At 74.2% G+C, this 57671-nt stretch carries 46 protein-coding genes (1 of these 46 running past the window's edge); 20 read left to right on the top strand and 26 right to left on the bottom strand.

The window, feature by feature from the left end:
* The 3 genes from ACFYSC_RS27985 to ACFYSC_RS27975 form a co-directional block, all read left to right on the top strand.
* Positions 1-248, top strand: partial view of a class I SAM-dependent methyltransferase gene (locus ACFYSC_RS27985; RefSeq protein WP_389967656.1) — the 3' end only. 367 nt of this gene lie to the left of the window's left edge; only the last 248 of its 615 coding nucleotides appear in the window; its start codon lies beyond the left edge, outside the window; the stop codon is at positions 246-248.
* Between the two features lie 221 nt (positions 249-469).
* Positions 470-1651 (top strand): acyl-CoA dehydrogenase family protein, encoded by a 1182-nt coding sequence (locus ACFYSC_RS27980; RefSeq protein ID WP_389967654.1) that lies wholly within the window; start codon positions 470-472, stop codon positions 1649-1651.
* Positions 1652-1761: 110 nt separating this feature from the next.
* Positions 1762-2223 (top strand): SRPBCC family protein, encoded by a 462-nt coding sequence (locus tag ACFYSC_RS27975; RefSeq protein ID WP_389967652.1) that lies wholly within the window; start codon positions 1762-1764, stop codon positions 2221-2223.
* Between the two features lie 97 nt (positions 2224-2320).
* Here the strand turns inward: ACFYSC_RS27975 and ACFYSC_RS27970 are convergent, their stop codons facing one another.
* Together ACFYSC_RS27970 and ACFYSC_RS27965 are read right to left on the bottom strand one after the other, a co-directional pair.
* Positions 2321-3112, bottom strand: a complete 792-nt coding sequence (locus ACFYSC_RS27970) for an enoyl-CoA hydratase/isomerase family protein (protein WP_389967650.1) — start codon at positions 3110-3112, stop codon at positions 2321-2323.
* Positions 3109-3912, bottom strand: a complete 804-nt coding sequence (locus ACFYSC_RS27965; protein WP_389967648.1) for a gamma-glutamyl-gamma-aminobutyrate hydrolase family protein — start codon at positions 3910-3912, stop codon at positions 3109-3111. The genes ACFYSC_RS27970 and ACFYSC_RS27965 overlap by 4 nt, the downstream gene beginning before the upstream one ends.
* A 528-nt stretch (positions 3913-4440) precedes the next feature.
* Here ACFYSC_RS27965 and ACFYSC_RS27960 point away from each other — a divergent pair.
* A complete protein-coding gene (locus ACFYSC_RS27960) occupies positions 4441-5619 on the top strand; it encodes a globin domain-containing protein (protein ID WP_389967646.1) in 1179 nt (392 codons plus the stop codon).
* Here ACFYSC_RS27960 and ACFYSC_RS27955 read toward each other — a convergent pair.
* Positions 5598-6983, bottom strand: coding sequence for an MFS transporter (locus tag ACFYSC_RS27955; protein ID WP_389967644.1), 1386 nt, complete (start codon positions 6981-6983; stop codon positions 5598-5600). The two genes, ACFYSC_RS27960 and ACFYSC_RS27955, sit on opposite strands and share 22 nt — an antisense overlap.
* 64 nt (positions 6984-7047) lie before the next feature.
* Here ACFYSC_RS27955 and ACFYSC_RS27950 point away from each other — a divergent pair, with 64 nt between their 5' ends.
* On the top strand, positions 7048-7653 hold the full coding sequence (locus tag ACFYSC_RS27950) for a helix-turn-helix domain-containing protein (protein WP_389967642.1): 606 nt from the start codon (positions 7048-7050) through the stop codon (positions 7651-7653).
* Between the two features lie 233 nt (positions 7654-7886).
* Here ACFYSC_RS27950 and thyX read toward each other — a convergent pair whose 3' ends face one another.
* From thyX to ACFYSC_RS27935, 3 genes are all read right to left on the bottom strand, one after another.
* The gene (gene thyX / locus ACFYSC_RS27945) at positions 7887-8612 is read right to left on the bottom strand and encodes an FAD-dependent thymidylate synthase (RefSeq protein ID WP_389967640.1); all 726 of its coding nucleotides are present in this window, start codon (positions 8610-8612) and stop codon (positions 7887-7889) included.
* Positions 8613-8655: 43 nt separating this feature from the next.
* Positions 8656-9837 (bottom strand): AI-2E family transporter, encoded by a 1182-nt coding sequence (locus ACFYSC_RS27940; RefSeq protein ID WP_389967638.1) that lies wholly within the window; start codon positions 9835-9837, stop codon positions 8656-8658.
* Between the two features lie 179 nt (positions 9838-10016).
* Positions 10017-12152 carry an anthranilate synthase component I gene (locus ACFYSC_RS27935; RefSeq protein WP_389967636.1) on the bottom strand — a complete coding sequence of 712 codons (2136 nt, stop codon included), beginning with the start codon at positions 12150-12152 and terminating at the stop codon, positions 10017-10019.
* A 337-nt stretch (positions 12153-12489) separates the two neighbouring features.
* On the opposite strand from ACFYSC_RS27935, the gene ACFYSC_RS27930 reads away from it, so the two are divergent.
* Positions 12490-13464: a helix-turn-helix transcriptional regulator gene (locus ACFYSC_RS27930; protein ID WP_389967634.1), complete on the top strand. Its 975-nt coding sequence runs from the start codon at positions 12490-12492 to the stop codon at positions 13462-13464.
* A gap of 120 nt (positions 13465-13584) precedes the next feature.
* Here the strand turns inward: ACFYSC_RS27930 and ACFYSC_RS27925 are convergent, their stop codons facing one another.
* From ACFYSC_RS27925 to ACFYSC_RS27860, 14 genes are all read right to left on the bottom strand, one after another.
* Positions 13585-14499, bottom strand: coding sequence for an SDR family oxidoreductase (locus ACFYSC_RS27925; protein WP_389967632.1), 915 nt, complete (start codon positions 14497-14499; stop codon positions 13585-13587).
* Positions 14500-14563: 64 nt separating this feature from the next.
* Positions 14564-15856 carry an ArsB/NhaD family transporter gene (locus tag ACFYSC_RS27920; protein WP_389967630.1) on the bottom strand — a complete coding sequence of 431 codons (1293 nt, stop codon included), beginning with the start codon at positions 15854-15856 and terminating at the stop codon, positions 14564-14566.
* Positions 15853-16296 carry a CBS domain-containing protein gene (locus ACFYSC_RS27915; protein WP_389967628.1) on the bottom strand — a complete coding sequence of 148 codons (444 nt, stop codon included), beginning with the start codon at positions 16294-16296 and terminating at the stop codon, positions 15853-15855. Before ACFYSC_RS27915 ends, ACFYSC_RS27920 begins: the two co-directional genes overlap by 4 nt.
* Positions 16297-16389: 93 nt before the next feature.
* Positions 16390-17229 carry a universal stress protein gene (locus ACFYSC_RS27910; protein ID WP_389967626.1) on the bottom strand — a complete coding sequence of 280 codons (840 nt, stop codon included), beginning with the start codon at positions 17227-17229 and terminating at the stop codon, positions 16390-16392.
* 97 nt (positions 17230-17326) lie between these two features.
* Positions 17327-18328, bottom strand: a complete 1002-nt coding sequence (locus tag ACFYSC_RS27905; protein ID WP_389967624.1) for an Acg family FMN-binding oxidoreductase — start codon at positions 18326-18328, stop codon at positions 17327-17329.
* A gap of 215 nt (positions 18329-18543) precedes the next feature.
* Positions 18544-20850: a heavy metal translocating P-type ATPase gene (locus ACFYSC_RS27900; RefSeq protein ID WP_389967622.1), complete on the bottom strand. Its 2307-nt coding sequence runs from the start codon at positions 20848-20850 to the stop codon at positions 18544-18546.
* The gene (locus ACFYSC_RS27895) at positions 20847-21743 is read right to left on the bottom strand and encodes a universal stress protein (protein ID WP_389967620.1); all 897 of its coding nucleotides are present in this window, start codon (positions 21741-21743) and stop codon (positions 20847-20849) included. The genes ACFYSC_RS27900 and ACFYSC_RS27895 overlap by 4 nt, the downstream gene beginning before the upstream one ends.
* 112 nt (positions 21744-21855) lie before the next feature.
* Positions 21856-22758, bottom strand: coding sequence for a universal stress protein (locus ACFYSC_RS27890; protein WP_389967618.1), 903 nt, complete (start codon positions 22756-22758; stop codon positions 21856-21858).
* Positions 22742-23248: an HPP family protein gene (locus ACFYSC_RS27885; RefSeq protein ID WP_389967616.1), complete on the bottom strand. Its 507-nt coding sequence runs from the start codon at positions 23246-23248 to the stop codon at positions 22742-22744. The genes ACFYSC_RS27890 and ACFYSC_RS27885 overlap by 17 nt, the downstream gene beginning before the upstream one ends.
* Positions 23248-24117 (bottom strand): universal stress protein, encoded by an 870-nt coding sequence (locus ACFYSC_RS27880; RefSeq protein WP_362944872.1) that lies wholly within the window; start codon positions 24115-24117, stop codon positions 23248-23250. Before ACFYSC_RS27880 ends, ACFYSC_RS27885 begins: the two co-directional genes overlap by 1 nt.
* 245 nt (positions 24118-24362) lie before the next feature.
* Positions 24363-25274, bottom strand: coding sequence for a universal stress protein (locus ACFYSC_RS27875; RefSeq protein WP_389967614.1), 912 nt, complete (start codon positions 25272-25274; stop codon positions 24363-24365).
* A gap of 48 nt (positions 25275-25322) precedes the next feature.
* Complete coding sequence (locus tag ACFYSC_RS27870; RefSeq protein ID WP_389967612.1) at positions 25323-26237, bottom strand: universal stress protein; 915 nt, start codon at positions 26235-26237, stop codon at positions 25323-25325.
* Between the two features lie 73 nt (positions 26238-26310).
* Entirely contained in the window at positions 26311-29109 is a 2799-nt protein-coding gene (gene fdhF / locus ACFYSC_RS27865) for a formate dehydrogenase subunit alpha (protein WP_389967611.1), read from the bottom strand.
* Positions 29106-30896: an NAD(P)H-dependent oxidoreductase subunit E gene (locus ACFYSC_RS27860; protein WP_389967609.1), complete on the bottom strand. Its 1791-nt coding sequence runs from the start codon at positions 30894-30896 to the stop codon at positions 29106-29108. Before ACFYSC_RS27860 ends, fdhF begins: the two co-directional genes overlap by 4 nt.
* Before the next feature lie 352 nt (positions 30897-31248).
* Between ACFYSC_RS27860 and ACFYSC_RS27855 the strand changes: the two genes are divergently transcribed.
* The 3 genes from ACFYSC_RS27855 (at position 31249) to fbp (ending at position 35920) form a co-directional block, all read left to right on the top strand.
* Positions 31249-33306 carry a glycoside hydrolase family 44 protein gene (locus ACFYSC_RS27855; protein ID WP_389967607.1) on the top strand — a complete coding sequence of 686 codons (2058 nt, stop codon included), beginning with the start codon at positions 31249-31251 and terminating at the stop codon, positions 33304-33306.
* Positions 33307-33530: 224 nt separating this feature from the next.
* The gene (locus ACFYSC_RS27850) at positions 33531-34514 is read left to right on the top strand and encodes a DUF2804 domain-containing protein (protein WP_389967605.1); all 984 of its coding nucleotides are present in this window, start codon (positions 33531-33533) and stop codon (positions 34512-34514) included.
* 266 nt (positions 34515-34780) lie between these two features.
* Positions 34781-35920: a fructose-1,6-bisphosphate aldolase/phosphatase gene (gene fbp / locus ACFYSC_RS27845; RefSeq protein ID WP_389967604.1), complete on the top strand. Its 1140-nt coding sequence runs from the start codon at positions 34781-34783 to the stop codon at positions 35918-35920.
* 150 nt (positions 35921-36070) lie between these two features.
* Here fbp and ACFYSC_RS27840 read toward each other — a convergent pair whose 3' ends face one another.
* Positions 36071-36955 carry a universal stress protein gene (locus ACFYSC_RS27840; RefSeq protein ID WP_389967602.1) on the bottom strand — a complete coding sequence of 295 codons (885 nt, stop codon included), beginning with the start codon at positions 36953-36955 and terminating at the stop codon, positions 36071-36073.
* Complete coding sequence (locus ACFYSC_RS27835) at positions 36952-40068, bottom strand: glycosyl hydrolase family 65 protein (protein ID WP_389967600.1); 3117 nt, start codon at positions 40066-40068, stop codon at positions 36952-36954. Before ACFYSC_RS27835 ends, ACFYSC_RS27840 begins: the two co-directional genes overlap by 4 nt.
* Before the next feature lie 349 nt (positions 40069-40417).
* On the opposite strand from ACFYSC_RS27835, the gene ACFYSC_RS27830 reads away from it, so the two are divergent.
* From ACFYSC_RS27830 to ACFYSC_RS27810, 5 genes are all read left to right on the top strand, one after another.
* The gene (locus tag ACFYSC_RS27830) at positions 40418-41911 is read left to right on the top strand and encodes an AAA family ATPase (protein WP_389967598.1); all 1494 of its coding nucleotides are present in this window, start codon (positions 40418-40420) and stop codon (positions 41909-41911) included.
* Complete coding sequence (locus ACFYSC_RS27825) at positions 41908-42609, top strand: GNAT family N-acetyltransferase (protein ID WP_389967596.1); 702 nt, start codon at positions 41908-41910, stop codon at positions 42607-42609. Before ACFYSC_RS27830 ends, ACFYSC_RS27825 begins: the two co-directional genes overlap by 4 nt.
* A complete protein-coding gene (locus tag ACFYSC_RS27820) occupies positions 42606-43367 on the top strand; it encodes an HAD family hydrolase (RefSeq protein WP_389967594.1) in 762 nt (253 codons plus the stop codon). Before ACFYSC_RS27825 ends, ACFYSC_RS27820 begins: the two co-directional genes overlap by 4 nt.
* Before the next feature lie 286 nt (positions 43368-43653).
* Positions 43654-44280 carry a CBS domain-containing protein gene (locus ACFYSC_RS27815; RefSeq protein ID WP_389967592.1) on the top strand — a complete coding sequence of 209 codons (627 nt, stop codon included), beginning with the start codon at positions 43654-43656 and terminating at the stop codon, positions 44278-44280.
* Positions 44281-44457: 177 nt separating this feature from the next.
* The gene (locus tag ACFYSC_RS27810) at positions 44458-44865 is read left to right on the top strand and encodes a pyridoxamine 5'-phosphate oxidase family protein (RefSeq protein WP_389967590.1); all 408 of its coding nucleotides are present in this window, start codon (positions 44458-44460) and stop codon (positions 44863-44865) included.
* Positions 44866-45015: 150 nt separating this feature from the next.
* Here the strand turns inward: ACFYSC_RS27810 and ACFYSC_RS27805 are convergent, their stop codons facing one another.
* Positions 45016-46863 (bottom strand): GAF domain-containing sensor histidine kinase, encoded by a 1848-nt coding sequence (locus ACFYSC_RS27805; RefSeq protein WP_389967588.1) that lies wholly within the window; start codon positions 46861-46863, stop codon positions 45016-45018.
* Positions 46864-47034: 171 nt separating this feature from the next.
* Here ACFYSC_RS27805 and ACFYSC_RS27800 point away from each other — a divergent pair, with 171 nt between their 5' ends.
* A complete protein-coding gene (locus ACFYSC_RS27800; RefSeq protein ID WP_389967586.1) occupies positions 47035-47736 on the top strand; it encodes a CBS domain-containing protein in 702 nt (233 codons plus the stop codon).
* Positions 47737-47868: 132 nt separating this feature from the next.
* On the opposite strand, the gene ACFYSC_RS27795 is transcribed toward ACFYSC_RS27800, so the two are convergent.
* The 3 genes from ACFYSC_RS27795 to ACFYSC_RS27785 all read right to left on the bottom strand — a co-directional run bounded on the left by ACFYSC_RS27795 (position 47869) and on the right by ACFYSC_RS27785 (position 51826).
* The gene (locus ACFYSC_RS27795; RefSeq protein WP_389967584.1) at positions 47869-48585 is read right to left on the bottom strand and encodes an HPP family protein; all 717 of its coding nucleotides are present in this window, start codon (positions 48583-48585) and stop codon (positions 47869-47871) included.
* 16 nt (positions 48586-48601) lie between these two features.
* The gene (locus ACFYSC_RS27790) at positions 48602-49540 is read right to left on the bottom strand and encodes a universal stress protein (RefSeq protein WP_389967582.1); all 939 of its coding nucleotides are present in this window, start codon (positions 49538-49540) and stop codon (positions 48602-48604) included.
* 243 nt (positions 49541-49783) lie between these two features.
* Complete coding sequence (locus tag ACFYSC_RS27785) at positions 49784-51826, bottom strand: family 10 glycosylhydrolase (RefSeq protein ID WP_389967580.1); 2043 nt, start codon at positions 51824-51826, stop codon at positions 49784-49786.
* Between the two features lie 250 nt (positions 51827-52076).
* On the opposite strand from ACFYSC_RS27785, the gene ACFYSC_RS27780 reads away from it, so the two are divergent.
* The 5 genes from ACFYSC_RS27780 (at position 52077) to ACFYSC_RS27760 (ending at position 57199) form a co-directional block, all read left to right on the top strand.
* Positions 52077-53624, top strand: coding sequence for an N-acetylmuramoyl-L-alanine amidase (locus tag ACFYSC_RS27780; protein WP_389967578.1), 1548 nt, complete (start codon positions 52077-52079; stop codon positions 53622-53624).
* 120 nt (positions 53625-53744) lie between these two features.
* Positions 53745-53876 (top strand): SDR family oxidoreductase, encoded by a 132-nt coding sequence (locus tag ACFYSC_RS27775; protein ID WP_389967576.1) that lies wholly within the window; start codon positions 53745-53747, stop codon positions 53874-53876.
* A gap of 338 nt (positions 53877-54214) precedes the next feature.
* Complete coding sequence (locus ACFYSC_RS27770) at positions 54215-54430, top strand: DUF3311 domain-containing protein (protein ID WP_389967574.1); 216 nt, start codon at positions 54215-54217, stop codon at positions 54428-54430.
* A gap of 4 nt (positions 54431-54434) precedes the next feature.
* On the top strand, positions 54435-56024 hold the full coding sequence (mctP, locus tag ACFYSC_RS27765; RefSeq protein WP_389967572.1) for a monocarboxylate uptake permease MctP: 1590 nt from the start codon (positions 54435-54437) through the stop codon (positions 56022-56024).
* 131 nt (positions 56025-56155) lie between these two features.
* The gene (locus ACFYSC_RS27760) at positions 56156-57199 is read left to right on the top strand and encodes a serine hydrolase domain-containing protein (protein ID WP_389967570.1); all 1044 of its coding nucleotides are present in this window, start codon (positions 56156-56158) and stop codon (positions 57197-57199) included.
* Positions 57200-57671: the final 472 nt, after the last annotated feature.

Here is a 57671-nt window from a genome sequence, read left to right as displayed (position 1 = left end):
TCCCCGACGGAGTCCAGGTGCGGCTGCTGGAGGCGGTCCGCTCGGCCGCGGGGCCCGACGCGGCCTTCACCACCTTCGCCTACGGCTTCGTCCGTCACCTGCCGCCCGCCCGGCGCTTCCGGCGGCTCCTGGCGGCCTCCTTCGAGGAGCTCGTGGCGGGCCGTACCGTGTGGGGCAACCTGCCGCCGGCCTTCGTCTACCACGCGCGCCGGCCGCGCCCCGCCGACGGGGCGGGCCGTCCCGGCTGAGCCCGTACGGCGGCGCGGAGGCTCCGGAAAGGGGCGGAGACTCCGGAAAGGGGCGGAGCGGCACGCCGGAGACGGACCCGGAGCCGGGGAGGCCCGGACGGGGACGGACGGCGGGCGCGGGCTCCGGGGAGACGGGCGGGCGCGGACGTCGGGCGCGGGGCACTGGATCGGGAACAGAACCTCGTTCTAAGATCGCGCGACCGGAATGGAGTTGATCGCCCGTGGACTTCACCCTTCCCGAGAGCGCACTCGCCGTCCGGCGCGGCGTCTCCGATGTCTGCGCCCGCTACGACCTCGATTACTGGCAGCGCTGCGAGGCCGAGAAACGCTGGCCGCAGGAGGTCTGGGACGACCTGGCCCGGGGCGGCTGGCTCGGCCTGGCCGTACCGGAGGAGTACGGCGGGGGCGGCCAGGGCCTGCTGGAGCTGGCCGTGGCCACCGAGGCCCTGTCGGCGTCCGGCGCGGCCGGCGGCTCGGCGTTCACCTACGTCCTCACCCCCGGGTTCGGCGCCCTCACCCTGGCCCGGCACGGCAGCCCCCGGCAGCGCGAGGAGCTGCTGCCGAAACTGGCCACCGGCGAGGTGGAGACCTGCTTCGCCCTCACCGAGCCCGACGCCGGATCCGACTCCCTGGGCATCTCCACCTCCGCCCGGCGCGACGGCGACGGGTTCGTGGTCGACGGCCGGAAGATCTGGATCACCGGCGTGCAGCGCGCGACCTGGATGCTGCTGGTCACCCGGACCGTCCCGGCCGCCGAGGCGGAGCCGCGCAGCCACGGCCTGACGGTCCTGCTGGTGAACGTGCCCGAGGCGGTCGCCGCCGGATCGCTGTCCTACCGGCCGATCCCGAAGATGGGCGCCAACACCACCCCCTCCAACACGGTCTTCCTCGACGGCCTGCGGGTGCCGGCGGAGAACGTGGTGGGCGAGGTGGACCAGGGGTCGCGGGTGCTGTGGGACGTCCTCAACCCCGAGCGGATCCTGCTCGCCGCCGGCGGGCTGGGCGCCGCCGAGGTCGCCCTGTCGGTGGCCGTGCGCTACGCCGGGGAGCGGGAGGTCTTCGGCCGGCCGATCGGCGCCAACCAGGCCGTCGCCTTCCCCCTGGCCGAGGTCAGGGCGGAGATCGAGCTGGCCAGGCTGATGGTCCACAAGGCCGCGTGGCTGTTCGACGCCGGGCTGCCGTGCGGGACCGAGGCCGGCATCGCCAAGCTGGCCGCCTCGCGGGCCGCGTGGAATGCCGCCGACCGGGCGTTCCAGACGCTGGGCGGCATGGCCTACTCGCTGGAGTACCCGGTGGCGCGGCTGCTGGCCGACGCCCGCGTCGGCAAGGTCGCCCCGGTCGCCGAGGAGATGCTGCTCAACCATCTGGCCACGCGGGTGCTGGGGCTGCCCAGGAGCTTCTGACCCGGTTGCGGGGCCGCCGCCGGGGGCAGACTCCCCTCGGACCCGGCGGCCGGCGCCGGGCCCCGACGACGGCGGAGAGCGCCGGACCGGACGACGAGGGGAAGCAGCCGATGCCCGCCTACGCCAGCACCGTGATCGACGCCTCCGCGGACGAGGTGTGGAGCTACCTGAGGGACTTCGGGAACCTCGCCGAGTGGCTGCCCGGGATCTCCTCCTGCGTGTTCGAGGAGGGCGAGGGCGGTCCGGGCACGGTGCGCCGGATCGAGGGTGCGGGCGGGCTCTTCCGGGAGCGGCTGCTCACCCTCGACGACGACTCCCGCTCGGCGGCCTACGAGATCCTGGAGAGCCCGCTGCCGGTCCGGGAGTACCGGGCGGTCTACCGGGTCAGCCCCGTCACCGACACCGGCCGGGCGTTCGTGGAGTGGTCGGCGGTCTTCGAGACGGACGCCGGGGCGGACGAGGCCAAGGTGACCCGGACCGTGGCCCGGTACATCTTCGCGCCCGGTCTGGCGGCCCTGGGCGAGCGGCACGCCGGGAGTCTTCCCTCGGCGGACGCCGAACCTGTCGGCTGACCCCGGCGGGGCGGCCCTCGGCGGCCCGCGGGACGGCTCTCCGGGCCCGCCGGGCTCTCCTTTGAGGGATCTCTTCCCGGGGTGCCCGTGCGGGCCCTCAGGTGAACCTCGGCGGGCGACGCTCCCGTACGGCCCGCACCCCCTCGGCCACGTCCGGACCGGTGAAGCCGAGGAACTCCATGGCCAGGGAGGCGTCGAAGGAGGGACCGGCCAGGCGCAGCCAGTTGTTGAGCGCGTACTTGGTCAGCCGGATCGCCTCGGCCGAGCCCGCGGCCAGCCGTACGGCGACCTCCAGTGCCCGCTCGTGCACCTGGTCGTCGTCCACGCACAGGCTGACCAGGCCCATCGCCTCGGCCTGCTCCCCGGTGACCGGCTCGCACAGCAGCAGGTGGTACTTGGCCTTGGCCAGCCCGCACAGCAGCGGCCAGACGATGGCGGCGTGGTCGCCGGCGGCCACGCCGAGGCGGGTGTGGCCGTCGATGACGCGCGCCGTACGGCCCGCCACGGAGACGTCGGCCAGCAGCGCGACCGCCAGGCCCGCGCCCACGGCCGGGCCCTGGACGGCCGAGACGACCGGCTTGGAACAGTTGATCACGTTGTAGACGATGTCGCGGGCCTCGGTGAAGACCCGCATGCGCGTGGCGTGGTCGCGGGTCATCTCCTCGATCATCGCCAGGTCGCCGCCGGCCGAGAACGCCTCGCCCTCGCCCCGGACGAGCACCGCGCGCACGGCGTCGTCGCGGTCGGCGTCGAGCCAGACGCCGGCCAGCTCGCGGTGGCCGGCGGTGTCCACGGCGTTGAGCCTGCGCGGCTCGCTGATCGTCACCCGGAGCACCCCGTCGGCGGCCCAGTCGATCCTCAGCTTCTCGTAGCCCTCGTACCCCTTCATCGCCGGGCCTCCTCGGGCCGCGTGGCGGCGGCGTCCGGCAGGTCCCTCGCCCCGGGACGGGCTCGGGTTCCGGTCTCGGCCCCGCCTCCGGTTCCGGGCCGGGTTCCGGTCCCGAACCGCGCGGCGGCCTCGACCAGCGCCGCGACGAGCCGGTCGCCGTCGTCGCGCTCGGGGTGCCACTGGACCCCGACGCCGAAGGGGTGGTCCCGCAGCTCGACACCCTCGACGATCTGGTCGTCGGCCCAGGCCACGGGGGTCAGGCCGGCGCCGATCCGCCGGATCGCCTGCCGGTGCGGCGCGGTCGTCTCGACGCGGTCTCCCACCGCCTCGCCCAGCCTGCTCGACGCGCTGACCTGGACGACGTGCCCGCCCCCTGTGTGGAGCTCGTGGCTGTCGACCGCGTCGGGGAGCCACGGGATCAGACTGCCGCCCTGGGCGACGTTCAGCACGTGCATGCCCCGGGCGACGCCCAGCAGCGGCAGGCCGGCCTGGACGGCGGCGCGGGCCAGGGCCAGCTCGAAGCGGTCGCGGTGGTGCTGGGGCTCGCCGAGCCGCTTGTCGCGGGCCGCGCCGTACAGGGTGGGGTCGATCTCGCCGCCGCCGGTGAGGAGCACCCCGGAGAGGTGGCGCGCGTGCTCGGCGGCCACGGCCGGGGCGAGCGGCGGGAGCAGCACCGGGACGCCGCCCGCCCGCTCCACAGCCCGGGTGTAGGCGGCCGGGGACAGGACGGCCTCGCGGACCCAGTCGCCCCAGCGGGCGGCCTCGAGGTAGGAGGTGATGCCGATCAGAGGTCGGGGCATGGGCTCTCCAGTGGCCGTGCGGGAGGCGGCGCCCTGTTCCCGGACGGCGCCTGTCCCGTCTTTCGGCAACATCCCTATCATGCTGCGCGCCATTTCGGTTATGTCACACATATCAGATCTCAACGGGGCCGCACGGGAAACCCCGCCCCCGGCGGAGCGCTCCCCGGGGGAATGGAGCGCTCCACCCGCCGGCCGCGTCCGGGGACGATGGAACGATCCATCTTCTGGAGATTCCCCGAAACCGGCTCACGAACCGGCCGGGCGAGCGGACGCACTATCAAATACGAAATATCACGAATATCCCTCATTTTAAGTGCGTCCGATTGCAGAGAGGTTGTGACCCGAGACGACCTCTCAATTACGGAAGACCAGATTTCACACCATATTCCGGAGAAACGGTTGTGACGCCTATCGGAAACTGCAAGACTTCAATTTGAGCGAGCCGGCGGGCCGGGGCCACCGGGCGCTCGTCACCCGGAGCCGTCATGGAGGTGGTCTGCGTGATCGGACTTTGATCCGGTCGGTGGGGTGAGGGTCGATCACATGTCGTTGAATCCGCGTCTCGTCAAGGAAAGCTTCGCCGTCATCGAGCCCGTCGCGGACCGGGCGGCGGCATACTTCTACGGGCGGCTGTTCGCCGCCAATCCGCATCTGCGGGGAATGTTCCCCCCGGCGATGGACGTCCAGCGCGACCGCCTGTTCGGCGCGCTGACCCGCATCGCCTGGAGCGTCGACAGCCCCGACGGCATGGCGCCGTTCCTCGCCCGCCTGGGCCGCGACCACCGCAAGTACGGCGTGCTCACCGAGCACTACGCCGCGGTCCGCGACGCGCTGCTGGCCACCGTGCGGCACTTCGCCGCCGAGGTCTGGACCCCCGAGGTCGGGCGGGCGTGGGAGGCCGCGTACGACCTCGCCGCGAGCGTCATGACCGGGGCCGCCGAGGCCGACGCGGGCGTCTCCCCCGCCTGGTGGCCGGCCGAGGTCACCGGCCACGAACTGCGCACCCCGGACATCGCCGTCCTCACCCTGAGGCCCGCCCAGCCCCTGCCGTACCTGCCGGGGCAGCACGTCAGCGTGCAGACCCCCCGCTGGCCGCGCGTGTGGCGGCCGTTCTCCATCGCCAACGCCCCGCGGCCGGACGGCGCCATCCGGCTGCACGTCCGCGCGGTGCGGGGCGGCTGGGTCTCCGGCGCGCTGGTCCGGCACACCCGTGTCGGCGACACCCTCATGCTCGGCCCCGCGTCCGGTTCGATGGCCCCGCCGGACTCCGGCCGCGACATCCTGTGCGTCGCGGGAGGCACCGGGCTCGCCCCGCTGAAGGCGATCGCCGAGCACGTCATCGCCTCCGGGCGGCGGCCCGGCATCCATCTCCTGTACGGCGCGCGCCACTCGGCGGAGCTGTACGACCTGCCCGACCTGGTGCGGATGGAGTCGGAGTTCCCATGGCTGCGGGTGCTGCCGGTCGTCTCCGACGAGCCGGGCTACGACGGGGTCCGGGGCACCGTGACCGAGGTGCTGGACCGCTTCCCCTCCTGGGCCGGCCACGAGGTCTACGTCTGCGGCCCGCCCGCCATGGTCGGCGACGCGGTCCGCAGGCTGCGACGCGGGGGTGTCCCCCTGACCGACATCCGTTGGGACGTCGTCCGGTCCGAAGCCGTCTCCTCCGCCCAGGCCGTCTCCCCCGTTCAGGCCGTCTCCCCCGCCTGAGCCGTCTCCGCCGGCCGGGCCGTCCCTCCCGTCCGGGCGTGATCCCCCGCGAGGACTTCGTCCGCCCCGATCCCATCCGTCCGGGCCTCCTCCTCCGTACGCGCCTCCTCCTCCGTACGCGCCTCCTCCTCCGTACGCGCCTCCTCCTCCGTACGGGCGGCCGCCTCGGCCGCGGCGACCGAGGCGGTCGTGACGGAGCGGGAGACCGCGGCGACGGAGACGACGCACAGCGCCGCCGCGGCGCAGAACACCGCGGGCAGTCCCGCCCGGTCGGCGAGGAACCCGCCCGCCGCGGCGCCCAGCGGCGTGGCCCCCATTCCGATCAGGCGGGCGGTGGCGTTGACCCGGCCGAGCATCGCCTCGGGGACGATCCGCTGCCGCAGTGAGACGATGACGACGTTGACGACGGCGCTCGTCACGCCGAGCAGCACCGCGGTGACGGCTATACCGGGCACGGTGGGCACCAGGACCGGCATGAACAGCAGGATCCCGCCGACCAGGTCGGCGGCCAGCAGGGTCCTGACCTGACCGGCCCGGCGCGTCAGCCGGTCGGCCAGCAGGGAGCCCGCCACCGCGCCCGCCGCCAGCGCCGCGGTGAGCACGCCGTACCCGGCGGAGGTCAGCCCCACCCGGGACTCCTCTCCGACCACCCACAGCACGAACACCGCGAAGTAGGCGGTGTTGGCGAAGTTGAGCACACCCGAGAAAAGAGCCAGGCTCCGCAGCACCCGGTGGCCCCACAGGTAGCGGAGGCCCTCGGCGATGTCGGCGCGCAGCGGCCGGGTGGAGGGGGTCTCGACGCGGAACCGCCCGCGCATGCCGAGCAGTGTCAGGGCCGCCGCCGCGTACAGCAGCGCGGGCGTCCCGAGCGTGACCGCCGCACCGATCCCGGCCAGGATCCCGGCGACCGGGGCGCCGAGGAAGTTGTTGCCGACGGTCTGCACGGCGATGAGCCGGCCGTTGGCCTCGCCCAGCCGTTCGCGCGGCACGGCCATCGGCAGCACCGACTGCGCGGAGGTGTCGGCGAGGACCTCCGCGACGCCGGCCAGCAGCGCCCCGGCCAGCAGCACCGGCAGGCTCAGCAGTTCCAGCCAGGCGGCCAGCGCCGCCCCGGCCAGCGCGGCGGCCCGCAGCGCGTTGGCGGCGACCATGATCCGGCGGCGGTCGTGCCGGTCGGCCAGGGCGCCCGCGTGCAGCGCGAGCAGCAGCCACGGCAGTGTGGCCGCCGCGCTGACCAGGGAGACGAGGACCGGCGAGCGGGTCAGGGTCACCGCGATCAGCGAGACGCCGACGACGGTGATCCCGTCGGCGACGTTCGACAGGCCGGAGGCGGTCATCAGCCAGTGGAAGGGTCGTCCGGCCATGCGCGCTCCCGGTATCGTGGAAAGAGAAGTTTGCAAACGATTCTTTGCAAAGATATGGCTGCACATGACGGATGACAAGACCCGTTCCATCGACGCCGCCGCGCTCAAAGGGCTGGCGCATCCCTCCCGGCTGCGCCTGCTGGAGCTGCTGGAGCAACACGGCGAGGCGACCGCGACCCAGCTCGCCGCCCTGACCGGGGAGAACACCGGCGCGACGAGTTACCACCTGCGGCAGCTCGAAAAGTACGGCTTCATCGAGGACGTCCCGGGACGCGGCCGGGGCAAGGAACGCTGGTGGCGCGCGGGCAGCTTCTCCATGGACGGCGACCGCTTCCGGCGCGACCCCGACACGGCCCAGGCCGCCGAGATGGTGCTCGCCCAGGTGGTCCGCCAGCGCGAGGCCGATCTCACCCGCTGGCTGGAGGAGTCGCGGACCACCCCCCGGCCGTGGACCGAGGCCTCCGTCGCCTCCAGCGGGAGGATGCGCCTCACCCTGCAGGAGCTGGCCGACCTCGTCGGCGAGGTCTCCGCCGTCCTGGACGCCTACCGGAGGCGGGCCCGGGATCGTCCCGCCGACACCCCGGACACCGCCTATGTCGCCGTCAACTTCGACGCCTTCCCCTTCGGCGTCAGCGAGCCGGACGCCGGCGAGGCGGACCGCCCGGAGTGAGCTCCCGGCCTCCCGGGGCCGGGTCCGTCCTTCGACCCTCGCACCTCGCCCGGGGCGATCCACCCGGGACGCCCGGGACCGGGAAGGCTCCGGCCTCCGGGTGGACGGGGCCCCCGTCGGCGGCCGGGGGCGAGAGAAGGCGAACGGCGCGCCTCCCCCGGGAGACGCGCCGAAGGCGACGGGCCGGCCGAGGGGGCACACCGCTCAGCGGGCCGCGCACCGGAGGACGCCGGTCAGGGGGCGACGCGGCCGTTGGCCACGAACGCGGCGTGCGTGAGGGGCATCAGGGACGCCCAGGCGGCCTCCATCTTCTCGGCCACCATCTCGATCTCCCGCTGCGGGAACGAGGGCACCCTGGCCTGCTCGCTCTTGGTGCGCAGCGACAGGAAGTGCATCAGGGACCGGGCGTTGCAGGTGGCGTACATCGAGGAGAACAGGCCCACCGGCAGCACGGCCCGCGCCACCTCGCGGGCGACACCGGCCTCCAGCATCTCCTGGTAGGCGGCGTAGGACTGCCGGTAGGAGGCCTCCATCGCCTCGGTCACCAGCTTGTGCTGCTCGTCGGTCCCCTCGACGAACACGTACTTGCCCGGACGGCCCTCCTGAACGAGCCGGCGATCCCTGCCCGGAACGTAGAAATCGGGCAAAAGCTCCCTATATCTCCCACTTTCCTCGTTGTAGGACCATCCCACCCTGTGGCGGTGGAACTCGCGGAAGACGAAGATGGGCGCCCGGACGAAGAAGGTCATGGAGTTGTGCTCGAACGGGCTCCCGTGCCGGTCGCGCATCAGGTAGTTGATCAGCCCCCTGGACCGCTCCGGGTCCTTGCTGATCTCCTCCAGGGACTGCTCCCCCGCGGTCGACACCCGCGCGGCCCAGAGCACGTCGGTGTCCGAGGCGCTGTGCTTGACCAACTCGACGGTGACGTCGTCGAGGAAACGCGGCTGACTGTCGTCCATGGGCGGTAGACCTTCCGGTGGCGGTTGGCGGGCACAGGCAAGCCTAGCGCCGCCTCCCCAGGAGCCCCCGCCGCCCGCGCTGGGCGCCCCCGGTGTCCGGCCCGGGGGTCTCCGGCCCGGGGGTCTCCGGCTTAGGGGTCTCCGGCTCGGGGGGCGCGGGGAGCGGATCGCTGAGCTGCTCGCGCAGGTAGTTCCACACCACGGCGATCAGGGCGGTGACCGGTACGGCCAGCAGGCTGCCCACGATGCCCGCCAGGCTGCCGCCCAGCGTCACCGCCAGCAGGATCACCGCCGCGTGCAGGCCCAGGCCACGGCTCTGCACCATGGGCTGGAAGACGTTCCCCTCGAGCTGCTGCACGGCGACGATGATGGCGAGCACGATCAGCGCGTCCGTCAGGCCGTTGGACACCAGCGCGATGAGGACCGCGACGAAACCGGCGAACAGGGCTCCGACGATGGGGACGAAAGCCGCGACGAAGGTCAGGACGGCCAGGGGAAGGACCAGCGGCACGCCCACGATCCACAGGCCGATACCGATGAAGACGGCGTCGAGCAGGCCGACGAACGCCTGGGAGAGGACGAACGAGCCGAGGGTGTCCCAGCCGCGCGTCGCCACGGCCGGCACGTCCGTGGCGAGACGGCCGGGGAGCTGGCGGGTCAGCCACGGCAGGAAGCGCGGGCCGTCCTTGAGGAAGAAGAACATCAGGAAGAGCGCAAGAACGGTGGTGACCAGGCCGTTCAGCACGGTGCCCACTCCGCTGAGAGTGGCGGTGACGATGCTGCCGACGCTGGACTGGACGCGGGTGACCGCGGTGTTGAACACGTCGCTGACCTGGCTGTCGCCGAAGTTCAGCGGTGGCCCGGAGGCCCAGTCGCGCAGGCGCTGGATGCCGTCGCCCACGCCGGTGACCAGCTCGCCGGACTGGGAGGCCACCGGGACGACGATGAGCACCACGGTGCCTGCGGCGACCAGGAGGAAGAGCAGGGTCACGACCGAGGCGGCCAGGGTGGGGTGCCAGCCGCGCCGGCGCAGGAAGCGGGTCACGGGCCAGGTCAGGGTGGTCAGGAGCAGCGCGATGACGAGCGGCCAGACGATGGACCACATCTGGCCCAGGATCCACAGGGCCACCGCGGTCATCAGCACGACGAGCAGCGTCTCCAGGGAGATGCGTGCCGACGTGCGCAGCGCGGTGCGGGTCTTCTCGGCGTTCAGCGGGGCGGCCACGAGAACACCCTAGACATATCCGGCCGGGCCCGCGTCGGCGGGGGAACCCGGCGCGGACCCGGGCCGACGCGGGTGAGGCGCCGTCACGCGGCACAAGCCGGATCCCCGGCCTTCACGACTCCGTCGCCCGATCCGGCGTGACCTCCGGGGAATCGGGCGACGGAGTCCTTCAGCGTGAACTACGCGGGGGTGCGGCAGAGCCGGAGGACATTGGCGATGATCTTCGCTCCGGCGCCGCCCTCGGCGGTGAGGATCGACTCGGGGTGGAACTGCACGGCGAAGCGCCGCCGCTCGGGGTCCTCGATCGCCATCACCGCGCCGTCGGGGGTGAAGGCGGTGGCGGTGAAGCCCACCAGGCCGGACCGCTTGGCGTGCAGCGAATGGTAGCGGGCGGCGACGAACTCCTCGGGCAGGCCGTCGAGGAGGGCGCTCTCGCCGGTCCTGCTGACCTGGCCGCGCTTGCCGTGCTCGGGGTCGGCCAGCAGTTCCAGCGTGCCGCCGGCCTGCTCGACCATGCCCTGCAGGCCGAGGCAGACGCCGAACACCGGCAGGTCGCGCTCGTAGAGGGCGTCGATGAGCGACGACAGGCCGAAGTCGACGGGCCAGCCGGGGCCGGGCGAGAGCACCACGAGGGACGGGCCGATCTCGTCGATCATGGCGACGGGGAAACCGTGGCGCAGCGTGACGACCTCGGCGCCCTGCTGCCGGAAGTAGTCGGCGAGGGTGTTGACGAAGGAATCCTCGTGGTCCACGAGCAGCACCTTCATGCCCTCTCCCGTCCTGGGGGCCCGCGGGGCCGGCGCCTGCTCGTGCTCCTCGCCGACCGCGGTCAGGGCTTCGAGCAGCGCGCTGGCCTTGAGCTCGGTCTCGCGCTCCTCGGCCTCGGGGTCGGAGTCGAACAGCAGGGTGGCGCCCGCCCGGACGGTGGCGACGCCGCCGCGGATCTGCGCGGTGCGCAGGGTCAGGCCGGTGTTCATCGAGCCGTCGAAGCCGATGTAGCCGACGGCTCCGCCGTACCAGCGCCGGGTGGTCGCCTCGTGGTCCTCGATGAACTGCATCGCCCAGGTCTTGGGGGCGCCGGTGACGGTGACGGCCCACATGTGGGTGAGGAAGGCGTCCAGGGCGTCGAACCCCGGGCGCAGGCGGCCCTCGATGTGGTCGACGGTGTGGATCACGCGGGAGTACATCTCGATCTGGCGCCGGCCGATGACCTGGACGCTGCCCGGCACGCAGACGCGGGACTTGTCGTTGCGGTCGACGTCGGTGCACATGGTCAGCTCCGACTCCTCCTTGACGCTGCTCAGGAGGGTGCGGATGGCCTCGGCGTCCTCGATGGGGTCGCCGCCGCGGGCGATGGTGCCGGAGATGGGGCACGTCTCGACGCGGTCGCCGCTGACGCGGACGTACATCTCCGGGGAGGCGCCGACCAGGTGCTCGCCGTCGCCGAGGTTGAACAGGAACTCGTACGGCGCCGGGTTGCGCCTGCGCAGGGTGCGGTAGAAGCCGGCCGGGTCGGTGCACACGCCGTGGAAGACCTGGCCGGGGACGACCTCGAACAGGTCGCCGCGGACGAACTTCTCCTTGGCGGCGGCGACGACCTCGGCGTAGGCGCCCCTGACGGGGGCGGCGGGGACCTCGGAGGGGGCGGGGGGCAGCGGGACGCTCTCCCCCTCGCGGGGCAGGCCGCGGGTGGAGACGCCGTCCACGGTGAACTCGTAGAGGTACTCCCTGCTGGTCTCCCGCTTGCGGTCGACCACCATGATCCGGTCGGGCAGGTGCAGCACGAGGTCGCGCTGGTCGTCGGCCCGGGTGAGGACCTGCCGGATCGGCTCGAACTGGAAGGCCAGGTCGTAGCCGAAGGAGCCGTACAGGCCCAGGTGCTCGTCGTCGCCCTGGAAGGCGGCGATGATCTCGCGGATCGCGGTGAAGACGGTGGGGCGGCGGCTGCGCATCTCCTCGGGGAGGATGTCCTCGGACTCGGCGACGTGGACCTCGACGTGGTCGGCGGTCGGCTCACCGGTGGGCTTGCCGGCGGCGAGCATGCACGAGGCGACCGCGGGGAGCACGACCCGGCCGCGGCCGTTCAGGGCGCGGGCGGAGATCCTGCGCCCGCGGGCGACGATCTCCAGGCAGGGGTCCGCGTAGGCCAGGTGCCACCGGCTGTAGCGGCCGGGATACTCCATGCCCGAGGAGAGCACGCCGCCGCGGCGCTCGCCGAGGGCGGTGACGACGTCCTCCAGCATGGTCTCCGGCACGTCGGACGTCGTGACCTCGACGCCGATGCCACCGGCAGTGGTATATCCGCTGGTCTCCACTTGCAGCCTCGTCCCTTTTGGTCGCTCGATGCCCGGAAGGAGGCGGAAACAGAAAAGGCCGCCTTCCCGGGCGGCCGTCTGTCCACTTCGCGAATGCGAAACACGCGCCGCCTAGCAGCGGCGCCACCACTGGAGGGTGTCGAGGTCTCGCATGCCGAAAGAATACCGGCGGGAACCGTGATCATGCAACGTGCCGCGGGCCGGGCCCGGTCCGTGCGACGGGCGGGCCGTACGGCGGGCGCGCGGGGCGTGACGGGGCCGGGCCCGCGGGGCGGGGCCGGACGGCGGGCGCGGGCCGGACGGTGAGGCCGGACGGCGGGCGGGTTAGGGTCGGCGGGTGCGTGCGGCCAGGCTGATGTCGTTGCTGTTGCTGCTCCAGGCGCGCGGCGGGATGACCGCCGCGGAGCTCGCCCGCGAGCTGGAGGTCTCCGAGCGGACCGTCCACCGTGACGTGCTCGCCCTGGCCGAGGCCGGGGTGCCGGTCTACGCCGACCGCGGCCGGGGCGGCGGCTACCGCCTGCTGGAGGGCTACCGCACCCGCCTGACGGGTCTGGACCGGGCCGAGGCGGAGGCCCTGTTCCTGTCCGGGGTGCCGCGGGCGCTGCGGGACATGGGGCTCGGCGAGGTGGCGGCCTCGGCGCGGCTGAAGGCGGCGGCCGCGCTGTCGCCCGGCGCGCGCGACGCCCCCGCGAGCGCCTCGCAGCGCTTCCACCTGGACGCCCCCGGCTGGTTCGCCGGGAACAGCCCACCGCCGGAGGCGCTGGCCCCGCTGGCCAGGGCGGTGTGGGGCGATCACCCCGTCACCGGCCTCTACCGGGGCGAGCACCGGACGCTGGAGCCGTACGGGCTGGTGCTCAAGGCCGGGGTCTGGTATCTGGCGACGCGGTCGGTGATCTACCGGGTGGACCGCTTCTCGGGGGTCGAGGCGCACACCGACCGGCGTTTCGAGCGCGACCGCGGCTTCGACCTGGCGGCGTTCTGGGAGGAGCGCGCCGCGGAGTTCGCCCGCTCGCTGCTGCGGACGCGGGTCACCGTACGGCTCAGCGCCCTCGGTCACCGGCGGCTGCAGATCTTCGCCGACCCGGCGGCCCTGGACGAGGCGCTGGCGTCGGCCACCGGACCCGACGGGCAGGGGTGGGTCACGGTGTCGCTGCCCGTCGAGTCGGTGGAGGTCGCCTACGGCCAGCTCCTGCGGTTCGGGCCCGAGGCCGAGGTCCTCGATCCGCCGGAGCTGCGCGCGCTCCTGGCCGGGGCCGCCGCGCGGATGAACGCCCTGTACGGCGGGCCCGGGGACGCGACCGTACCGGGCTGAGGGCGGGCGATGCGGGCCCGGGGACGCGACCGTACCGGGCCGAGGACGGGGGGTGCGGGCCCGGAGGCGCCGGGGGGCCGCGTGCCGCCCGGCACGCGGCCCCGCCCCCGTCCCCCCGGATCAGCGGTAGCCGGTGACGTCGGCGGGCTTGCCCTTGCTCTGCACCTCCTCGATGTAGCGCCAGGCATCGGGCACGCTGCCGTCGACGTCGGTGACCCCGTACTCCTGGGCGAGCTGGAAGCTGGAGACGGTCCGCCCCGACCAGCGGGCGCGGTCGTCGGCGGCGGCCAGCGCGGCGACGGCCCGGCCCGCGAAGGCCGGCGACTCGGTGATCGCGAAGTGCGGGTCCCGGGCGGTGGCGTCGAGCCAGTTGTCCTCGGTGACGCCGTAGTGCTCCAGCATCGCCTCCGAGCGGATCCAGCCGGGCGTCAGCGTGACGGCGGAGCAGCCGTGCGGGCGCAGTTCGTGGTCCATGGAGAACGCCAGGCGGTTGAGTGAGGTCTTGGCCAGGTCGTAGAAGACGGAGAGGCGGTAGTTGACGGCGTTGTACTCGGCGGTGCCGTCGGTCACCTCGACGAGCAGGCCACCGGGGTTCCTGATCATGAGTGGCAGGAGGTGGTGGCTGGTGATGAGGTGGGTGTCGATCGCCAGGCGCATCAGGCGCAGCCCGTCGTCCAGCGGGTGCTCCCACACCGGCACGTCCCACTTGGCGAACATGTCGCCGCCCCAGATGTCGTTGACGAGGATGTCGAGGCGGCCGTGCTCGCGGTCGATCCGCTCGGCCAGCGCGCGCACCTGGTCGCTCTCCAGGTGGTCGACGCGCTGGGCGACGCCCCGGCCACCGGCGCGGGTCACCAGCTCGGCGGTCTCCTCGATGGTCTCGGGGCGGCCCATCTCGGATCGTTCCCCGCGGGTGGTCCGGCCGGTGCAGTAGACCGTGGCGCCCGCCTCGCCGAGCGCCACCGCGATGGCCCGTCCCGTCCCCCTCGTCGCCCCGGCGACCAGGGCGACCTTCTCCTTCAGCGTGTTGTGCATGGGGACGATGCTGCCGCCGAAAGAGGACACCTGATGTCATGTTTTCCCGGCGGTCTTCACCGTGTCACACCAGATAGCGGAACCACAGGTACGGCGTGGCGACCAGGATGGTGGCGAAGGTGACGACGAGGCCGTACTTGGTGAACTGCCAGAAGCTGATCGGCGTCCGGTTGCGCGCGGCGATGCCCAGGACGACCACGTTGGCCGCCGCGCCGACCGCGGTGGCGTTGCCGCCCAGGTCGGCGCCGAGGGCCAGCGCCCACCACAGCACCTCCGCCGGGCCGTTGCCGCCGTTGGCGTTCACCAGCTCGGCGACGATCGGGCTCATGGTCGCCACGTAGGGGATGTTGTCCACGATCGCCGAGATGACCGCGGAGATCCACAGCAGGCCGATGGCGGCCACCCCCAGGCGGCCCTGGGTGGCCTCGACGGCGGCCTGGGAGACCTGCTTGATGACGCCGGTCTCGACCAGCGCGCCGACCATGACGAAGAGCCCGGCGAAGAAAACCAGGGTGGGCCACTCGACCTCGCGGATCGCCTCCTCGGTGGTGACCCTGGTGACCGCCACCAGGACACCGGCGCCGAGGATCGCCACCACCGACGGCTCGTAGTGCAGCACGGGGTGCAGGACGAAGGCGGCCAGTACCAGGGCGAGCACCGTGAGGCTCTGCCACAGCAGGCGGCGGTCGGCGATGGCCTCGCGCTCGTTCAGCTGCATGATCTCGGCGGCGCGCTCGGGGTCGTAGACGAACGCCTTGCGGAACAGCAGGCGGCACAGGCCGATGAACACGACCATCAGCACCACCACCAGCGGCGCCAGGTGGACGAGGAAGTCGTTGAAGGTCAGCCCGGCGCGGCTGGCGATGATGATGTTGGGCGGGTCGCCGACCAGGGTGGCGGTGCCGCCGATGTTGGAAGCCATGGCCTCGGCGATGAGGAACGGCGCGACCGGCAGCGCGAGCCGCTCGCACACCAGGAACGTCACCGGGGCGATCAGCAGGACCGTGGTGACGTTGTCCAGCAGCGCCGACGCGACCGCCGTGATCACCAGGAGCAGCACCATGAGCCGGAAGGGGCGGCCCCTGGCCCGTTTGGCGGCCCAGATCGCCAGATACTCGAAGACGCCCGTCTGTTTGAGCACCCCGACGATGATCATCATGCCGAGCAGCAGGAAGATGACGTTCCAGTCGACGCCGGAGTGCTCGGAGAAGAACGCGGCCCGGCCGTCGGTGGCGTGGATGATCAGCATGATGCCGGCCCCGCCGAGCGCCGCCGCGACGCGGTTGACCTTCTCGCTGGCGATCAGCGTGTACGCACCGAGGAAGATCGCGACCGCCAGCCACGCGGTGACCGTCACGACGAGAGCACCCGGCCCAGCAGCCTGGTCAGCAGGACGGCTCCCAGCAGGCGCCCGTCGTCCATGACCGCGACCAGCGGGCTGGAGGTGCGGGCCATGAGCGCGGCCACCTCCAGCACGGTCGCGTCGGGGTCGGTCACCGGCAGTTCCCGGGGGTCGTCCGGCATGCAGTCGCGGACGGTGCGCTCGGCCAGCGACCGCAGGAACACGTCGGCGTGCGCCTCGTCCACCACCCGGGCCAGCGCGGGATCGTCCAGGCAGTAGCGCGGTACGGCCAGTCGCAGCACCGCGGTGGCGGGCAGCACGCCGACGGGTGAGCCGCCGTCGTCGACGACGATCAGCGCGAGCAGGTGCCGGTCGGCCACGATCCGGGCGGCGTCGGCCGCCGGGGCGTCGAGGGGGATGGTGGGGAACTCGCTGACGAGGTCACGGGCGCGCATCGGATGCACCGGCACTTTCGGGGTCGACGACAGAACTGCCGACCAGACTTCCCGGCTCACCCCGCCGATCAACCTATCAAGCCGCGGCGGGGATCAGTGCTCCGGCGGGCCGGGGACCACGATCATCGGGCAGGCGGCGTGGTGGATCAGTGAGTGGCTCACCGAGCCGAGCAGCAGGCCGCCCAGCTCACCGCGTCCTCGCGACCCCACGACCAGCAGGTCGGCCCGCGCGGACAGGTCCCTGAGCACCTCGACCGGGTGGCCCTGCTCCACCTGTTCGGCGACCTTGACGTCCGGGTGGCTCTCACCCCGGCCGGCCAGGGCCTCGGCCAGGACCCGCCGCTCGTCTTCGGCCGTCTCGCGCGGCGGAAACGGGGCGACGGACCGCCGCCAGGCGTGGACGGCCCGCAGCGGGGCGCCACGCAGGGCCGCCTCGGCGAAGGCGAGGTCGACGGCCGCCGCGCCGCCCGGGGATCCGTCGACGCCCACGACCACCTCGCCGCGTGAGTGGGCGGGCAGGTCGCGCACGACGGCCACCGGGCAGGAGGCGCGGCCGGTCACGCCGAGCGCGATCGAGCCGAGTAGCATCCCCCGGAACCCGCCCAGCCCGTGGCTGCCCACCACCAGCAGCTCCGCCTCCCGGGCGGCCTCCAGCAGCACGTTCCGGGGCTCGCCGGGCAGCAGCTCCGTCTCCGTCTCGACGCCGCCGCCCTCCTCCTCCACCCGGGCCAGCGCGCCGGTCAGTGTGGCGGCGGCCCCGTCGCGCATCCACCGGCCCACCTCGGCGTACGGGGCGCCCTCGGTCATCCGCAGCGGCCAGGCCGGCATGACGTGCACGACGCGCAGCGCGGTCCGGCGCAGGCGGGCCTCCCGGACCGCCCAGCTCACGGCGCCCAGGCCGGCGTGCGAGCCGTCGACTCCCACCAGGATCACGGTGTCCTCCCCCTGCTCTCGCGGGCCGGTGGCCCGGTCGTACGGTGCTCCCGTGCGCCGGCAGGCGCTTCCGGGCGCTCCCCCGAATGATCACCGGTCAGTGCGGCGGGCGTTCCTCCAGCACTTCGGAGACCGGCCGCCGGGTGGCGGCGTTCTCGTCGAAGGTGAACCCGAGACGCATGATCATCTGCGGGTACTCGCCGGACAGCAGCTCCTGCCGGATGAACTCCCGCAGGTGGTGCGCCTCCAGCGCCTGGGTGTGGAAGGCGGCGCTGAGGCCGTACGCCGAGGCGTGCAGCAGCACGCGCTGCAGGGCCTCACCGGCGGTGATCCAGTCCTCGCGGGAGTCGCCGCGCGTGGTCAGCACGGCCACCGTGCCGGTGGAGGTGCCGTAGAACTGGTCGCTGTCGTTGCCCCAGGGATGGCCGTGGGCGTAGTCGCGCTGGGCGAAGTGCGGGCGGGTCCGCCGGGGCTCCCGGGGGTAGCCGCCCGCCGGGACGCCGTCGCCCCGCATGCTGCCCGGGGGCCGGGCCCAGCGGACCACCTCCAGGGAGAACAGCCGGTCCTGCGACTGCACGTCCTGTGCGGCGGAGGTGAGGGCGGCGAGCACCCGGACGGCGGCCTCGGCGTGGATCGGCGTGAGCCGCGCGCCCTCGGCGGCGGCCTGGGCGGCCAGCGTCTCCTCCAGGCGCTCGGGGACGGGCAGCTCGGTGAACCCGGCGCGGTGGGTGCGGCGGCGTTCGATCTCGGCGTGCAGCAGGGCGGTGTGCTCGTCGGGGACGACCGTCCCGCCGACCCGTACGGTCGCCACCAGGGCGGGGCGGTCGGGGTCGGGCAGGATCCGCACGAGGGGTTCGTGGCCGAGGCGGCGCAGCGTGAGCCGTACGTTCGTCAGGGCCGCGCCGCAGCTGATCAGCAGCTCGCGGCCGGCGGCGTCGCCGATCCGCAGTTTGCGGTCGCCGTCGGCGCGCAGGGCGATCTCGTCGCCCTCGACGGTGAAGGACCACGGCTGGGTGTTGTGCACCGACGGCGCCCAGACCGCGGCCTGGACCGCCGCCCTCGTCGCCGAGATGATCTCCTCGATCGGGTGAGCGCTCATGACCGTCCTCCGCCGGGCGTCCGCGCGGAGGCGGCCCGCGCGCCCGGGACATCCTTGGTCGTCATCATCGCCTCCTCCTGTCGATCGTCCCCGGACGGCGGCCCGGCGGTCAGCGGCGAAAGTCCCCGATGGCAGGGACCATGGCCCCGGTACGGTTCCGCCCTCCGCCCGGAGGCCACGCCGGGGATCCGGCCGCCGTCCGGGCCGCGACGGGGTCACGCCGGGGAGCGAACGCCGAGGGCGAGGGAGAAGTAGGCCTCCTCCTCCTGGTCGAAGTGGAGCAGCAGCACCGCGTGCAGGCCGTACAGGCAGGAGCGCAGGTCGTCGAGCTGCTCCGGGCGGAGCCCGGCGTCCCCGGCGAGGTCGAGGTGGCGGCCCAGCCGGCGGACGAGCCGTTCGATCTCCGCGTGCGCCCTGCTCATCGTCATGGTCACCTCGGGGCCGCCGAGAACCTGGCCCATCGCCGGGTACAGCGCGCGTTCCTCGGCCCGCTCGTGCGGGAGGAGCCGTTCGGTGAGGAAGCGGTGGACCTCCCGCAGGCGTTCCAGGTCTTCGGGGCCGGGGCGTTCGCCCAGTTCGTCGGCGGTCCGGCGGATCAGTTCCAGCGGCGGCCGCAGCGAGGAGTGGTCCAGCTCGAAGCGGCGCAGCAGGGACTCGGTGGCGGCGTCCACCTCCGGGCGGGTGCCGCGCGCCGGGCGCAGCGCCCGCAGCGCGTTGACGATCACCGCGATGTCGATGGCCTCCTGCAGCAGCGCGCCGGCCGCGGGCGGCAGCAGCCCGGCCGCGGCGGCGGCCATGGCGAGCAGCGACATCGCCATCCCGGCGGCGGCACTCTGCACGGCGATGCGCCGGGAGCGGCGGGCGACGTCCATGGCGTCGGCCAGGCGGTCCAGCCGGTCGGCGGTGAGCACCACGTCGGCGGCCTGGGTGGAGGCGGCCGAGCCCCGGGCGCCCATGGCGACCCCGACGTCGGCGGCGGCCAGGGCGGGGGCGTCGTTGACGCCGTCGCCGACCATCACGGTCACCGCCCGGCCGGTCTCCCGCCGTACCGCCGCGACCTTGTCCGCGGGCGTCTGCCCGGCCAGCACGCGGTCCACGCCGAGGACCACGCCGACGCTCTCGGCGACCTCGGGGCGGTCCCCGGTGAGCATGACCACCCGGTCGATCCCGGCCTCGCGCATCCGGCGCAGGGTCCGTGCCGCGTCGGACCGCACGGTGTCGCGGAGCAGGATCACCCCGGCCGGTTCGCCGTCGGCGGTCACCCAGACGGTCATGGCGCCGTCCAGGGCGGCCCGCGCCCGCTGGACGCGTTCCCACTCCGGATGGGTGGGGGCGGTGGCCTTGCCGACCTCGATGCGGCGGCCCTCCACCAGCCCCTCGGTGCCGGTGCCCGGCCGCTCGACCACGCCGGACGGCTGCGGCGGGGAGACGCCGCGCTCCCGGGCGGTGCGGACGATCGCCTCGGCGAGCACGTGGGACGACATCCGGTCCACCGCGGCGGCCCAGCGCAGCACGTCGCCGGGGTCGGCGCCGGGCGCGGCCACGACGCCGGAGACGTCCGGCCGGCCCGAGGTCAGCGTGCCGGTCTTGTCCAGCACCAGTGTGCGGGCCTGCCCGAGCCGCTCCAGCGCCCCGCCGCCCTTGACGACCACGCCGTGGCGGGCGGTGCGGGACAGGCCGGAGGCGATCGCGGCGGGCGCGGCCAGCAGCAGCGGGCAGGGGGTGGCGACGACCAGCACGGCGACGGCGCGGACCGGGTCGCGGGACAGCCACCAGGCCGCCCCGGCCACGAGCAGCGTGAGGGGCAGGAACCAGGCGGCGAAGCGGTCGGCGAGCCGTACGACGGGGGCGCTCTCCGCCTCGGTCTCCCTGGCCAGCCGCACGACGCCGGCGTAGGCGCTGTCGGCCGCGGTGCGGGTGGCTCGCAGGTCGAACGCGGCGCCGGCGTTGACGGCGCCGCTGCGCACCGGCCGGCCCTCGGGGTACTCCACCGGCAGCGACTCGCCGGTCAGCGCCGACTCGTCCAGCAGCGCCGAGCCGGCGGCGACCACGCCGTCGGCGGGGACGGTCTCGCCGGGGGGGACCATCAGCAGGTCGCCGGGGCGGACCGCGTCCACCGGGACGAGACGGGGCTCGCCGCCCTCGTAGCGCCGGGCCGAGCGGGGGGCGCGCTCGTACAGCGCGGTGAGGTCGCGCCGGGCGCGGCGCAGCGCGTGCTCCTCCAGGGCCCGGCCGGTGGCGAGCATCACGCCGATCAGCGCTCCGGCGAGGTACTCCCGTACGGCGAGCGCGCCGCCCAGGGCGAGGACGGCGATCGCGTCCACGCCCACCCGGCCGCCGCGCAGCGCCGAGACCACCCACCACGCCGCGGGCACGAGGGCCACGGCGGTGACGGCCGCCCACACGACGCCGGCCGCGGCGGGCGCGCCGGCCAGGTACAGCGCGCCACCGCACACCAGCCCGGCCACGGTGACGGCGAGCAGGACGGCGGTGGCCCGGTGCGCGACACGGCCGGGGTTCATGCCCGTACGACCGCCACCGGGCAGCGGGCGTGGTGCAGTACCCCCCGGCTGACCGAGCCCAGGATCGCCGAGCCGATCGTGCCCATGCCCCGCGAGCCGACGACGACCAGGTCGGCCTCGGCCGACGCCTCGACGAGGGCGTCGACGGGGTGGGCGCTGGAGACGTCCTCGATCACCGGCACGTCGGGGAGCTTCTCCCGCCAGGCGGTGAGCTTCTCGCGCACCATGCGGTCCTGGTAGCGGCGGACCTCGTCCATGTCGTAGGTGACGTCCGGCGCGAAGGCGTGCACCGGGAGCTGCCAGGCGTGGACCGCGCGCAGCGGGCAGCCGCGCACCCTGGCCTGCTCGAAGGCGTAGGCGAGGGCGGGGTCGGACTGCGGGGAGTCGTCGACGCCGACGACGACCTCGCGGCGGTGCTCCTCCCCTCCGGGGCGGACGACGACCACCGGGCAGCGGACGTGCCCGGCCACGTAGGTGCTCACCGAGCCGAGCAGGGCGCTGGCGAAGCCGCCCAGGCCGCGGCTGCCGAGCACGATCTCGGCGGCGTCGCCGGCCTGCTCGCACAGGCTCCTCGTCCGGGACCCCTCGATGAGCTCGGTGGTCACCTCCAGCGTCGGCTGGTGGGCGCGCGCCCGGCTCTCGGCCTCCTCCAGGACCCGGCGCCCGCTCACGACGAGCGCGCCCGGCCACTCGGGGGCGGCGAACCGGGGGACGTCGTACGGCCCGCGCTCCACGACGTGCACGAGGCGCAGCGGCAGCCGCCGCCGGAAGGCGTCGTCGGCGGCCCACCGTACCGCCCTGTCGGCGTCGGGTGAGCCGTCCACCGCGGCGACGACGGGCGCGGGGCCGCCGGCCGCTCCGGGGACCGGCCGGCCGGTGTCGTTCGGGAACATGGTCTCCTCCTCAGGTCCTGCGCGTCTTCGGGTCCTCGGGTCCTCGGGTCCTCGGGTCCTCGGGTCCTCGGGTCCTCGGGTCCTCGGGCGGGCCCGCCGGTCCGCGGCGGGCTCAGTCGCGGTCCTTGACCACCGCCACCGTGCATCCGGCCCGCCGCAGCACCTCCCGGCTGACCGAGCCGAGCAGGCGGCTCCGCACCGGGCCGAGCCCGCGCGAGCCGACGACCAGCAGCCGCGCCCGGTGGCTGCCGGGCAGCAGCACCGGCAGCGGCGGGCCGCCGACCGTGCTGGTCGTGACGGTCACCCCGGCGGTTCCCCGGGGCAGTTCGGCGACGGCCTCGGCGACCCACCGCTCCAGCTCCTCCCCCGGCCTGCCCGGCCCGTCCCGGCGGGCGTGGATCGCGTGGATCGGCAGCCGGTGACCCCGGGCGTACCCGAGCGCGAACCGCAGGGCCGCCAGCGAGCAGGCCGACCCGTCCACCCCGACCACGACGGTCTCCGCGCGCCCCGCCGCCGATTCGGTCCCCCGTACGGCCAGCACGGGGCAGGCCGCGTGCGCGGCGACGTGGGCGCTCACCGAGCCCACGAGCAGCCCGTCCGTGCCGCCGCGGCCCCGGGCGCCGAGCACCAGCATCTCCGCCGTCCGGCCGAGCGAGACCAGCTCCGCCCCGGGGTCCCCCCGCAGCAGCACCGGCCGTACGGCGCGGCCCGGCAGCAGCCGCTCGGCCAGCTCCACCCCCTCCGACAGGACGAGCCCGGCGAGACCGCGTTCACGCGCGGTCACCGCCGCCTCGCGTTCGGCCCGGGGGCCGTCCCACACGTGGCAGACGGTCAGCCTCCCGCCGCGCACCCCGCACGCCCGTGCCGCCCACTCGACGGCGGCACGGCTCTGCGCGGACCCGTCGAACGCGACGACGATCTCGCGTCCCGCGCGGGGGCGGGAGGCGGCGCCGTGCGCGACCCGGGACAGGAAGTGGATCCGCGCGGCGAGCTGCGCGTCACCGCCACGAGTCATGCGGCAGCACCGGGACCAGGCGGAACATCCCCGTCATGAGCTCCGGCGGCTCCCCGTCGCCGGCCTCCTCGCCGATCCGGCCGGCCACCGCCCGCAGGACGTCGGTGGTGGTCACCATCCCCACGATGGTCCCGGACTCCCCCAGGACCGGGATCGCGGCGGTGCCGGCGCCGATCATGGCCGCCGCGGCCTCCCTCAGCGGCGCGTGCGCCGAGATGCGGGGGCAGCGGTGCCCGGAGACCAGGTCGTGGACGCGGACCCGGGACTGCTCGGCCGGGCCGCCCGACCAGCGGGCGGTGATGTCCTCGCGGGTGAGGACGCCCACCAGGTGGCGGTCGCCGTCCACGACCGGCAGGTGGTGGACGCCGGCCCGGCGCATGATCTCCCAGGCCAGCAGCGGCGACTCGTCGGGGTCGACGGCGACGAGCGTCCGGCTCATCACCCGGCCGACCGTGAGGTCGCGGACGTCCGGCGGGCTCTGCACGTCCATCACGCCTCCCCGCGGGCGCGCACCACGGCGACGGGGCAGTGGGAGTGGTGCAGCACGCCGTGGCTCACCGAGCCGAGCAGGGCCGAGCCGGCGCGGCCCAGCCCGCGGGAGCCGACGACCACCAGGTCCGCGTTCCGCGACGCGTCGCGGATGACCGCGACCGGGTGCCCGCAGACCACCGTCTCGGTCACCTCCACCTGCGGGTACTTGTCCCGCCAGGGGGCGAGCGCGTCCTTGATGATGTGCCGTTCGGAGGCGGCGATCTCCTCGATCAGCGGCGTGTAGGCGGTGGCGCCCGGTCCCACGACGGGCATCTGCCAGGTGTGCACGGCGTGCAGCCGGGCTCCGCGCCGGGCGGCGTCCTCGAAGGCGTACTCCAGGGCCGCGACCGAGTGGGCGGAACCGTCGAAGCCGACGACGACCTCGCCGGCCGGCTGCTCCCTCGGCTCCCCCTTGACCACCACGACGGAGGCGTTCACGTGCCCGGCCAGGGCCAGGGAGACCGAGCCGAGCAGCATGCCGGTGAATCCGCCCAAGCCGCGGCTGCCGACCACGACCTCCCGGGCGTCGGCGGCCTCGCGGCGCAGGACCTCCACGATCCTGCCCGGCTCCAGAACGGCGTCCACCTCCAGCTGGGGAGCGTGCTCGCGGGCCAGGTCGGCGGCGCTTTCGAGCATCCCCCTGCAGTACTCGGCCATGGAGTCGCGGAAGCCCGGCGGGGTCTGGAGCGGGAGGTCGTAGGTCCACGGTTCGCACACGTGCACGATCCGCAGGGCCCAGCCGCGCCGGACCGCGTCGTCGGCGGCCCATCGAACCGCGGCCCGCGCCGGGGCGGAGCCGTCCGTACCCACCAGTACGTGCGCTGTCATGTCACCCTCCTCAGGTTCATCACCGTCCATCCGACACCCGGGCCGTGGTCCGCCGCAGCGGCCGAAAGACCCGTCCGCCAGGGACTTCCGGTCCGGTTGCCGACGCTCCGGTCCGGCTGCCGTCGCCGTCACGGGCCGGAGCCCGCCCTCGCCTCCTCCCGTGAAGCGGCCCGTCCGCCGCCTCCTCCCGTTCCTCCCGCGAAGCCCTCCTCCCGCAGGGCGCCGCCGTCCGCGTCCCTCGTGTCTCACCCCTCCTCCGGAGACGGCACCACCGCGACCGGGCAGTGGGCGTGGTGCAGCACGCCGCGGCTGACCGAGCCCAGCACGAGCGAGCCGAGCCCGGTCAGGCCGCGCGAGCCGACGACCACGAGGTCGGCCCGGGCCGAGGCCTCGCAGAGGGCGGACACCGGGTGGGCGCAGACGGACGTCTCGGCCGTCTCCACCTGGGGGTGGTCCTCGATCCACGACTCCAGCACCCCGTGCACCGCCTCCCGGCCGGAGGCGAGGGCGTCCTCGGCCAGCGACGAGCAGCCGGCCGCGTACGGGGTCATCACGGTCGCGTGCCAGGCGTAGACCACGCGGAGGCGGGCGCCGCGGCGGGCGGCCTCGGCGAAGGCGTACTCCAGCGCGGCGCGGGACGCGGCCGACCCGTCGAACCCGGCGACGATCTCCCCCTGAACGGCCTCCTGGGCGCCGCGCACCACGACCACGGGACAGGCCGCCCGGCCGGCCAGGCCCACCCCGACCGACCCGACCAGCATGCCGGCGAAGCCGCCCAGGCCCCGGCTGCCGACGACGACCTGGACCGCCCGGCGGGACTCCTCCAGCAGCGTCTCGATGACCCGCCCGGTGACGAGCACCGGCGTCACCTCCACGCCGGGCGCCTGCTCGCGGGCCAGGTCCACGGCGGTGGAGAGCATCTCCTCGCAGGCGCGCGACACGCCCACCGGCGCGCCGGGCACCCGCGCGCCGGGTACCTGCGCCCCGGACGGCTGGACGCCCGGCACCTGCACGTACGGCAGGTCGTAGGCCCACGGCTCACAGACGTGGACGACGCGCAGGCCGCACCCGCGCCGGGCGGCGTCGTCGGCCGCCCACTTCACCCCGATCGACGCCGGCCTCGATCCGTCCGTGCCGGCCACCACGTGCCCGCCCATGGTTCCTCCCGTCCTGCGTCACCGTCTCCTGTTCTCCGCGCCCGGGGATCAGGGATTCTCAAGGTCCTCCAGGTTCTCCGGGTCCGCCGGGTCCGGCCGGTCCCACGGCGGGGGCACGACCGCGACGGCCCCGGAGGCGTGCCTGACCAGGGAGCGGGTCATCAGCCCCAGATGCCCGGACAGCATCGCCGACCGGCCCGCCCCGGCCACGAGAAGGGTCGCCTCGGCCGACGCGGTCAGCAGCGCCTCCTTCGGAGCGGTGGTGCTGAGGCAGACGTCGACGGTGACCTTCGGGTACTTCTCCTGCCACCCGGCGAGGCGCTCGTCCACCCACTCCCGGCAGACCCGGGCCGAGTCGTCGATGTCGGGCAGCGGGGCCATGGCCACGCCCCACGCCGTGAGGTGACGCGGATGGCCGGCGTGCATGACGAGCAGCCGCAGCCGCCGCAGCGCCGCCTCCTCGAAGGCGAACTCCAGCACCTCGTCGGAGGTGGTGTCCTTCAGGCCGAGCACCACCGGGCCGGCGTGCAGCGGCACGGGGATCGGGCCGGTCCCCCGGGTGATGACCACCGGGGCCCGCGCGTGGGCGGCGACGGAGGAGGCGGTGGAGCCGATCACCGACCGGGCCGGGGCGTTCCGCCCGCGGGAGCCGATCACGACGAGTTCGGCGTCGGCGGACAGCTCCACCAGCCGCCGGGCGGCGTGCCCCTCGTAGAGGTCGGTGGCCACCTCCACGATCGTGCTGCACGCCCGCGCGCAGTCGGCGCCGTGCCGCAGCACCCGCCCGGCCGCCTCCCGCCGGCGTTCCCCGGCGTCCTCGCCGGCCTCGCCGTACGGCCACTGCCAGGCGTGGACGACGGTCAGCGGGAGCCGTCTGAGCTCGGCCTCGTCCATGGCCCACTCCAGGGCCTGCAGCGAGTGGTCCGAGCCGTCGTAGCCGGTCACGACCCTGCGCCTTCTCATCCGCGGTTTCACCATGCTGTTCCCCTCGGTACTTCCCTTGATGTCCGGGGACGGCGGACGGCGGGTGGCCGTCTCAGCCGCCCCCGGCCAGCCGTACCGCCGTCACCTTGTACTCCGGGCACGACGTCACGGTGTCGGTGTGGTCGGAGGTGAGGGTGTTGACCCCGTTCCCGGGGAAGTGGAAGGCGCAGAACACCTGCCCCGGGGCCACCTCGCCGGTGAGCCGGGCGAGCAGCGTGGCCCGGCCGTGCCGGCTCTCCACGACCACCGGCGCGCCGTCGGCGAGGCCGTACCGGGCGGCGTCCACCGGGTGCAGGTCGAGCCGGTCGCCGGGGTCCAGCAGGAGGTTGCCCGTACGGCGGGTCATGGTTCCGGAGTTGTAGTGCGCCCAGCGCCGCCCGGTGACCATGACCAGCGGGTAGCGGTCGTCCGGCGTCTCACCCGGCGGCAGGTACGGCGGGGCGGCCAGGCGGGCCAGGCCGTCGGGGGTGGCGAACCGCTCCCGGTACAGGCTCGCCTCCCCGGGGGCGGCGGGGTCCGGGCACGGCCAGGGGACGGCGCCCTCGGCGTCCAGCCGCTCGTGCGACAGCCCGGCGAACAGCGGGGCCACCGCGGCGCACTCGGCCAGCGCGGCGGCCGGGGTGGGGCAGCCGAGGTCCGCGCCGAGCGCGGCGGCGACGGCGTTGATCACCGCGAAGTCGGCCATGGCCTCCCCCGGCGGGTCCAGCGCGGGGCGGACCCGCTGGAAGCGGCGGTCGAAGTTGACGAAGGTGCCGTCCTTCTCCAGCCACGACGCCACCGGCAGCACGACGTCTGCGCGGCGCGCGGTCTCCGAGGGGAACAGCTCCTGGCAGATCACCAGCGGGCAGGCGTCGAGCGCCTCGGCGACCCTTCCCGCGTCCGGGTCGGTGGCGCAGACGTCCTCCCCCATGATCCACAGCGCCCGCAGCGTCCCGGCGCGGGCGGCGGCGAACATCTCCGGGATGCGCATGCCCGGCCGTTCCGGGACCGGCGTGCCCCAGACGGCCTCGGCCCGCCGCCGGGCGTCCGGGTCGTCGACCCTGCCGTAGCCGGGCAGCGTGTCAGGCAGCGCGCCCATGTCGGAGGCGCCCTGGACGTTGTTCTGGCCGCGCAGCGGGTTGATCCCGAAGCCGCGGCCGGTGCCGACCGCGCCGCGCAGGATCGCCAGGTTGGCCAGCGCCCGCACCCCGTCGGTGCCGTGCAGGTGCTCGGTGACGCCGAGGCCGTAGAGGATCGCGGGGCGTCCGGCCCCGCCGTACAGGCGGGCGGCGGCCACCAGGTCGGCGGCCGGGACGCCGGTGACGGCGGCCACCCGCTCCGGCGGGTAGTCGCCGAGGAGCGCGGTCAGCTCCGGCAGACCGGTGGCGCGGCTCCGCAGGAACCCCTCGTCGATCATCCCCTCGGCCAGCAGCACGTGCGCCAGCCCGTGGAACAGGGCGACGTTCGTCCCGGGGCGGGGCCGCAGGTGCACGTCGGCGTGACGGGCCAGCCCCACGGCCCTCGGGTCGGCGACGATCAGCCGCGTCCCGTCCTCCAGGACGCGGCGCAGCAGCCGGGCCCCCACCACCGGGTGGGCCTCGGCCGGGTTGGCGCCCACCAGCAGCAGGCAGTCGGCGCGCTCGACGTCCTCGAAGGCGTCGGTGCCGCCGGGCAGGCCGAGGGAGGCGGTCAGCCCGGCCGCCGAGGGCGAGTGGCACAGCCGGGAGCAGTTGTCGACGTTGTTCGTGCCGAGGACGACCCGCATGAGCTTCTGCAGCAGGTAGTTCTCCTCGTTGGTGGCCCGCGCCGAGGAGATCGCCGCCACCGCGCCGGGGCCGCCTCCGGCGACGGCGGCCCGCAGTCCCCGGGCGACGTGGCCGAGCGCCTCGGCCCAGGTGACCTCCTCCAGGCGGCCGTCGCGGCGCAGCAGCGGCCGGGTGAGGCGGTCCGGCGCGCGCAGGAAGCCGTGGGCGAAGCGGCCCTTGACGCAGGCGTGGCCGCGGTTGACCGGGCCGTCGCGGCCGGGCAGCACGGCCGCGACCTCGCCGTCGCGGGTCAGCACGTCCAGCGAGCAGCCGACGCCGCAGTAGCCGCAGGTGGTGCGGGTGCGCGCGGTCACCGCCGCCCGGCCGCCGAGCGGCAGGCCGGGTTCGGTGAGCGCGCCGGTGGGGCAGGTGTCGACGCAGCCGCCGCAGGCCACGCAGTCGGAGTCGATCCACGGCCCGCCCGTGCCGGGGGCGACGACCGCGTCCGCGCCGCGGCCGGTCAGCGTGAGGGCGAAGGTGCCCTGGACCTCGGCGCACATGCGCACGCACCGGCCGCAGGCGATGCACAGGTCGCGGTCGAGGCGGACGTAGGGGTGGCTGTCGTCCCGGCCGCGCCCGCCCGGCGCGCGGGCGGTCTCCGGGCCGACGCCGAGCGCCCGGCACGCCTCTGCCAGCTCGCTGCCGGCGTCGCCGGCCAGGGCGCGCGGCGGCAGGCCCGCCACGATCAGCTCCACGGCCTCGCGGCGCAGCCCCGCCATCTCACCCGAGGCGACCTCCACGGAGGCACCGCCGGCCGCCGGGGTCACGCAGGCGGCGACGACGTGCCCGCCCGCCCGTACCAGGCAGGTACGGCAGGAGCCGGCCGGTGACAGGCGGTCGTCGTGGCACAGCGCGGGCAGCGTCGCCGGCCCGACGCCGGCCGCGCGCACCGCGTCCAGCAGCGAGGCGTCCCCGCCCACCCGGACGACGACGCCGTCCACCGTCACCTCCACCGGAGCCGCCCGCGCGACCCCGGGGACCGCCGCCTCGGGGTCCCCCGTCCCAGGAGCCGCGGTCGCGGGCGCCGCCGTTCCGGGGGTGTCCGCCCGCGGCGGGCCGGGGTTCACGGGTCCCACCCTTCGAGGCGGTCGCCGTAGGCACGGGCGAGGCTGCGCACGGCGGCGGGGACCCGGCGGCCGAAGGCGCACAGGCTGGCCTGGTCCATCACCCGCAGCAGCCGCGCGTACTCCTCATCGGGCGGCCCGCCGTCCCGCACCGGCCTCTCGCCGTCCGCCGCCGGGTTCTCCACTCCGGTGGCACCGGGTGCGCCGCCGGAGGCCTCGGACGCGGTGCCGTACCCGGCGGGGGCGGGCCGCCCGCCGTACCCGGCGATCTCCAGGCCGCGGCGGGAGCCGACGCGGCAGGGTGAGCAGGCGCCGCAGCTCTCGGCGGCGGCGAAGGCCCACACGTGGCGCAGCACGTCGCGCGGGGCCGGGCGCCGGTCGAAGGCGACGAGGCCGGCGTGCCCGAGCGCTGCGCCGCGGGCGGCCAGGGCCTCCTCCGTCAGCGGCACGTCCAGCCCGCCGGGGGCCAGGAAACCGCCCAGCGGACCGCCGACCTGCAGGACGGCGAGCTCGGCGCCGTCGCGCAGGCCGCCGCCCAGTCCGGTGACGACGCGCGACAGCGGCGTGCCCAGCTCGACCTCGTAGCAGCCGGGGCGGGCGAACCGCTCCGACAGGCAGACCAGCTTCGTGCCGGTCTCGGCCGGGGCGCCGCGGCGGGCGTAGGCGGCGCCGCCCCGGCGCACGATCCACGGCACCGCGGCGAGCGTCTCGATGTTGTTGACCACGGTCGGATCGCCCCACAGCCCCTCCCGGACCGGGTACGGCGGGCGGGGCCGGGCGCAGCCGCGCTCCCCCTCCAGCCCGGCGATGAGGGCGGTCTCCTCCCCCGCGACGTAGGAGCCGGCCCCCGCGACGACGTGGACGTCGACACCGACGCCGGTGCCGTGGACGTCGCGGCCCAGATGCCCGGCGGCGCGGGCCCGGTCCACCGCGGCCCCCATCGTGGCCAGGGCGAGGGGGTACTCCGAGCGGACCAGCACCACGGCCCGGCGGGCGCCGCAGGCGAAGCAGGCCAGCGCGATCCCCTCCAGCACCCGTTCGGGGTCGGACTCCATCAGCAGCCGGTCGGCGTAGGAGCCGGGGTCCCCCTCGTCGCCGTTGGCCACGACCACGGTGGCGGGCGAGCCGCCCGCGGCGGCCCACTTCGCGGCGACCGGGAACCCCGCGCCGCCCCGTCCGCGCAGTCCGGAGGCGGCCACCTCGGCGGCCACCCGCGCGGGGTCGCCCTCCCGGACCACCCTGGGCCACACCTGCCAGGCGGCCTCCCGGCCGGTGATCCCAGCGAGCACGACGGGGTCTCCGGTGGCGTCGGCGGCCGGGATCGGCGGCGTCCGCGGCGGCACCCGGCCGGAGAGCTGGCCGGCGAGATCGGGGCCGGTGCACGGGACGTCGCCGTCGAGGCAGGCGGGGCCCGCGTAGCAGTAGCCGAGGCAGCGCACCCCCTGCAGCGAGACCTCGCCGTCGGGGGTGACGCCGTCCACGGCGACGCCGAGCGTCTCCTCCACCTCGGTCAGATGGCGGCCCGCGTCGGCGGCGAAGCAGGCCGCCGCCGTGCAGATCCGCACGTGCCGGCGGCCGTGCGGGACGGCGAGGTCTGCGTAGAAGGTCGCGGGGCCCAGGCCGGCGGCGGCCGGCAGGCCGAAGGCGCGGGCCATCCCCGGGGCCCACGCCGCCGGGCCGCCCGGCACGGTGGCGGCGGCCCCGGCCAGCGAGTCGATCAGCCGGGCACCGGGACGTCCGCGCCGGTCGGCCAGCGCGCGGAAGGCGTCCCAGCGGGCGACCGCGTTCATAGACCCATGATGAACCCGCCCGGTTCGCCCCCCTGGCACCATGGGAGTACCGCGATGGGACTTTTGCCGCTTCTCTACCGTTCCTCGCACTTCTCACGCTTCTCACGTTCTTGCACCCCTCGCGGCCCTCACGCTTCTCACGTTCCTGCGCTCCTCGCGTTCCTCACGCCCCCGCCCTCCTCGCGCTCCTCGCGCGGCGGACGCCCGCGGGAAAGTTTCAGCGCCGACCTGCCGTTGCCCGCCGTACGGAAAGCGTTTCCTTGACAGCGGCCGGGACGGTGACCACCCTCCCCGTGGGAGCGCTCCCATAAGGAGGGCTCACGACCGCCGCAGCATCGGAAGGAAACTCACCGTGCGTCAAAGAAACGCGCTCCTGTCGGCCGCGGCCGGGGTGCTGGCCGCCGGCCTCGGGCTCGGGCAGCTGACCGGCCTGGCCAGCGCCGCCGCCGCGGGCCCCGCGCTGAGCGTGGACCTGGCCTCCGGCCGGTACGCGATCAACCCCGACATCTACGGCATGAACTTCGCCGACGAGGCGCTCGCCCGCGACCTGCGGCTGCCGGTCCACCGCTGGGGCGGGAACGCGACCACCCGCTACAACTTCCGCAACGACACCACCAACCGGGCCTCCGACTGGTACTTCGAGAACATCCCCAACGACAACCCCGACCCCTCGACCCTGCCGAACGGCTCGGAAACCGACCGGTTCGTCGAGCAGAACCGGGCCACCGGCACGCGGACCATCCTGACCCTGCCGCTGATCGGCTGGGTGGCCAAGGACCGGGCCAAGGCGTGCGGGTTCAGCGTCGCCAAGTACGGCGCGCAGGAGTCCACCGACCCCTGGGCCCCCGACTGCGGCAACGGCAAGAAGCCCGACGGCACCCTGATCACCGGCAACGACCCGAAGGACACCAGCGTCGAGGCCGGCCCGCAGTACGTCAAGGACTGGATCACCCACCTCAAGGGCAGGTACGGCGCCGCGGCCGACGGCGGGGTGAGGTACTACGAGCTCGACAACGAGCCCGACCTGTGGCACTCCACCCACCGGGACGTCCGCTCCAAGGGACTGGGCTACGACGAGCTGCGTGACCGCACCTACGAATACGCCGCGGCGGTCAAGGAGGCCGACCCGGGCGCCAAGACCCTCGGCCCGGTCGGCTGGGGCCTGAACTCGATCACCTTCTCCGGGCTGGACCAGGACACCTGCGGCCGGACCGGCTGCTGGAGCAACCCGCCGGACAAGGCGGCGCACGGCGGGCAGGACCTGGGCCCGTGGTACCTCGACCAGATGAAGGCCTACGAGGACAAGAACGGCGTCCGGATCCTCGACTACTTCGACAACCACCTCTACCCGCAGCAGTCCGGGGTGAGCGCCACCGACGCCGGCGACGCCGCCACCCAGGCGCTGCGGCTGCGCTCCACCCGCCAGCTGTGGGACTCCACCTACGTGGACGAGAGCTGGATCAACCAGCCGGTACGGATGATCCCGCGGATGCGGGAGCTGGTCGCCCAGCACTACCCGGGCACCAAGGTCGCCATGACCGAGTACAGCTGGGGCGCCTACGGCCACATCAACGGCGCGCTGGCCGAGGCCGACGTGCTGGGCATCTTCGGCAGGGAGAAGCTCGACCTGGCCGCGCTGTGGACCGCGCCCAAGGGCACCGACCCGGTCGCGTACGCGTTCCGGATGTACCGCAACTACGACGGCAAGGGCGGCGCGTTCGGCGAGACCGCGGTCTCCGCCACCAGCGCCGACCAGGGCAAGCTCGCCGTCTACGCCGCCGAGCGCGCCTCCGACAAGGCGCTGACCCTCGTCGTGGTCAACAAGACCGGCGAGGACCTCACCAGCGACATCGCGCTCAAGGGCCGCACCGGCTCCTCCACCGCGCAGACCTACCGCTACAGCGCCGCGAACCTCACCGCGATCCAGCGCGCCGCCGACCAGCAGGTCGGCGCGAACGGCTACACCGGCACGTTCCCCGCCAACTCCATCAGCACGGTCGTCATCCCCAAGGGCGGCGCCGACCCCACCCCCACCCCGACCCCGACGCCCACGGTCGACGACACCCCGACCCCGACGCCGGTCGCCTCCTGCACCGTGACCTACACGGTCACGAACCAGTGGCAGGGCGGTTTCCAGGGCAACGTCAAGGTCACCAACAACGGCACCGCCCCGGTCAACGGCTGGAAGGCCGGCTGGACCTTCGCCGACGGGCAGAAGATCACCCAGTCCTGGAACGGCACCCACGCCCAAAGCGGCGCCGCCGTCACCGTGACCAACGTCTCCTGGAACGGCACGCTCGCCGCGGGCGGCGGCAGTGCCGAGTTCGGCTTCCTGGCCTCCCTCAACGGCACCGCCAACGCCAAGCCCACCGCCTTCACCCTCAACGGCTCCCCCTGCCGGGCGGGCTGACCCCTCTCCCCTCCCCCGCCGCGGCCGGTGACCGTACCGGCCGCGGCGGGCTCCCCCTGGCGAGGTCGCACGCCCAGACCGACCTGGCGCTCCGCGCGGCCTCCTACGGCGTCACGGCCTGGCCGGTGGACGGGATGGACGCCCCGCTGGCCGCCCGCGCGGGCACCGGCTGACGGGAGGGCCGTGGTCTGGGCGTACCGGCGGCGCGTCGCTAAGCTCCCGTCATGCCGACCCATGAGCGGGAGATAACCGCCCCCGTCGATCTGTGCCTGCCCGACGGGCGGCTCAACCCCGGCGCCGTCGGATGGAGCAGGCGTCCGCTGCACCGCGCGAACCTGCGCGGCTGGGGCCGGGCCAAGCGCTGGGAGTACTGGGGCGTCGTCACCCCCGATCACATCGTCGGCGTGGTGGCCTCCTCCCTCGACTACGCGGGCGTGCACGGCGTCTACGTGCTCGACCGCGCGACCGGCGAGGAGATCGTCAAGGACGTGGTCGTGCCGCTGGCGCGCGGCGCGGTGTTCCCGGACCGCTGCGGTGAGGGCCGGGTGTCGGCGCGGGGCCCGGGGCTGCGCATCGACATCGACCAGCGCGCCGGGGGCACGTCGCTGCGGGCCGCCGCGCCCGGGGTGCGGCTCGACGTGGAGGTGCCGCTGCCCGAGGGGCACGAGTCGCTCGGCGTGGTCGTCCCGTGGAGTCCCCGGAGGTTCCAGTACACGGTCAAGGACCTCGGCAGGCCGGTGCGCGGCACCCTGACCGTCGGAGAGGCCCGGCACGTCCTCGACGAGGCGACCTCCTTCGCCGTGCTCGACCACGGCCGGGGCCGCTGGCCGTACTCGATCACCTGGAACTGGGCGGCGGGCTGCGCGCCGGGCCGGGCGATCCAGCTCGGCGGCAGGTGGACCGACGGCACCGGTTCGACGGAGAACGCGCTGTTCACCGGCGGGCGGATGCACAAGATCGGCGATGAGCTGACCTGGGTGTACGACCGGCGCGACTGGACGCGGCCCTGGCGGATGACCGGTCCCGGGGTGGAGGTCGTCTTCCACCCGTTCCACGAGAGGGTCTCACGCACCGAGCTGGGCGTGGTCGGCAGCGAGACCCACCAGTGTTTCGGCCGCTTCTCCGGCCGCGTCCGGACGGACGAGGGCGACCGGGTCGATCTCGACGGCCTGGTCGGCTGGGCCGAGGAGGCCCGCCAGCGCTGGTGAGGATGCCCGGCGGGCCCCGGCTCCGCTCCACCGTGGTCCACGAGGTCGGCCCGTACGGCCCGGCCTCCGGTCTTGCGGATGGGCTCCCACGTCATCCCGGCCTCCTCCTCGAGGACGCCGCCGGGGGCGTCGTCCCAGCGTGTGGCCGCCCGGGCGCCGCCGAGTAGGTGCGGAAGTCCCGTCCCTCCCGGGACCTCCTGCCCTACCGGCGGCGAGAAGGCCCGGCACAGGGTGGGTGCAGGGAGAAGCCAGGGGGAGGCATCACCATGATCACTTTGAGCGTCATCAAGGCCGACACCGGGGGGTTCGTCGGTCACTCCGCCGTGCACCCGGACATGCTGGCCGAGGCCAGGCGCGAGCTCGGCAGGGCGACGGCCTCCGGGCTGCTCATCGACGGCCGGGTCGCCTCCTGCGGCGACGACATCTCACTCATCATGACCCACACCTACGGCGTGGACGCGGGTCTCATCCATTCCTTCGCCTGGGACACCTTCCGGGCCACCACCCGCATCGCCCAGGAGCTGCGCCTGTACGGCGCCGGCCAGGACCTGCTGTCGGACGCCTTCTCGGGCAACCTGAAGGGCATGGGACCGGGCTACGCCGAGCTGGAGTTCGAGGAGCGCCCGTCGGAGCCGGTGCTGTGCTTCCTGGCCGACAAGACCGAGCCGGGCGCGTGGAACCTCCCGCTGTACAAGATGTTCGCCGACCCGTTCAACACCCCGGGCCTGGTCATCGACGAGAAGATGCACGCCGGGTTCGGCTTCGAGGTCTACGACCTGTACGAGGAGAAGCGCATCGTCTTCGACTGCCCGGCCGACATCTACGACATGCTCATGTACATCGGCGCACCGGCCCGCTACGTCGTCCACGGGGTCCGCTCCAAGACCCTCGGCGAGACGGCCGCGGCGACGAGCACCCAGCGACTGTCGCTCATCGCCGGCAAGTACGTCGGCAAGGACGACCCGGTGATGATCATCCGCTGCCAGTCGGGGCTGCCCGCGGTCGGCGAGGCGCTGGAGCCCTTCGCCTTCCCGTACACGGTCGCCGGCTGCATGCGCGGCTCCCACCACGCGCCGTTCATGCCGGTCCCGGTCGAGCACGCCCACCCGTCCCGGTTCGACGGCCCGCCGCGCGTGGTCTGCCTGGGCTTCCAGATCCGCGGCGGCAAGCTGATCGGCCCGCGCGACATGTTCGACGACCCGGCCTTCGACCGGGCCCGGCAGCAGGCGGGCGAGGTCATGGACTACCTGCGCCGGCACGGCCCGTTCGAACCGCACCGCCTGCCGCTCGAGGACCTGGAGTACACCACCATGTCCGTCCTGTCGCGGCGGCTGGCGAACCGCTGGACGCCGATGACCACCGAGGTCGCGACCCCGGCCCCGCCGACCCCGTCTCCGGTGCCGTGACCCGCGTGCCGTCGCCGCCGTCCGTACGGTGACCCGCACGGCGGCGGGCCCCGGGCGGCGTCCGGGACCAGCCGTCGCGAACGATGAGGAACCCGTCCCGGGCCCGGAGCCCCGGGGCGGGGCCTTCCCGTCCCTCCGTCACCGAGCGACCTACGGCCGCGGTACCGGGATCAGCATGACCGGCACGCCCGCCCCGGCCACCGTACGGCGGACGGTCCGCGCTCTTCCCGCCTCGGCGCGCTGGGACCAGCCCAGGGCGATGAGGTCGACGTGCTCGGTGGCCGCCACGTCCACCACCTGCTCCCCGGCGACCCCGCTGCGCAGTTCCATCCGCACCCCGGGGTGCGCGCAGTGCCGGGCCAGGAACTCCTCCTCCCACGCCCGGCGCTCGTGCGCGGCCTGGTCCCAGAAACGGGGGACGGTCGCCTCGTCGAAGACGTGCAGGACCACCAGGTCCGCGCCGGTGCGGGCGAACAGCCCGGCCGCCCCGGTCACGGCCGCCGCCGCCTCGGCCGAACCGTCCAGCGGCAACAGCACCCGGGAGATGGCCTTCCGGGCCGCCACCGGACCCGCCACCGGACCCGCCACCGGCGGCGCGGCCACGGGTCGCCGGGGCGGCAGCAGCACGACCGGTTTGCCGGCCCGCCGCACCACGGCCCACGTCCCCGACCGGTCACCGCCGTCACCGGCGAGGACGCCCGCGAGGACGTCCGGCCGTTCCAGCTCGTGCAGCACCGCCGCGACCGTCTCCCCGGCGCCGGACTCCGCGGCGAGGCGGAACGCCCGGACGTCGGCGCCCAGGAGCGTCGCCACCGCCCCGGCCGCGTCGACCACGGCCGCCTCCGCCCCCGGGTCGTGGACGACGGCCAGCACGTGCCGCGCACCGGACGTCACCCCCCCGGCGACCGGTCCGCGCCGCGTGCCCCGCGCCCCCGGCGCGGTGACCGATCCGCGCCCCGTGCTCCGCGCCCCCGCCTCGGCGGCCGGCCCGCGCCGCGCGCCTCCGGGTCCCGCCCCCGCGGACGGCCCGTTCATCGGTCCTCACCCCGCAGGCACGCGGAGCCGTCCACCGGGCGCGGATCGCCGTCGCCCAGCCGTATCCGCAGTGGCCCGTCGGTCCGCACGGTGACCGTCTCGCGTGTGACGTCCAGCCGCACCCGCCGCCCCAGGCAGCGGAACCGCAGGCCGAGGCCGCCCCACGCGGCGGGGAGGACGGGGTCCAGGCGGAGGACGCCGCCGCTGACACGGGCCCCGGCGAACCCGGTGAGCATCGCCTGCCAGACGCCGCCGAGCGTGGCCAGGTGCAGGCCGTCGGCGGTCGTCCCGGTCAGGTCGTCCAGGTCGAGGACCAGCGCGGTGCGCAGCAGGGCCAGCGCCTCGTCGGCGCGGCCCGCCCGGGCGAGCAGGGACGCCATGATCGCCGGGGAGAGCGAGGAGCCGTGCGCGGTGCGGGGGCCGTAGAAGTCCAGGTTCGCCGGGAGCGAGCCGGCCTCGACCTCCTCGGGGACCATGTGGTGCAGCATGAGGACGTCGGGCTGCTTGATGATCTGGGTGGCGGCCACCCGCTCGCGGCCGAGCAGCAGGTCGGCGGCGACCGGCGGGGTGGCGACCTCTGCCATGGTCAGCGGTTCCAGCCGGAAGTAGCCCGCGAACTGCTCGTACAGGCCCGTGACGGGGTCGTGGCCGTCCACCAGGCGGCCGGCGAGGGTGAGCCACCGTCCGGCCTCGGCGCATCCCGGGCCGGCGAGGCGGGCCGCCCGCCGCAGGTTCCACCGGGCCATCACGTTGGTGAACGCGTTGTCGGTCACCCCCTCGTGGTACTCGTCGGGGCCGATCACCCGGTCGATGTGCGCCCGGCCGTCGCGGTCCGTCCGGCAGCGGGACGTCCAGTAGCGGGCGGTCTCGGCCAGCAGGGGCCGGGCCGGGCCCGTCAGGAAGCCGTCCTCCCCGCTCCAGCGGGCGTAGTGGACCGCCGCCCAGGCGACGTCGGCGGTGATGTGCTCCTCCAGCCGCCCGGTGAGGATGCCGATGGCCTCCCCGCCCAGGTGCCCGATCGCGGGGGTCACGTCGTCTCCGGTTGCGGCGGACTCCCAGGGGAAGCGCGCCCCCGCGCAGCCCAGCGTGGCGGCCCGCGCCCGCGCCGGCCCCAGACGGCTCAGGCGGTAGGCGACCATGGCCCGGGCGGCGGCGGGATGCATGCTCACCAGGGCGGGCAGCACGAACACGTCGGCGTCCCAGAAGACGTGGCCGCCGTAGGCTCCGCCCGACAGTCCCCGGGCGCCGACCGCCGCCTCGCCGTACTCGTCGTCGATGCCCGCCGCGCCGGGCCCACCGGCTCCGGCCGCCGCCTCGCCGTATCCGCCGCCGGCGGCCGGGGGCGGCCCCGCGCGGCCTCCGTACCCCGGCTCCGCGCGGCCCCCGTGCTCCGCGCCGCCTCCGAGCCCGCCGCCCGCGAGCCGGTCGGCGTTGGTCCAGAGCTGGAAGAGGGCGAACCGTACGGCGAGCTGCGCGGCGGGGTCGTCCGGGATGCTGACGTTCACCGCCGCCCACCGCCCGGCCCACGCCTCCCGCTGCTCGACGAGCAGCCGGTCGAACCCGAGCCGCTCTGCCGCCTCCAGCGCCCCGGCGGCGTCGTGCGGCACCGGGCGGCGGACGGGGTCGGCCGTGTAGGCGGCGATCCGTTCCACGGTGCGCACCCCGCCGTCGCGGCCCACGCGCTGCGAGGAAAGGGCGACGACGCCTCCGGGGCCCGTGCCGCCCACGGAGCCTCCGGCGCTCCCGGTGTCCCAGACGTCCAGGCCGCTCCCGGCCGTATCGAACCCGGTGTCCCCGGCCGCCCAGCCGACGGCGCCGGTCACCCGCGCCCAGTCGCGGCCGCCGTGCCGTCCCTCGGTGCCCTGCCCCTCGGCGGGCAGCCGCAGCGGCGGCCCGGGGCGCAGCCGCCCGATCCCGGCCTCGGCGCGCATCGCCACCACCCCGGGACGGTTCACGCACGCCAGCCGCAGCGTGCGGACCGGCGGTGTCCGGCCGGTCTCCTCCCTCGCCATCAGGCCGCTGCGCAGGTCGAGCAGGCGGAGGTCCTCCTCGGGCGGCGGGCGCAGGACCAGCCCGGTCCACTGGGGTCCGGCCAGCAGATGCTGCCCGGACCCCACGCCGGTGTAGATCCCCATGGCGAGCACCAGGGGGTGCGAGCCGGGGACGGCCTCCTCGACCGATCCGCGGGTCGCGAACCCGCCGGCGCCGAGGGTGAGCAGCGTCTCGGTCACCCGGTTCCGCGCCGGGTCCCGGCCGGTCTCCCGGATCGTCCACGCCGGATCGTCGTCCACCAGGGGGACCCGCCGGCGCCGCCTCAGCCGTACCTGCCGGTCGAGGACGGCGAGCACCGCGTCCGGACCGCCCTCCAGGAACAGGACGCCCGCGTCCGGACCGCCCTCCTGGAGCGGAACATCCTCGGCCGGCCCGCCCTCCGGGAACAGCACACCCTCGTCCGGCCCGCCCTCCAGGAACAGCACACCCTCAGCCGGGTCACCCGTGCCCGCCCCCGCCGCCGGGCGGAGTCCGGGGCCGACCGCCACCAGCGTCGCCCGCGCGGCCTCCGGGACGGAGGCGATCGCGTCCGGGCGGCCGGGCGCCGCGAACCGGTCGCCGATCACCAGGACCGCTCCTGGGCCGATCCCGCGCTCCGCCAGCAGCGCCAGCGCCGTCCGCAGCCCCCGCGCCCCGCCCCCGATACGGCCTGCGGACCCTGCCCCGGTACGGCTCACGGACCGGATCCCGCCCCGGAGCGGGCCCGCCGCCCTCTCCCCGGGACGACCGGCAGGCCCCGTCGCGTCCCATACGCCGGCCCCGGCGCCTTCCCATGAAGGGACGGGCCGGAGTCCCGCCTCGCCCACCTCGTACGGCTCCGCCTCCGGGCCCGCGCACAGCCACAGGCGTCCGGGGCCGGCCGGCCGGGCGCGCAGCAGCCCGTCCACCGCCTCCGGCGGCTCTCCGGCGAGCACCGCGACGTCGAGACCGGCGGCGCAGAGCGCCGTCACGCGGCGGCGGAACGGCGCGGCGGGGGCGCCCGACGGCACCCCGGTCGCGCGCCAGCCGAGCACCACCGCCGCGAACACGCGGTCCCCCAGCCGGTGATCCGAAACGTCCATCGGTTCCTTCCGTGCCGGATCCGGGCCGCCCGCGGGTCCCGCTCCCCGTCCGGCGCCCGCTCGGGTCTCCCGGTCATGCCCGGTCCCGTCCCCGAGCGCGCACCGGACCCCGCCGGCCCCGGCCGGGGCGTGCGGGCGGTTCCCCGTTCCGGGCGCCCACCGGATCCTGTTTCCTGATGCTTACCCGTTCTGGCACCCTTCACCTGCGGTTTTCCCACTCCTGAGCGTCTCCCGGCCGCGTCGGGAGCCGCGGCTGCGGGTAGGGGACCGGCATCGGGGACGTCCGCCCGCCACGCGGGGGCGGGCGGCGCCGGCCGTACGGCCGGACCGGGACGCGGAGGCGTGATCGATGGAACCGTGGGCGCAGGTCAGGGAGACGCACTCCGGCGTCGTGATCCTTCTGGGGGATCGCGCCGTCAAGCTGAAGAAGCCGGTGGACCTCGGCTTCCTCGACTTCACCTCCCTCGAGGCGCGGCGGGCCGTCTGCCGGGAGGAGGTGGACCTCAACCGGCGGCTGGCCCCGGACGTCTACGAGGGGGTCGCCGACGTGGTCGGCCCCGACGGCCGGGTCTGCGAGCATCTCGTCGTGATGCGGCGCATGCCCGAGCAGCGGCGGCTGTCGGCGTTGGTCCGGACGGGCGAGCCGGTCGACGATCACCTGCGCCGGATCGCCCGGGTGCTCGCCGGCCTGCACGGCCGTGCCCGCCGTTCCCCGCGGATCGACCAGGAGGGCGGCGTGGCGGCGCTGCGCTCGCGGTGGACCGCGAGCTTCGAGCAGGTCCGGGCCCTGCCGGAGCGGGTCGTCGACGCCCCGGTGCTGGACGGGATCGAACGGAGCGCGCTGCGCTTCCTCGACGGCCGCGGCCCCCTGTTCGCCGCCCGCGTCGCCGGCGGCCGCATCGTGGACGGCCACGGCGACCTGCTCGCCGAGGACGTCTTCTGCCTGGACGACGGGCCCCGGATCCTCGACTGCCTGGAGTTCGACGAGCGGCTGCGTTTCCTCGACGGCCTGGACGACGCGGCCTTCCTCGCCATGGACCTGGAGCGGCTGGGCGCGCCCCGGGCCGCCGAGCTGTTCCTGCACTGGTACACCGAGTTCTCCGGCGACCCCGCCCCGCCCGCGCTGTGGCACCACTATGTCGCCTACCGGGCCTTCGTCCGCGCCAAGGTGGCCTGCCTGCGGCACGCCCAGCACGAGCCGGGCGCGGCGCCGCGGGCCCGCGAGCTCGCCGATCTCACGCTGCGCCACCTGCGGGCCGGAGCGGTTCCGCTGATCCTCGTCGGCGGGACGCCCGGCACCGGCAAGTCGACGCTGGCCGCGGCCCTCGCCGACCGGCTCGGCGTGACGCTGCTGAGCAGCGACCGCGTCCGCAAGGAGCTGGCCGGCGTCACCCCCGAGCGGTCCGCCGCCGCCCCGTTCGGCGAGGGCGTCTACGACCGGGAGCACACCGAGCGCGCCTACGGCGAGCTGCTGTCGCGGGCCGGCAGGCTGCTGCGGAACGGCGAGCCGGTCGTCCTCGACGCCTCCTGGACCGACGCCGCGCACCGGACGGCGGCCGGAGCGGTCGCCGACGGCGCGTCCAGCGAGTTGTTCGAGCTGCGCTGCACCGCCCCGTCCCAGGTGGTCGCCGACCGGCTCGCGAGCCGTACCGGGGGGATCTCGGACGCCGGTCCGGAGATCGCGGCGGAGCTGGCGGCGCGGGCCGCGCCGTGGCCCGGCGCGGCCGAGATCGACACCGGCGTCCCGCTGGAGCGGTCGCTCGAACAGGCGCTGGCGGTGGTCCGCCCCGTCTGGGAGCCGTCCTCCGTACGGTTCCATCGCCCTCTCCTGGAGCCGGGATGAGCGAGGCTCCGACCGGACACGGCGGACCCCGGCAGGCCGCGCCGGACGACACCGGAAGCGGGTCGCCCGGGTACGACGCGCCGCTGCGCGACGGGGAGACCGTCCACATCAGGCCGCTGCGGGGCCGGGACCGCGCGGCCCTGCACGACCTGGTGGAACGGACCTCGGAGGAGTCCGCCTACCTGCGGTTCTTCGCCGGCGGGCGGGCCACGGCGCACCTGCACGTGGAACGCCTGACCGCCCCCGGCCACCGGGGACGCGCGTTCGTCGCCGTCCTGGGCGGGCGGGTCGTCGGGATCGCGGAGCACGTCCCGGCGGAGGATCTCAGCGACGCCGACGTCGCCGTGCTCATCGACGACCGCGTGCACGGCCGCGGTCTCGGCACGCTCCTGCTGGAGCGTCTGGCGATCGATGCCGCCGGCCTGGGCGTGGCCGAGCTGGTGGCCGACGTGCTGCCCGTCAACCGGATGATGCTGATCGTCCTGGACGATCTCGGCCTGCCGGTGACCCGCGAGTTCACCGGCGGCGAGGTGCGGGTCCGGATCGACCTGCGGGCCGTCGCCGCGCTGGCGGACGCGACCGAGCGGCGCCGCCACGGGGCCGGGCCCGCCGGGCGCGTCCGGCGGGACGGCAGGCGTCCCGGGCACGAAGGACGGGCCGGATCGCCCGATCACCCCGCGCGGGACGGAGCGCCGTGACGTCCCGCCCCGTGCTGGACGCCGGGCGGATCGCGGCGGTGATCTTCGACACCGACGGGGTGCTGACCGACACGGCCGTGATCCACGCCGCGGCGTGGAAGGAGGTCTTCGACGCCTTCCTCGGCGAGCGCGCCCGGCGGCACGGCGAGCCGTTCCGGCCGTTCGACGCGGACGCGGAGTACCTGCTGCACGTCGACGGCAAACCTCGCGCCGACGGCGTCCGGGACCTCCTGCGGTCCCGGGGGATCTCGCCGGAGACGAACGTGGTCGCGGCGCTCGCCTCCCGCAAGGACGCGGCCTTCCTGGCCGCGATCCACCGGTACGGCGTCGCCCCCTTCCCCGCGGCCGTCGCGCTCGTCACCGGACTGCGGCGCCGCGGAGTGCGCGTCGCGGCCGTCTCGGCGAGCCGCAACTGCGCGGAGGTGCTGCGCGCGGCCGGCATGGCGGACCTGTTCGATGTCCGGGTCGGCGGCGTCGAGGCCGCCCGGCTGGGCCTTCCCGGCAAACCGGACCCCGCGCTCTTCCTGGAGGCGGCGTGGCGGCTGGGCGTGGAGCCGGGTGAGGCGGCCGTCGTGGAGGACTCCCTCGCCGGGGTGCGGGCCGGACGGCGGGGCGGGTTCGAGCCGGTCATCGGCGTGGACCGGCGCGGCCGGGGAGAGGCGCTGCGGGCCGCCGGGGCCGACATCGTCGTCGGCGACCTGGCGGAGCTTCACCTCATCGGTCACCGGGCCGCTCCGGAGCCTCCGGCGGCCTCCTGACCGCGGACGTCACGGCGACGGCACGGGCGGTTTCCGCGCCGTCCACGCCGTCCGACGTCACAGGCCGTTTCCGCGCCGTCCACCAGACAGGGCCGACATGCCCTAGCGAAAAGGGCATTTAGCCTCTAGAGGCCCGCCGTCCGCGCGCCCACCCTTCTGGATGTGAGGCGAGCCGGTTCCCGGTGACGCGCCGCCCGTACCGTCGCCTCACACGTGCGGGCCGGGCCCTTCGCCCTCCCCGCCGGGGGAGGCTGGAGGCACGATGTGCGTCAACGTCGGAAACGTCATGACCCGGAAGGTGGTCTCGGTCCGTGAGGACGCCTGCTTCAAGCAGATCGCCGCCGTGTTCGTCGCCCACGCGGTCGGCGCCGTGCCGGTGCTGGACGGCGAGGGCCGCGTGACCGGTGTCGTCTCCGCGTCCGACCTGCTGCGCGAGGAGCCGGAGGGCCCACCGGGGACCGCGCCCGGCGACGGCGTCCGCCGCCCGAGCCGGTGCGATCTCGCCCGGCGGCTGATGTCCTCCCCCGCGATCACCGTCCCGGAGGCCGCGACGCTGGCGGACGCCTGCCGCCTGATGCGCGACCACCACGTCAGGCGGCTGCCGGTGGTGGACCGCCTCGGCCGGCTGGTGGGCATCGTCAGCCGCCGCGACCTGCTGAAGCCGTTCGTCCGGCCGGACCGGGACATCGAGCGCGAGATCCGCCAGGACGTCCTGACCCGTTCACTGTGGATGGACACCTCCCGGGTGCGGGTCTCCGTCAGGAACGGCATGGCGACGCTGAGCGGCACGATGACCCTGCGCGGCGACACCCGGACCGCCCTGACGATGACCCTGCGGGTCGACGGCGTCGTCGGGGTGATCGACGATCTGCTGTGGGAGCGGGACAACGTCCCCGTCCGCCAGGGGTTCTGACCCCGTCCCCGGGAGGGCCGCGGAACCGGAGATCCGTACGACACGGGAGCATGGGACCGGAGATCCGTACGACACGGGAGCATGGGACCGAAGGTCCGTACGGCGCGGGGCCATGGTCCGTGAGAAGGGGACCTTCTCCCCTCAACCGCCGGGACCTCCCTCGACGAAGCTTCAGGTATGGACATCGACTCGATCCGGCCGCACGCGCTCTCCCGGGAGGAGTGCATGAAGCTGCTGTCGTCGGCCCCGATCGGCAGGATCGTCTTCACCGACCGGGCCCTTCCCGCGGTCGAGCCGGTCGACTTCTGCGTCGATGGCGGAAAAATCGTGATCTGCACAGATTCCTCCTCCAAGGTGGCCGCCGCCACCCGGGACACCGTGGTGGCGTTCGAGGCGGACGACTTCGACACCGACGCCCGCACCGGCTGGTCGGTCACCGCCGTGGGGCGGACCCGGGCCGTCCATGATCCCGAGGAGGTCACCCGGCTGACCGGGCTGCCGCTGACGGCGTGGGCCGCGGGCTGCGGGGACCACTTCATCGTGCTCCGCATCGAACGGATCTCCGGCCGGCGCCTCCGCCGCTAGCGGCGCCGCCGGAGGGCGCACCGGCGGGCGCACCGGCGGGCGTCCGGCCGAGGAGCCCGAACGTCGCAGGTCGTCCGTACGGCCGGCGCGACCTGCGAGGGGAGCGTCCGTAAGGCTGTGGGGCCCACCGGCCCGCGTTCCGCACCGGGCTCAGCCCAGCGGAACGCTCCAGGTGAGCCGGGTGCCGCCGCCGGGCGGGGCGTCGGCGCGGAAGACGCCGCCGAGCCGGTCGGCGCGTTCCCGCAGGTTGCGCAGTCCGCTGCGGCGGCCGTCGGCGGGCAGGCCGACGCCGTCGTCCTCGACGAGGAGGGTCAGCCGGTCCCCGGCGAGCCCGGCGCGCACTCCGACGCGGGTGGCCTTCGCGTGGCGGACCACGTTGGACAGCGCCTCGCGCAGCACGGCCAGCAGGTGGTCGCCGATCTCGGGTGGGACCCCGGTGTCCAGAGGGCCGTCCATGGTCAGGGCGGGCTGGAAGCCCAGGTGTGCTCCGGCGTCCTCGACCAGCGCGGTGATCCGCCCGCGCAGCCCTCCGGTGTCGCCGCCGTCGGGGCTCTGCAGGGCGAAGATGGTGGAGCGGATCTGCCGGATGGTGTTGTCGAGTTCGTCGATGGCGTTCTGCACCCGGGTTCCGGCCTGCGGCCGCTCGATCAGCGGCACCGCGCTCATCAGCGTCATCGCGACCGCGAACAGGCGCTGGATGACCACGTCGTGCAGGTCCTTGGCGATGCGGTCGCGGTCCTCCAGCAGGCTGAGGCGCTCGGCGTGGATACGGCTCTCGGCCAGTTCCAGCGCGATCGCCGCCTGCCCGGCGAAGGCGTGCAGGGTGCGCAACTCGACCTGGCTGAACGGGATGCGGCCGGGGCGCTTGGCCAGCGACAGCACCCCGCGCGCCGTGCCGGCCGCGCCGATCGGCACCGCCGCGGCCGGTCCGGGCGCCGCCGGGTCGGCCGTGCCCGGCGGGAAGCCGCCGACGGGGCCGGTCACCATGAACGGCTCGCCGGAGGCGAACGCCTGCCCGGCCAGCGATCCGGTCACGAGGGCGAAGGCGCCCACCTTCGGGCACAGCCGTCCGTCCGCGGGGCCGTCGCACTCGCCCGGCGCTCCCGACGCCTCCGGTGCTCCCGGGGCTTCCGATGTCTCCGGTGCCTCCGGTGCGCCCCGGCCGCCGTCCGCGGCGTCCGAAGCATCCGAGGCGGCCGGCGCATCCGGGACGATGCCGGGACCCTCCGCGATGACCACCCGCAGCCGCCGGCCGTCGCCGTCCGGCAGCAGCACCGCCACCGCGTCGGCGCCCGCCATCCGCCGCGCCCGCCCGGCGATCAGCGTGAGCACCTCGGTGGGCTCGGCGCCCGACAGCAGGGCCGTGGTGACGTCGGAGGAGGCCTGCAGCCAGACCTCCCGGCGGCGGGTCTCCTCGTACAGGCGGGCGTTCTCGATGGCGACGCCGGCCGCGGTGGCCAGGGCCACCACGATCGCCTCGTCCTCCTCGTCGAACTCCCCGCCGCCGCGCTTCTCGGTGAGGTAGAGGTTGCCGAACACCTCCTCGCGGATCCGTACCGGCACCCCCAGGAAGGAGCCCATCGGCGGGTGGCCGGGCGGGAAGCCGTAGGACTCGGAGTGGTCGGCGATGTTCGCCAGCCGTACCGGGCACGGATCCTTGATGAGCAGGCCCAGCAGGCCCAGGCCGTGCGGCCAGTGCTCGATCCGGGCGATCTCCTCCTCGCTCAGTCCCACCGGGAGGAACTGCACGAGCGTGTCCTCCTCCCCGATGACGCCCAGCGCGCCGTAGCGGGCGTCGACCAGGGTGGTGGCGGTCTCCACGATCCGCCGCAGCACCGTCTCCAGATCCAGGTCGCTGCCCACCGACACCACGGCGTTCAGCAGGGCCTGCATGCGGTCGCGGGTGGCCAGCACCGCCTCCAGCCGCACCTGCAGCTCCGCCAGCAGCTCGTCCAGCCGCATGTGCGGAGTTAGGGCATATGGCTCAACATCTGCCATACATATGAGTTTCCCCACGAAATGCGCATCGCACCCACTCTGCTGCGCAGCGGCTCCTCCGGCGGTGGCCGAAGGTCCCCGCCGTTGAGGACCTCCGGCCACTGCCCGGCGGCCCTCGCGGCGGTGTGATGAGAGATGCGGGCGGCACGGGAAGCCCGGAGGAGGTCCGGTATGCACGCGAAGGTCAAGGACGTCATGACCACCGAGGTGGCGTCGGTCAACGGCTGCACCCCGTTCAAGGACGTGGCGGAGGTGCTCATCGCCCACGGCGTGAGCGCGGTCCCCGTGGTGGACGCCGAGGGGCACGTCGTCGGCGTCGTCTCGGAGGAGGATCTGCTGCGCAAGGAGGAGTTCAGGGAGCGCTACTACCGCGAGGGCTACCAGCCGCCGCTGCGCTCCCGGCTGCGTGATCGTCTGAGCGCCAAGGGCGGGGACGGCCGGTCGAAGGCCCGGGGCGACACCGCCGCCGAGCTGATGACGGCTCCGGCGGTCACCGTGCGGGCGCATGCCTCGATCGTCTCGGCGATGCGGCTGATGGAGGAGCACGGGATCAAGAGGCTGCCCGTGGTGGACGCCGAGGGCGTCCTCCAGGGCATCGTCAGCCGCCACGACCTGCTGAAGGTCTTCGTCCGTGATGACGCCGACATCGCGGAGGAGGTGCGCCGGGACATCCTCGACCGCACCCTGTGGGCCGAGCCCAGCACCGCCTCCGTCACGGTCCACCAGGGCGTCGTCACCCTGACCGGGCGCATGCACCGGCGCAGCGACGCCCGGCTGGCGGTACGGATGGTCCAGCGGGTCAACGGGGTGGTCGACGTGGTGGACGAGCTGCGATGGACCCTGGACGACACGCCGGCCTGGAGCGGCCGATAGGCCCCGGAACGGCCCGTAGGTCCAGGAACGGCCGGAAGCCCTGGAACGGCGGGTGAACCTTGGAACGGCGGGTGGGCCTTGAGGCGGCCGGTGGCCATCCGGGCTCCGCAGGGGGTCCTCCGGGATCCGCCCTCAGTCCTCCGTGGCCGTCCTCGCCAGGGCGGCCTCCGCCGGGTGGTCCGCCGTTTCGCCGGTCAGGTCGTCGTGGTCGTAGGTGACGTCGATCCGCAGGTCCACGACGCCGTCCGCCTGCCGCGCGGCCTCGGCCAGGCGGGCGATCTGCGACCGCCTGGCCAGCCGCCCCTGGATGCGCACCATGCCGGCGTCCACCGAGATCGTGAGCGTACGGGGGTCCAGCCGCAGCCGGGCCACGGCCGCCGCCACGTCGGCCAGGACCTCCGGCGCCCGTCTGGCGAAGATCCTCAGCAGGTCGGCCTGGTGCACGGTCCCGGCGATCCGCCCGCTGACGGCGTCGATCACCGGTAGCTGCCTGACCCCGTTGACGTGCATCAGGCGGGCCGCCTCCCTGACCGGGGTCTCCCCCACGACCGTGGGCGCCGGGCTGGTCATGAGCTCCTCGGCGGTCATCTCCATGATCTTCTGGTGGTCCGGGCTCCGCCCGCCGCCCGCGGGCCCGCCGTGCGGTCCGCCCTCGCCGTACGGAAGGTCCGTCCCGCCGGGCAGCAGATCGTCCTCCGACACCGTGCCGACCGGGCGGCCGTCGGCGTTGACCACCGCGACGGCGTCCACCTTGAAACGGCGCATGGTCGCGACGAGATCGGCGAACGTCGCGTCACGCTGGACCGCGATGGCCACCCTGCCCATGACGTCCCTCACCCGCATGACCATGGTCTCTCCTTCTGACCTAGTCCGCCGCGGCCCGCGCGTCCCCGCTCCGCGCGGCCTCGGTCCGCGCGCTCCCGGCGGGGGCCACGTCCTCTTCCGAGAGGACCGGCGCGGGGACGACCGCGACGGCGCAGGCGCTGCGCTGGAGGATCGATCTGGTGACCGAACCCAGCCGCCCGTGCCCGCGCGCCCCGCCGACCACCATCAGGCTCGCCTCCCTGGAGAGGTCCGCCAGGACGTCCTTCGGCGGCCCGGTGACGCCGTGGACCCGGACGGCCACCTCCGGGTACCGGATCTGCCACGGCCGCAGCCGCTCGATCATCTCCCCCTCGGCCGTCTTCGCGACGATCCCCGGCTCCGGCATCGGCGGCCCCTGCGACAGCCACGGCATCGGCTGGAGGGGGCCGCCCCGCACCGCCACCAGGCTGAGCTGCCGGACGTCCGCCTCGCCGAAGGCGAACCCGATCGCCTCGTCGCGCGTGTCCGCGGCCATGCCCAGGACCACGGCCCCACGGTGCAGCGGCACGGGGATGGGGCCGGGACCGCGCACCACGACCACCGGGCAGCACGCGTGCGCCGCGACGTAGCCGGCGATCGACCCCAGGACCGTCCTGGCCAGCGCTCCCATGCCGCGCGAACCGACCACGACCAGTTCGGCGCGGGCCGACAGCTCCACCAGCCGCTCGGCGGCGGACCCCTCGTACAGGTCGGCGGTCACCTCGGTGATCGAACTGCTGCATGAGCGGGCGCAGTCGGCGCCGTGGTACAGCACGTGCTCGGCCGCCTTGCGCAGGTGGAGCTTGACCTCCTCCTCGGCCTGGCCGTACGGCCAGCGCCAGGCGTGGGCCACCCTCAGCGGCAGCTGCCGCAGTTCCGCCTCGTCCATCGCCCACTCCAGGGCCTGCATGGAGAAGTCCGAGCCGTCGTAGCCGACGACCACCTCGCGGGTCTCGGTCATCCTTCTCACCCCCTCCCATGGTCGGGAGAGGGTCTCCCGGAACGGCAGGGCGGAAGGTCCCCCCGGCATGGGACCTTCCGCCCTCATCCCCGCCCGCGCGGGCGACCGCGCCGTCTCACGCCGTTCCCCGCCTCCCCGGTGCGGGCGGCCCCCTCACCGGCCGCCCGCCGTCTCGCCCCGCTCCCCGGTCACCCCCCGGTCGACGCTCCTCGGTCACCGTTCCTCGCGGCCCGGGCGGGTTCCTCAGACCTTGGTGATGCGGACGGCGTCGGCGATGACGTAGCCGGTGCCGGAGGTCCAGCGGCTGACGCCGACGACGTTATAGGTGCCGGTGTTGAGGGAGAAGGTGCCGATGCTCTTCCAGGCTCCGCCGCCGGAGCGCTGGTCGACGTAGAGGGTCTGGTTGCCACCGGAGGCGGCCACGATGTACGGCGCCGAGCTGTTGTAGCCCGCGTCCGCCGGGTACCACACCTCGACCTTGTACGTCCCGGCGCTGGGGACGGCCGCCCGGAACCAGGCCACGTCGCTCGCCGCGACCGGGGAGGCGAACCGGTAGTCGGCCCCGTACCGCTGGCCGGAGTAGGCGGAGGTGCCCCAGGAGGCGCTCGCGGTGAACCCGGAGCCGGAGTTGTCGACGATCACGCTGAACTGGCCGGACCCGCCTCCGGTGACCACCTTGCCCGTGCTGGGGTCGCTCTCGGCGTGCAGGCGGTCCAGGGCGGTCACGTAGTAGGTGTAGGTGGAGCCGGCCGCCGCGCCGGTGTCGGTGAAGGACGTGGCGCGGGTGGTGGCGACCAGGTTGCGGGCGTCGGCGAAGAAGCACGGGTCGGCCGCGCCCTGGGAGCCGTCCACCCGGTAGACCGCGTACGAGGCCGGGGTTCCGGTGCCGCCGCGCTGCCACGACAGCGCGACCCCGCCGGTCCCCCGGGTGGCCGAGGTGATCGAGGGCACGGCCGGCGCGGCGCCGGCGCCGTACGCGGGCACCAGGGCCGGCTTCGAGTAGTGGGCGGCCACGAGCGTGGAGACGGCGCCGATCCGGTCGGCCCTGATGTCCTTGGCGCTGAAGAAGACGTCACCGAGCACCTCGGGGTGCCGGCGGTTGTAGGTGAGGTGGTCGCTGAGCTCGGCGGGCCGCTGCCAGGCCGCGCTCTCACCGGACGCCCCGGCCCGGTAGGCGGCCTGGCCGACGAACAGCTGGACGCCCGTGCCCCGGACCGTGCCCGCCCACCAGGCGGTGAGCGTCTGGTAGTCGGCCACGTTGTAGCCGATGTTCCAGTAGATCTGCGGCGCGATGTAGTCGACCCAGCCCTGCTTCACCCACAGCCGGGTGTCGGCGTAGATGGCGTCGTAGGACTGCATGCCGGAGGTCTGCGAGCCCTGCGGATCGGTCGAGGCGTTGCGCCAGATGCCGAACGGGCTGACGCCGAACCTCACCCACGACTTGGCCGCGTGGATCCGCTGGTCCAGCTCCTTGACCAGGAGGTTGACGTTGTCGCGGCGCCAGTCGGCGATGCTCGCGAAGCCGCCGCCGTACTGGGCGTAGGCGGCCGCGTCGGGAATCGTCTCGCCGCTGACCGGATAGGGGTAGAAGTAGTCGTCGAGGTGCACGCCGTCGATGTCGTACCCGGTGACGGCGTCCATGACGGCGTCCTCGATGAAGTCGCGGACCACCGGGATCCCCGGGTTGTAGTAGAGCTTGCCGCCGTAGGCGAATCGCCAGTCGGGGTGCTGACGGGCGGGGTGGGTGGACACCAGGCGGGTGGGATCGTCGTGGTTGGCGATCCGGTACGGGTTGAACCAGGCGTGGAACTCCAGGTTCCGGGCGTGCGCCTCACCGACCATGAACGCCAGGGGGTCGTAGCCGGGGTTCCCGCCCTGGGTTCCGGTCAGCCACTGCGACCAGGGCTCGTACGGCGAGGGCCAGAACGCGTCGGCCGTCGGCCGGATCTGCACGACGACGGCGTTCATGTGCTTCTGCACCGCCAGGTCCAGCCAGGCACGGAACTCGGCCTGCTGCGCCGAGACGCTCAGACCGGTCCTGCTCGGCCAGTCGATGTTGGCCACGCTGGCCACCCACATCGCGCGGAGCTGGCGTTTCGGAGTCGCCGGGTCGGTGGCGCAGGCGGCGAGGGCGGTGGCCGCGTGCGCCGTCCGCGGGGCGCCCGCGGTGGCGGCGGCGATGGCGGTGGTCGTGGGGGTGAGGGCGAGGGCGAAGGCGAGGGTCGTCGCGGCAATGCGACCGAGGGCGGCGAGCCGCCGCTTCCGGCCCGCTCGAGGCGTCGTCACAGAAAAGAAGTTTCAGACCAATCCCACCAAAGCGCAATAGTCTTCACCACTCTCCGTATGACGGGAGACGAGCGGGACGCCTTCGGAGAATTTGGAACGCGCCAAATGAAGCGAGGCCGGATCCGGATGAACCGAGCGGCCCACAAAGACGGAAATCTTCTTCTAACTCGGAAGTAATGTCAATTATCGACATTTGTCAGATGAAAGCCGTACTGTGCAGCCGTTGGCACCCCCCGATCAAGGAGCGATCATGACGCTCGCCCGTGCCCGGTCAGCCGCCGCAGCCGCCGGCTTACTCTCCGCCCTCCTGATCTTCGGAGGCCATCCGGCGTCCGCCGCGCCGCCCGCCCCACCCGCGCCGGCCGCGTCCGAGGGGCCCATGGCCGCCGCGTTCACCCGCGCCGCCGCCACCTACGACGTCCCGCGCGACCTGCTCGTCGCGCTCGCCTACTCCGAGACCCACCTCGACGGGCACGGCGGCGCGCCGAGCGCGAGCGGCGGCTACGGCGTGATGCACCTGGTCAGCAGCCCCGCCGCGCACAGCCTGGAAAAGGCCGCCCAGATCACCGGCCAGCCCGCCAGGACGCTGCGCAGGGACGACACCGCCAACATCCTCGGCGGCGCCGCGGTGCTGCGGTCCTACGCCGACGAGCTGGGCCTCGACGACGCCGCCCGCAAGGACGCCGGCCGCTGGTACGGCGCCGTCGCCAAGTACGGCAACGCCTCCACCCCGGAGGTCGCCCGGTTGTACGCCGACACCGTCTACAACTTCCTCGGCACCGGCATCGACACACCCAAGGTCAAGGTCGCCCCGCAGGAGGTCACCGCCGACCGCGGCGAGTACGCCAAGGCAGCGGACCTCAACGCGCCGGTCAACTCGCTGGCCGCCAGCGCCGACTACCCGGCCGCGTCCTGGGTGGCCGCCAGTTCCAGCAACTACACCGCCTCCAGCCGCCCGTCGAGCTACGCCATCGACCGGGTCGTCATCCACGTGACCCAGGGCTCGTACGCCGGCACGATCTCGTGGTTCCAGAACTCCAGCGCCCAGGTCTCGGCGCACTACGTGGTCCGCTCCTCCGACGGCGCCGTCACCCAGATGGTCCGCGAGAAGGACGTCGCCTGGCACGCCGGGAACTGGACCTACAACACCCGGTCCGTCGGCATCGAGCATGAAGGCTACGTCAGCGACGCCTCCTGGTTCACCGACGCGATGTACCGCTCCTCGGCCGCGCTGACCCGCGCCATCTGCGACAAGTACGGCATCCCCAAGGACCGCTCCCACATCATCGGGCACAACGAGGTGCCCGGCGCCACGCACACCGACCCCGGCACGTACTGGAACTGGACCAAGTACATGCAGTACGTGACCGGCAGCGGCGGCGGCACCCCGTGGTCGGCCACCGTGGACAACACCACCGCCGGGAAGTTCACCGCCAGCGCCAACTGGGGCACCTCCACCTACTCCGGCCAGCGCTACGGCACCGACTACCGGTACGCCAACCCCGTCGCCTCCAGCGACCCGGCCTGGTACCAGGCGAGCATCCCCAGCGCCGGGACGTACAAGGTCGAGGTGTGGTACCCGGCGGACGCGGGCTACAACAGCTCGGCGCCGTACATCGTGGCCGCCTCCGGCGGTAACCAGACCCTCTACGTCGACCAGCGCTCCGGCGGCGGAGCCTGGAAGAGCATCGGCACCTTCTCCCTCAACGCCGGCACCTACAACGTCGTCGGCGTCAGCCGCTGGACCTCCGGCACCGGCTACGTCATCGCCGACGCCGTCCGCATCACCAAGGTCTGACCCCGGACGCACCGTCCGGCACCGGGTACGGCTCGCGCCTCCGCGGAGGCGCGAGCCGTCCTCGTGCCCGGCGACCGGCCGGGCACCGGTCCCGGCATCCGCCGTACCGGATGCCGACTCATGTGGCAGACCCCGCTGCGCCGCGGGGCCGACCCGGCCGAGATCGCCGAGGCCGCCGCCTGGCTGCTGAGCGACCGCTCCTCCTTCGTGACCGGCACCGTCCTGCGGGTCGACGGCGGCGCCCGGGCCTGAACCCCGGCAAGGACGAACGATTCCCTCTCCGAAGGCCGAAGCGAGGCGTCCTTCTCACGAGAACGGCGGGCGTCTTCGCAAGGCGTGGGCAACCGTGTCAAGGAGGCGCGGTGCGCAATGCGGCGACCGGTGTGACTGCATCGCCGAACGGGCTCACCCAGGCGGGCCGCGCCATCGCCGCCGCAGGTGGCGGGGGCGATGACCATCGGAACCGCCGCTCGCCGCGCCGACCTGCCCGCTCGGCGCTGAACGATCGCAGCGGACCGGCCCGGTAATTACGCTGCCGCTCAGCCGAAGGGACCGGCCGTCCCGCCGGCCCCTCTTCAGCCCTAGGAGACGTGTTGACCACTCCCGGAAAGGATCGCAGCGATCGCAGTCCGTGGAACTGGCTGTTGATTGTACCGATCATCCTTCCTTTGTTGCCATTCCTCTTCAACGCCGACGGGCCCCGGCTCTTCGGCTTCCCTCGTTTCTACTGGCTCCAGCTCGCTTTCATCCTGGTCGGCGTCACCTGCACCACGATCGTCTACCAGATGACCAAGCGGAAGCGGTGAACCGATGAGCGAGCACCTGACTGAGATCATCATCTTCACCTTCCTGTTCCTGCTGGTCAGCGCCATGGGCTTCGTGGCCGCCCGCTGGCGCCGCCCCAAGGACCTCGCGACGCTCGACGAGTGGGGGCTGGGGGGCCGGAGCTTCGGCTCGTGGATCACCTGGTTCCTCGTCGGCGGCGACCTCTACACCGCCTACACCTTCGTCGCGGTGCCGGCGCTGCTGTGGGGAGCCGGGGCCACCGGCTTCTTCGCCGTGCCGTACACGATCGTGGTCTACCCCATCGTGTTCCTCGTGCTGATCCGGCTCTGGTCGGTCTCGCACGTCCACGGCTTCGTCACCCCGGCGGACTTCGTCCGGGCGCGGTTCGACTCCCCCACTCTCGCGCTGCTGATCGCCATCACCGGCATCGTCGCGACGATGCCCTACATCGCGCTGCAACTCGTCGGCATCGAGGCCGTGCTCAAGACGATGGGCGTGACCGGCCACCTGCCGATCATCATCGCGTTCGCCATCCTGGCCGCCTACACCTACCAGTCGGGCCTGCGCGCCCCGGCGTTGATCGCCTTCGTCAAGGACACGCTGATCTACCTTGTGATCATCGTCGCGATCATCGTCATCCCGGCGAAGCTGGGCGGCTGGGACGGGATCTTCGATGCGGCCAAGGCCAAGTTCGACGCCACCCCGGCGCAGGGCGACGGCCCGCTCCTCAACGCCAGCAACCAGCTCCAGTACGTCACGCTGGCCCTGGGCTCGGCACTCGCGCTGTTCCTCTACCCGCACAGCGTCACCGGCGTGCTGGCGTCCAAGAACCGCAACGTGATCAAGCGGAACATGTCCGCACTGCCCGCCTACAGCCTGCTGCTCGGCCTGATCGCGCTGCTCGGCTACATGGCCATCGCCGCCGGGGTCAAGCCCATCGGCACCGACAACAACACGATCGTCCCGCAGCTCTTCGACAAGATGTTCCCCGACTGGTTCGCCGGCGTCGCCTACGCCGCCGTCGGCATCGGCGCGCTGGTCCCCGCCGCGATCATGTCGATCGCGGCCGCGAACCTGTTCACCCGCAACATCTACCGCGAGTACCTGAAGCGGGACGCCACCGACGCCGACGAAGCCCGCGTCTCGAAGATCACCTCGCTGCTCGTCAAGGTCGGCGCGGTGCTGTGCATCCTGTTCCTGGACACCGGCTTCTCCATCGACCTACAGCTCATCGGCGGCGTCATCATCCTGCAGACCCTTCCGGCGGTGGCGCTCGGCCTCTACACCCGCTGGCTCCACCGGACCGGTCTGATCGCCGGCTGGATCGCCGGCATGGCAGCCGGGATGATCATGCTCTACAACATCTCCAACCCGGCCACCGGCAAGATGCACTTCGCCGGATCGGCGTTCCCGCTGTCGAAGCTGGGCTTCGACACCAAGATGACCGTCTACGCGGGCATCCTGGCCCTCCTCATCAACCTGGCCGTCGCCGTCATCGGCACGTTCATCGCCCGGGGCGCCAAGATGGCCGAGGGCAACGACGTCACCCAGCCCGACCACTACTTCGCCGACGAGGGCGACCCCCGCGTCAAGGAACTCGACCTCACCCATTGAGAACCGGCCCGCTCCCGCCCTCCCGGCGAGGGCCGGAGCGGGCCGCCGTGGTCTTACCGCACGGGAACCGTCCCTGTACTGTCACGATCATGGTGCGGGAAAGGGGCGGCGGAACGGATGGCCGGAGACGCGTGAACCGACTGGGGGTGATGTCGTTGGCCGTCGTCCTGACCGCGTGTTCCCCCGCCCCTCCGGCCTCCTCCGCCCCCGCCGCCGGACCGCCACGGTCCGACCTCGCCCTCGCCGTCCAGGCCGCCGCCGACGACCTGGTGACGCGTGGCGCACCGGGGGCCGTGGTCCACGTCCACGACGCCGGCGTGACCCGGGAGGCCGCCGCGGGTTTCGCGGACGCCGCCGCAGGCGTTCCGATGCGGCCCGACCACCGGTTCCGGATCGCGAGCATCACCAAGACCTTCACCGCCGCCGTCATCCTCCAACTCGTCCGGGAACGCGAACTCTCGCTGGAGGACACGCTGAGGAAACTGCTCCCCGGCGTCGTACCCGGCGCCGACGGCGTGACGGTGAAGCAACTGCTCTCCCACACCAGCGGCATCCCGGACTACCTGACCGATCCCCGTTTCTCGACCATCATCACGAAGGACGGCCGGCACACCCGGAACTGGCCGCCCCGGGCGCTGCTGGGCTATGCCGGAAAACCCTCCCAGCGAGGGGTCCACCACTACTCGAACAGCAACTTCATTCTGCTCGGACTCATCATCGAGAAGACCACCGGACGGCCGTACGGTCAGGTGGTCCGCTCACGGATCACCGAGCCGCTGGCGCTGCGCGCCACCGAACTAACCGATGATCTTCTGCCGCACCGGCTCGCCCGAGCCCGCTACGGCGACGACCAGGGGGCGACGCGGGTGAGCTCCTCCATCTTCTGGTCGGCCGGAGGACTGGTGTCGACCGCACGGGACGTGGCGGCCTTCTATCGGGCGTTGTTCACCCGCTCCCTGCCCGAGGGAAATGCGATGACGGACCACGGAGGGCTGGGAATCTTCCCCGAAGAACTGCCGTGCGGCATTCGCGCGTGGAGTCACTCGGGACTGATCCACGGCTATTCCGGGGTCGCCATGAGCAGCGAGGACGGCCGCCGCCAGGTGGTCATCCAGCTCAACCACTCCGACCACGGCGGGGTCGTCTCACAGGCGCGGAAACTGATGTGCCGGTAGCGGTCGGCTTCGGAAGCCGTCAGCGCGACGATGGCCTGGACGGTCGAAAGATCCCTGGCCGACAGTCGATCCGCAATGACCAATGAACTCACCTGTGGCTCGCGGTTCGACAGGCAACAACCCGAGGCCCGGTTCCGCCGCCGGCGGATTGTCGAGGAGCCGACCGCGGATGCCCTCGATCGTCGGGCATCCCTAGGCGTCGATCCGCCGGGTCGGCGGCACTCACGGATCCCGCTCAAGCCATAATCCGTGGTACTTCTCGGCATCCGACCGGCCATTCCCAGAGAATGCCGGAATCGCTTCCGAACGGCCCCCATCCCGCAACCGCCTCCGGGAGGCGATTCCAGGCCGGAAAGCCGGGAAACACGAAAAGGGCCGTTCTCTGACGAAGTCAGAGAACAGCCCTTCCCATGAAAGATTGTCCGGCGGCGACCTACTCTCCCACACCGTCCCCGGTGCAGTACCATCGGCG

The organism is Streptosporangium sp. NPDC004379 (assembly GCF_042873875.1).
Taxonomy (GTDB): domain Bacteria; phylum Actinomycetota; class Actinomycetes; order Streptosporangiales; family Streptosporangiaceae; genus Streptosporangium.
This window is presented reverse-complemented; position numbering and strand designations above follow the sequence as displayed.

Coding starts and splice junctions, on each gene's coding strand:
- ACFYSC_RS27975 (WP_389967652.1), top strand. CDS start 1,762: ATGCCCGCCTACGCCAGCACCGTGATCGACGCCTCCGCGGACGAGGTG.
- ACFYSC_RS27970 (WP_389967650.1), bottom strand. CDS start 3,112: ATGAAGGGGTACGAGGGCTACGAGAAGCTGAGGATCGACTGGGCCGCC.
- ACFYSC_RS27965 (WP_389967648.1), bottom strand. CDS start 3,912: ATGCCCCGACCTCTGATCGGCATCACCTCCTACCTCGAGGCCGCCCGC.
- ACFYSC_RS27955 (WP_389967644.1), bottom strand. CDS start 6,983: ATGGCCGGACGACCCTTCCACTGGCTGATGACCGCCTCCGGCCTGTCG.
- ACFYSC_RS27950 (WP_389967642.1), top strand. CDS start 7,048: ATGACGGATGACAAGACCCGTTCCATCGACGCCGCCGCGCTCAAAGGG.
- thyX (WP_389967640.1), bottom strand. CDS start 8,612: ATGGACGACAGTCAGCCGCGTTTCCTCGACGACGTCACCGTCGAGTTG.
- ACFYSC_RS27925 (WP_389967632.1), bottom strand. CDS start 14,499: ATGCACAACACGCTGAAGGAGAAGGTCGCCCTGGTCGCCGGGGCGACG.
- ACFYSC_RS27915 (WP_389967628.1), bottom strand. CDS start 16,296: ATGCGCGCCCGTGACCTCGTCAGCGAGTTCCCCACCATCCCCCTCGAC.
- ACFYSC_RS27905 (WP_389967624.1), bottom strand. CDS start 18,328: ATGAGCGCTCACCCGATCGAGGAGATCATCTCGGCGACGAGGGCGGCG.
- ACFYSC_RS27900 (WP_389967622.1), bottom strand. CDS start 20,850: ATGAACCCCGGCCGTGTCGCGCACCGGGCCACCGCCGTCCTGCTCGCC.
- ACFYSC_RS27895 (WP_389967620.1), bottom strand. CDS start 21,743: ATGTTCCCGAACGACACCGGCCGGCCGGTCCCCGGAGCGGCCGGCGGC.
- ACFYSC_RS27890 (WP_389967618.1), bottom strand. CDS start 22,758: ATGACTCGTGGCGGTGACGCGCAGCTCGCCGCGCGGATCCACTTCCTG.
- ACFYSC_RS27885 (WP_389967616.1), bottom strand. CDS start 23,248: ATGGACGTGCAGAGCCCGCCGGACGTCCGCGACCTCACGGTCGGCCGG.
- ACFYSC_RS27880 (WP_362944872.1), bottom strand. CDS start 24,117: ATGACAGCGCACGTACTGGTGGGTACGGACGGCTCCGCCCCGGCGCGG.
- ACFYSC_RS27875 (WP_389967614.1), bottom strand. CDS start 25,274: ATGGGCGGGCACGTGGTGGCCGGCACGGACGGATCGAGGCCGGCGTCG.
- ACFYSC_RS27870 (WP_389967612.1), bottom strand. CDS start 26,237: ATGAGAAGGCGCAGGGTCGTGACCGGCTACGACGGCTCGGACCACTCG.
- ACFYSC_RS27860 (WP_389967609.1), bottom strand. CDS start 30,896: ATGAACGCGGTCGCCCGCTGGGACGCCTTCCGCGCGCTGGCCGACCGG.
- ACFYSC_RS27850 (WP_389967605.1), top strand. CDS start 33,531: ATGCCGACCCATGAGCGGGAGATAACCGCCCCCGTCGATCTGTGCCTG.
- fbp (WP_389967604.1), top strand. CDS start 34,781: ATGATCACTTTGAGCGTCATCAAGGCCGACACCGGGGGGTTCGTCGGT.
- ACFYSC_RS27840 (WP_389967602.1), bottom strand. CDS start 36,955: ATGAACGGGCCGTCCGCGGGGGCGGGACCCGGAGGCGCGCGGCGCGGG.
- ACFYSC_RS27835 (WP_389967600.1), bottom strand. CDS start 40,068: ATGGACGTTTCGGATCACCGGCTGGGGGACCGCGTGTTCGCGGCGGTG.
- ACFYSC_RS27830 (WP_389967598.1), top strand. CDS start 40,418: ATGGAACCGTGGGCGCAGGTCAGGGAGACGCACTCCGGCGTCGTGATC.
- ACFYSC_RS27825 (WP_389967596.1), top strand. CDS start 41,908: ATGAGCGAGGCTCCGACCGGACACGGCGGACCCCGGCAGGCCGCGCCG.
- ACFYSC_RS27815 (WP_389967592.1), top strand. CDS start 43,654: ATGACCCGGAAGGTGGTCTCGGTCCGTGAGGACGCCTGCTTCAAGCAG.
- ACFYSC_RS27810 (WP_389967590.1), top strand. CDS start 44,458: ATGGACATCGACTCGATCCGGCCGCACGCGCTCTCCCGGGAGGAGTGC.
- ACFYSC_RS27805 (WP_389967588.1), bottom strand. CDS start 46,863: ATGGCAGATGTTGAGCCATATGCCCTAACTCCGCACATGCGGCTGGAC.
- ACFYSC_RS27800 (WP_389967586.1), top strand. CDS start 47,035: ATGCACGCGAAGGTCAAGGACGTCATGACCACCGAGGTGGCGTCGGTC.
- ACFYSC_RS27795 (WP_389967584.1), bottom strand. CDS start 48,585: ATGGTCATGCGGGTGAGGGACGTCATGGGCAGGGTGGCCATCGCGGTC.
- ACFYSC_RS27790 (WP_389967582.1), bottom strand. CDS start 49,540: ATGACCGAGACCCGCGAGGTGGTCGTCGGCTACGACGGCTCGGACTTC.
- ACFYSC_RS27780 (WP_389967578.1), top strand. CDS start 52,077: ATGACGCTCGCCCGTGCCCGGTCAGCCGCCGCAGCCGCCGGCTTACTC.
- ACFYSC_RS27775 (WP_389967576.1), top strand. CDS start 53,745: ATGTGGCAGACCCCGCTGCGCCGCGGGGCCGACCCGGCCGAGATCGCC.
- mctP (WP_389967572.1), top strand. CDS start 54,435: ATGAGCGAGCACCTGACTGAGATCATCATCTTCACCTTCCTGTTCCTG.